Source organism: Vibrio sp. T3Y01, assembly GCF_013114525.1.
Taxonomy (GTDB): Bacteria; Pseudomonadota; Gammaproteobacteria; order Enterobacterales; family Vibrionaceae; genus Vibrio; species Vibrio chagasii_B.
In genome coordinates this window covers 230,686-275,297 of sequence record NZ_VTXJ01000006.1, presented here as the reverse complement: position 1 = coordinate 275,297, position 44,612 = coordinate 230,686, and the positions used below count along the sequence as shown (strand labels likewise).

At 44.6% G+C, this 44,612-nt stretch carries 41 protein-coding genes (1 of these 41 running past the window's edge); 19 read left to right on the top strand and 22 right to left on the bottom strand.

What is annotated here, in order from left to right; genetic code table 11:
* Positions 1–248 precede the first annotated feature (248 nt).
* The 6 genes from F0232_RS09160 (at position 249) to F0232_RS09135 (ending at position 7,651) form a co-directional block, all read left to right on the top strand.
* Complete coding sequence (locus tag F0232_RS09160; RefSeq protein WP_146107448.1) at positions 249–1,091, top strand: hypothetical protein; 843 nt, start codon at positions 249–251, stop codon at positions 1,089–1,091.
* Positions 1,092–1,305: 214 nt separating this feature from the next.
* Positions 1,306–2,262 carry a hypothetical protein gene (locus F0232_RS09155; protein WP_105058072.1) on the top strand — a complete coding sequence of 319 codons (957 nt, stop codon included), beginning with the start codon at positions 1,306–1,308 and terminating at the stop codon, positions 2,260–2,262.
* Positions 2,263–2,543: 281 nt separating this feature from the next.
* Positions 2,544–2,864, top strand: a complete 321-nt coding sequence (locus F0232_RS09150) for a hypothetical protein (RefSeq protein WP_102432414.1) — start codon at positions 2,544–2,546, stop codon at positions 2,862–2,864.
* A gap of 170 nt (positions 2,865–3,034) precedes the next feature.
* On the top strand, positions 3,035–3,391 hold the full coding sequence (locus F0232_RS09145; protein ID WP_105058073.1) for a MerR family transcriptional regulator: 357 nt from the start codon (positions 3,035–3,037) through the stop codon (positions 3,389–3,391).
* A 58-nt stretch (positions 3,392–3,449) separates the two neighbouring features.
* Complete coding sequence (locus F0232_RS09140) at positions 3,450–3,851, top strand: carboxymuconolactone decarboxylase family protein (RefSeq protein WP_105058074.1); 402 nt, start codon at positions 3,450–3,452, stop codon at positions 3,849–3,851.
* A 911-nt stretch (positions 3,852–4,762) separates the two neighbouring features.
* Entirely contained in the window at positions 4,763–7,651 is a 2,889-nt protein-coding gene (locus F0232_RS09135; protein WP_105058075.1) for an Ig-like domain-containing protein, read from the top strand.
* 166 nt (positions 7,652–7,817) lie between these two features.
* Here F0232_RS09135 and F0232_RS09130 read toward each other — a convergent pair whose 3' ends face one another.
* Together F0232_RS09130 and F0232_RS09125 are read right to left on the bottom strand one after the other, a co-directional pair.
* The gene (locus F0232_RS09130; RefSeq protein WP_105058076.1) at positions 7,818–8,216 is read right to left on the bottom strand and encodes a hypothetical protein; all 399 of its coding nucleotides are present in this window, start codon (positions 8,214–8,216) and stop codon (positions 7,818–7,820) included.
* A 258-nt stretch (positions 8,217–8,474) separates the two neighbouring features.
* A complete protein-coding gene (locus tag F0232_RS09125) occupies positions 8,475–10,034 on the bottom strand; it encodes an EAL domain-containing protein (protein WP_061031112.1) in 1,560 nt (519 codons plus the stop codon).
* Positions 10,035–10,322: 288 nt separating this feature from the next.
* Here F0232_RS09125 and F0232_RS09120 point away from each other — a divergent pair, with 288 nt between their 5' ends.
* Positions 10,323–10,745: a lysozyme inhibitor LprI family protein gene (locus tag F0232_RS09120; protein ID WP_061031111.1), complete on the top strand. Its 423-nt coding sequence runs from the start codon at positions 10,323–10,325 to the stop codon at positions 10,743–10,745.
* 119 nt (positions 10,746–10,864) lie between these two features.
* Entirely contained in the window at positions 10,865–11,656 is a 792-nt protein-coding gene (locus F0232_RS09115; protein WP_105058077.1) for a carbon-nitrogen hydrolase family protein, read from the top strand.
* A 74-nt stretch (positions 11,657–11,730) separates the two neighbouring features.
* Here F0232_RS09115 and F0232_RS09110 read toward each other — a convergent pair whose 3' ends face one another.
* From F0232_RS09110 to F0232_RS09075, 8 genes are all read right to left on the bottom strand, one after another.
* Positions 11,731–14,190, bottom strand: a complete 2,460-nt coding sequence (locus F0232_RS09110; protein WP_105058078.1) for a CHASE3 domain-containing protein — start codon at positions 14,188–14,190, stop codon at positions 11,731–11,733.
* Between the two features lie 333 nt (positions 14,191–14,523).
* Entirely contained in the window at positions 14,524–15,525 is a 1,002-nt protein-coding gene (locus tag F0232_RS09105) for a substrate-binding domain-containing protein (protein WP_105058079.1), read from the bottom strand.
* Positions 15,526–15,633: 108 nt separating this feature from the next.
* Complete coding sequence (gene rbsK, locus F0232_RS09100) at positions 15,634–16,560, bottom strand: ribokinase (protein ID WP_105058080.1); 927 nt, start codon at positions 16,558–16,560, stop codon at positions 15,634–15,636.
* 223 nt (positions 16,561–16,783) lie between these two features.
* On the bottom strand, positions 16,784–17,662 hold the full coding sequence (gene rbsB / locus F0232_RS09095; protein WP_004739466.1) for a ribose ABC transporter substrate-binding protein RbsB: 879 nt from the start codon (positions 17,660–17,662) through the stop codon (positions 16,784–16,786).
* Between the two features lie 108 nt (positions 17,663–17,770).
* Positions 17,771–18,763 carry a ribose ABC transporter permease gene (rbsC, locus tag F0232_RS09090; RefSeq protein WP_061031105.1) on the bottom strand — a complete coding sequence of 331 codons (993 nt, stop codon included), beginning with the start codon at positions 18,761–18,763 and terminating at the stop codon, positions 17,771–17,773.
* Complete coding sequence (rbsA, locus tag F0232_RS09085; protein WP_008217125.1) at positions 18,760–20,265, bottom strand: ribose ABC transporter ATP-binding protein RbsA; 1,506 nt, start codon at positions 20,263–20,265, stop codon at positions 18,760–18,762. The genes rbsC and rbsA overlap by 4 nt, the downstream gene beginning before the upstream one ends.
* 86 nt (positions 20,266–20,351) lie before the next feature.
* Positions 20,352–20,771: a D-ribose pyranase gene (gene rbsD, locus F0232_RS09080; RefSeq protein ID WP_105058081.1), complete on the bottom strand. Its 420-nt coding sequence runs from the start codon at positions 20,769–20,771 to the stop codon at positions 20,352–20,354.
* A 307-nt stretch (positions 20,772–21,078) separates the two neighbouring features.
* Positions 21,079–21,402: a winged helix-turn-helix domain-containing protein gene (locus tag F0232_RS09075; protein WP_105058082.1), complete on the bottom strand. Its 324-nt coding sequence runs from the start codon at positions 21,400–21,402 to the stop codon at positions 21,079–21,081.
* 406 nt (positions 21,403–21,808) lie between these two features.
* On the opposite strand from F0232_RS09075, the gene F0232_RS09070 reads away from it, so the two are divergent.
* Together F0232_RS09070 and F0232_RS09065 are read left to right on the top strand one after the other, a co-directional pair.
* A complete protein-coding gene (locus tag F0232_RS09070) occupies positions 21,809–22,444 on the top strand; it encodes a porin family protein (protein ID WP_061031101.1) in 636 nt (211 codons plus the stop codon).
* A 163-nt stretch (positions 22,445–22,607) separates the two neighbouring features.
* Positions 22,608–23,267 (top strand): porin family protein, encoded by a 660-nt coding sequence (locus F0232_RS09065; protein WP_105058083.1) that lies wholly within the window; start codon positions 22,608–22,610, stop codon positions 23,265–23,267.
* Positions 23,268–23,401: 134 nt separating this feature from the next.
* On the opposite strand, the gene F0232_RS09060 is transcribed toward F0232_RS09065, so the two are convergent.
* Positions 23,402–24,445: an endonuclease/exonuclease/phosphatase family protein gene (locus F0232_RS09060; protein ID WP_105058084.1), complete on the bottom strand. Its 1,044-nt coding sequence runs from the start codon at positions 24,443–24,445 to the stop codon at positions 23,402–23,404.
* A gap of 192 nt (positions 24,446–24,637) precedes the next feature.
* Between F0232_RS09060 and bla the strand changes: the two genes are divergently transcribed.
* The 6 genes from bla (at position 24,638) to F0232_RS09030 (ending at position 32,101) form a co-directional block, all read left to right on the top strand.
* Positions 24,638–25,501 carry a class A beta-lactamase gene (bla, locus tag F0232_RS09055; protein ID WP_061031100.1) on the top strand — a complete coding sequence of 288 codons (864 nt, stop codon included), beginning with the start codon at positions 24,638–24,640 and terminating at the stop codon, positions 25,499–25,501.
* A gap of 244 nt (positions 25,502–25,745) precedes the next feature.
* Positions 25,746–27,641, top strand: a complete 1,896-nt coding sequence (locus F0232_RS09050; RefSeq protein ID WP_105058085.1) for an extracellular solute-binding protein — start codon at positions 25,746–25,748, stop codon at positions 27,639–27,641.
* Positions 27,642–27,653: 12 nt separating this feature from the next.
* Entirely contained in the window at positions 27,654–28,742 is a 1,089-nt protein-coding gene (locus F0232_RS09045; RefSeq protein ID WP_061031098.1) for a microcin C ABC transporter permease YejB, read from the top strand.
* A 31-nt stretch (positions 28,743–28,773) separates the two neighbouring features.
* Positions 28,774–29,796, top strand: coding sequence for an ABC transporter permease (locus tag F0232_RS09040; protein ID WP_017068487.1), 1,023 nt, complete (start codon positions 28,774–28,776; stop codon positions 29,794–29,796).
* A gap of 9 nt (positions 29,797–29,805) precedes the next feature.
* The gene (gene yejF / locus F0232_RS09035; RefSeq protein ID WP_105058086.1) at positions 29,806–31,425 is read left to right on the top strand and encodes a microcin C ABC transporter ATP-binding protein YejF; all 1,620 of its coding nucleotides are present in this window, start codon (positions 29,806–29,808) and stop codon (positions 31,423–31,425) included.
* Positions 31,426–31,552: 127 nt separating this feature from the next.
* Entirely contained in the window at positions 31,553–32,101 is a 549-nt protein-coding gene (locus F0232_RS09030; RefSeq protein WP_105058087.1) for an RNA-binding S4 domain-containing protein, read from the top strand.
* Positions 32,102–32,223: 122 nt separating this feature from the next.
* Here the strand turns inward: F0232_RS09030 and F0232_RS09025 are convergent, their stop codons facing one another.
* Entirely contained in the window at positions 32,224–33,117 is an 894-nt protein-coding gene (locus tag F0232_RS09025; protein ID WP_105058088.1) for a LysR family transcriptional regulator, read from the bottom strand.
* A 107-nt stretch (positions 33,118–33,224) separates the two neighbouring features.
* Between F0232_RS09025 and F0232_RS09020 the strand changes: the two genes are divergently transcribed.
* Positions 33,225–34,187, top strand: a complete 963-nt coding sequence (locus F0232_RS09020; protein ID WP_105058089.1) for a nitrilase family protein — start codon at positions 33,225–33,227, stop codon at positions 34,185–34,187.
* A gap of 155 nt (positions 34,188–34,342) precedes the next feature.
* Here F0232_RS09020 and F0232_RS09015 read toward each other — a convergent pair whose 3' ends face one another.
* The 10 genes from F0232_RS09015 to F0232_RS08970 all read right to left on the bottom strand — a co-directional run bounded on the left by F0232_RS09015 (position 34,343) and on the right by F0232_RS08970 (position 42,883).
* On the bottom strand, positions 34,343–34,786 hold the full coding sequence (locus F0232_RS09015; RefSeq protein WP_004741161.1) for a F0F1 ATP synthase subunit epsilon: 444 nt from the start codon (positions 34,784–34,786) through the stop codon (positions 34,343–34,345).
* Between the two features lie 14 nt (positions 34,787–34,800).
* Positions 34,801–36,186 carry a F0F1 ATP synthase subunit beta gene (gene atpD, locus F0232_RS09010; RefSeq protein WP_004741162.1) on the bottom strand — a complete coding sequence of 462 codons (1,386 nt, stop codon included), beginning with the start codon at positions 36,184–36,186 and terminating at the stop codon, positions 34,801–34,803.
* 42 nt (positions 36,187–36,228) lie between these two features.
* Entirely contained in the window at positions 36,229–37,098 is an 870-nt protein-coding gene (atpG, locus tag F0232_RS09005; protein WP_061031083.1) for a F0F1 ATP synthase subunit gamma, read from the bottom strand.
* 46 nt (positions 37,099–37,144) lie between these two features.
* Complete coding sequence (gene atpA / locus F0232_RS09000; RefSeq protein ID WP_105058090.1) at positions 37,145–38,686, bottom strand: F0F1 ATP synthase subunit alpha; 1,542 nt, start codon at positions 38,684–38,686, stop codon at positions 37,145–37,147.
* Between the two features lie 8 nt (positions 38,687–38,694).
* Positions 38,695–39,246: a F0F1 ATP synthase subunit delta gene (locus tag F0232_RS08995; protein ID WP_004741165.1), complete on the bottom strand. Its 552-nt coding sequence runs from the start codon at positions 39,244–39,246 to the stop codon at positions 38,695–38,697.
* Positions 39,247–39,257: 11 nt separating this feature from the next.
* Positions 39,258–39,728: a F0F1 ATP synthase subunit B gene (locus F0232_RS08990; protein ID WP_004741166.1), complete on the bottom strand. Its 471-nt coding sequence runs from the start codon at positions 39,726–39,728 to the stop codon at positions 39,258–39,260.
* 55 nt (positions 39,729–39,783) lie between these two features.
* Positions 39,784–40,020 carry a F0F1 ATP synthase subunit C gene (gene atpE / locus F0232_RS08985; RefSeq protein WP_004730405.1) on the bottom strand — a complete coding sequence of 79 codons (237 nt, stop codon included), beginning with the start codon at positions 40,018–40,020 and terminating at the stop codon, positions 39,784–39,786.
* Positions 40,021–40,067: 47 nt separating this feature from the next.
* A complete protein-coding gene (gene atpB / locus F0232_RS08980; protein ID WP_017060838.1) occupies positions 40,068–40,838 on the bottom strand; it encodes a F0F1 ATP synthase subunit A in 771 nt (256 codons plus the stop codon).
* 1 nt (position 40,839) lies between these two features.
* Complete coding sequence (locus F0232_RS08975) at positions 40,840–41,241, bottom strand: hypothetical protein (protein WP_061031080.1); 402 nt, start codon at positions 41,239–41,241, stop codon at positions 40,840–40,842.
* Positions 41,242–41,998: 757 nt separating this feature from the next.
* Positions 41,999–42,883 carry a LysR family transcriptional regulator gene (locus tag F0232_RS08970; RefSeq protein ID WP_105058091.1) on the bottom strand — a complete coding sequence of 295 codons (885 nt, stop codon included), beginning with the start codon at positions 42,881–42,883 and terminating at the stop codon, positions 41,999–42,001.
* Between the two features lie 157 nt (positions 42,884–43,040).
* Here F0232_RS08970 and F0232_RS08965 point away from each other — a divergent pair, with 157 nt between their 5' ends.
* A complete protein-coding gene (locus tag F0232_RS08965) occupies positions 43,041–43,439 on the top strand; it encodes a RidA family protein (protein ID WP_004741170.1) in 399 nt (132 codons plus the stop codon).
* Positions 43,440–43,626: 187 nt separating this feature from the next.
* Positions 43,627–44,612, top strand: the 5' portion of a protein-coding gene (locus F0232_RS08960; protein WP_105058092.1) for an aldehyde dehydrogenase family protein. Its footprint extends 475 nt past the window's final position; 986 of the gene's 1,461 nt are visible here — the first part of the coding sequence; the start codon lies at positions 43,627–43,629; its stop codon lies beyond the right edge, outside the window.

The window sequence follows — 44,612 nt, the reverse complement described above, 5'->3', positions numbered from 1 at the left end:
ATCGAGGAGCCATCGTTTAATCGAACTACCAGATAGAAGAACTTTAGTTGCAGCTAAAGTCTGGGTCTCACCTTACCCGATTGGAGTGCTTATTATCCATACAATCCGTTTAAGGTTGATTCGAAATGCGTGGTATTTTCACTATGCGTTGCGTTTTGTGCTTAAGGTGGTGTGCGGGAACTTCGTTGTTGCGTTACTCACACCTAAATGCGGCGTTAGAAACAAAGTTAAGTTTTGAGGTGGTAATCTTGAAGAAAACATTTTTGCAAATGAAAAATGCTTATCAAAAAATGGACTTCAGTAAGTTGTCGCAAGAAGAAGTACAGCAGAAACTCTACACCGTGCTCGAAAGTAAGAAAATTTCGTTCAAGTTTGGTGAAATTACCCTCAATGATGATTCATACTTTGTGCGGGTTAGGACTGAAAATGATGGTCAACCATATAATCACTATGATGAGTTCTGGGCTCCTCCTGCTAATAGTACAACCCTCGGGCGCTGCAATAAAGATAAGCAGCCAAAGCTTTACACCGTTGTAGGAACCAACATCAATAGAGACCTGATATCAGTTACAGAGGAAACTAACCTTGGACCAGGCAGTTCTTTTGTGGTCATCGTATATAAGTTGAAGAGCCCTCTAACAGTACCTATTTCCTTAGACTTATTTCCTTCTATTGATACAACGCAGACAAAAACAAATTCAGTTTCCAAATTTCTAATATCAGAGTTTACGGTGAACCCAGAACACGGAATTAAGGACAGGTATAAGTCAACAGTCGCTATATCTGAATTGATGATGAACCCCGATGGTCACCGAAGCAAAGTGCCTGCTTTTTGCTATCCCTCATGTGCGTTAAATAGAGCGTTGAAAACAGAAGGAAACGGAGTGGTTAACATCGCTTGGGAGCCAGACTTCGCCATGGAACATCTGAAAATTGAAACCCTTAGAAGAGTTAGAGTAGATTGGGATACAGAGTGGAATCTGGGTAGCTCGTTAGAAGAAAGTAAAAAGTCATCCGGAGTTTATATTGGAGAACGTGGTGAAATTCTTAGTGATGGTTCAGTTGTTTGGTTCAATGTCGAAAGCAAATAGCTAACAATGGCTTAAAGGGAGTAAAACACCGGATCATTTTTTATTCTTATCAAATTTTGGTGCTTAAGGTGGTTTTACTCGTGAAGCTTGTTTTTTTAGCCCCTTAACAGGGCGTTAGGGGCCTTGTCTGAAAATTTGATAATAATCACATGGTTGCATTTGAAAGTGATGCTTTTAGGCATCATATTGAGTGTGGACTCTATGGATGCAATATATGAATAAGCCACACTTAGTTAATAAATTTCAAATGCACTACTATTTCGGCGATGACTCTCACACAATGGATGCATTGGTGCGCAATCGTTGTGAAGCCGAAGTTATTGCGATACTCACAGAGATCGCCAAAACACTTAATGAAAGTATCTTAATCGAATGCGAAGCACACAGAGAGGGTGGGCTCCGTGATATATGGCAGCTAGCTAACGCAAACGCTGGCGTTCTTTCTGTTATTGTTGGTATTGCAGCTATAGCTGTCCCTTTACTACCCAAATCAGATTCGGAATTGGAGCGCCTTCAAAAAGAAGACCTTCGTTTGAGTATCGAAGAGCGAAAATTGAGGATTCAAGCTTTAAAAACTGAGATAGCGGAAGATAAAGTCCAATCTGAAACAGTCACAAAAGTCGCCGAAGTAGTAAATGAAAACTACAAGGTTATCACTCGACGCTCTAATTTATTCAAGCATTTAAACACCTACAGTAAAGTCACTAAGTTAGGTGTAAATGGTCTCTCATCTGACGGTAGTGAGGTTAGCCCTGAAACTGAGGTGGTACGCGGTAGCTTTAAGCGCTTTATCTTAAGTTCTAACGTACTACCAGTCGAAACGATTGATGAAGCAATTATTGAGATTGTTTCTCCAGTGTTGAAGCAGGGTAACTACAAATGGAAAGGTGTTTTTGATGGTGAAACTATAAGTTTCACAATGAAAGACCAGGTGTTTAAACAAGATGTACTAGACGAAAGAATTAGTTTTCAGCATGGGTCTGCGATCAAGTGTGCTTTAAACATTCATAGCAAATTAGACGAAGTCGGCGAAATCGCTATAACAGGGTATTCGGCCGAAACTGTGTTGGATAATATTAATGGTCAGCAAATAAGCCAAACGCCTCAAGGCTTGGCTTACAGACACAAAAGAACTTTGGAAAAAGGGCAAGGAGACTTGTTCGCAAGCTGAAGTTCGCCCCCAACAAGTCTGGGTCTCACCTTACCCGATTGGAGTGCTTATTATCCATACAAACTGATCAAGAGGGGTTCGCAACACTTGGCATGTTTACCATGCGTTGCTTTTTTGTTTAAGGTGGCATGCTTTGGCTTCGGTATTGCGTTGCTCAAACCTTAATTGGACGTCAGTAACGCAATTTGCGGCTTGTGTTATAGGTTGCATAATCTGGCTAAGTATATGTTTATCATCATGTTAAAGTAACTCGTATATATCAAACTACGGGCAACCTTATTATGAAAAAAGTTCTATTAGCACTTACTTTTGCTTTGTCAGCAACATCATTCAACTCGTCGGCTGCATTTGGGCTAAGTGATTTAAAGCAAGACAAGATCTGTCATTTTGCTAACGGTGATGAAGCGAATGCCAAATGTAAAGATGGTGATGTAGCTATGTGGACACCAAACTCATTCGGTAACGAACAGCTACCAATTTTGTATATCTCACTGTTTTGTGATTTTGAAGCTCCAATTACTCATACCGTGGGTGGTGTTTCTTGTATTTTTACCACCAAGCGTAAAGCTCAATGGAGTGATTTTGGTATCACAGTTAAGTAACAAAGCGTTATAACCCGCACTTAAGAGTAGAACCCAACGGCAGCAATCTATCGTTGGGTTTTTGTGTTTCTAGAGTAGCGCTTTCTTTGATGATGATTTCTGGCTTGGAGGTTAGTATTCTTTACCCAAAACAAGGTATTCGCTTATTCGGCTATTAAGGAAATAAAACCATGAACATGAAGGCGTTTTCTAGCTTGGTGGGTTTGTCGGCTCATACGCTTAGATACTATGAAAAAATCGGTTTGCTTAAAAATGTTCAACGTAATAGCAGTGGGCACCGAGTGTATACCGCGAAAGACGTAAAGTGGCTTGAGTTTGTCATTCGCCTAAAAGAAACGGCCATGCCACTCGAAGAGATATTGGAATACGCTCGATTAAGGGAGCAGGGCAGCAGTACGGTACTTGAACGTCAAGCTCTGCTGGAACAGCACCAACAGAGTTTAAAAGCGCATATTGCGCAGCAGCAATCTCATCTTTCCGCTCTGGAAGCCAAAATTGACCTGTATAAAGATGGAAAAGTGCGTTGACTTAGAGTGAACTCTAACTTGTATGCTGCGCTTCTATTCAATACATAGGAGCAACACAATGAACACGTCACGTTTTGAAAAAGGGCTAGAACTACTTAAACAGATTGATGGTGAAGCTGGGCAAAATGTTATCGAAAGCCTGCAAGACATTAGCCCCGATTTAGCCAAATACACCATCGACTATCCTTTTGGTGATATCTATGCGCGCAAAGGCTTGGATTTGAAATCTCGCGAGATTGCTACGGTGGCAGCGTTAACTGCACTAGGCACCTGCGTCCCGCAACTCAAAGTGCATTTGAATGCGGCGCTTAATGTAGGTTGCAGTGAAGAAGAGATCAAAGAGGTGATCATTCAGATGTCTGTGTACGCTGGTTTCCCTGCTGCGCTAAATGGGATGTTCGCATTCAAAGAAGTGCTCGCTGAACGAACGGCTAAACACAACAGTGAACCTGATGCTTAACGCTCCATCACTTGGCACTTAACACTTAACATCAGTGCAAAGTGGTGTTTACATGAAGGTCATTTTAAAGGGCGCCAGTAACGGCGCCCTTTGTGTTAGTTGGCAACGCTGTAAGTGTCATAGTCGCGCAGTAAGAAGAGTGCAGTACGCTGTGAGAGGCGGGTTTCGGCTTGCCTTTTTAACCGTTGGGTAAAATAAATACAGAACAAGCATAAAAAACATAGGCGTGACGTTCGGTTTTAAAGGAAGACATTGAAGTCATAGAGAGATAATTAAATGTTTAATTGAATAATTCAGTTGTAAATAGAATTAATACTCTAAATAATGCCGTTTTATACATGACTCTTTCCCATGAATAAATTGTGACTTTAATTCAAAATAAAAATAAAACCCAACTTGGAGTTGTTACTGTTATTTTAATTTAAACGTCATATTAAAAATTGGTATTTAGATGGGAGTTAATGATCCATGAACCTTTTTTAGCGAAATAGACTTCATGGTTCGTATGAGAGTTATTCTTTCTATAGGTGCTTTTAGATGAGTGGTTTTCATTTAAGTTATTGTTATGTATTGATTTGCATGTGATTTTCTTTGTCTGTTAGTTATGCCGCCAAGACCCTTTCTTATCCAGGTTAATTTAATTATTTTTACCTTTTCTAAATTAGTTAAACCTAATTTAGTTCATTCTAAGTGGGTGGTTTAAAGGGGCCTTACATAATTGTATTTTCCGAAATTTTGGGCTTTATCTCATAATTGAATAAATTTTGACATTTATTCAATAAGTAAAAGTTTAATTCCTTGTTGGTTAATTTCTTGTGTAAATTAAGTGTACTTGCAACGGGGGGGATGAATTTCCAATTGCAGGTTTATTGCAGAAATAAAATAATTAATATAAAGCTAAGGAATCAAGTATGTATCTAAGAAAGAGCAGTGCTAAACAGATTCACTCTATTGGATATCGCGCGTTAGGGCTAACAATGCTTTGCTCTGGCTTATTGTTGAATCCAATTTCACAAGCCATGGCTAGTGAGTTCAGTACTGATGCGGTGGCTCAGTCAGAAAGTGAATACTGGAGCACCTATAAGCTAGATATCACAAACACAGGCTCAGATAGCGCAGACATGCGTGAAGCCGTGATCGAATTTTTATTGCCAGTAGCGATTAACGAGATCAACTGGGCGTCGAACCATCTTTCTTACCCATCATGGGAAATCTCTCATACGACGCAAGCTGATGGGGTATTGAACGCCGTGACGTTGACGTTCCCGGAAGGCTCTTGGGTTGATAGTGAGCTGGCCTCAGGTGAATCTGCGGCATTGACTATCTCTTTCGGTGGCGAACTGACTGATCTGAATGCGTTTGAGAATTCTGTTGTGGTTAAAGTGGATGGCGAAGTGGTTCCTCCACCAGAATTTTCACTGGATATTTTAGCGCCGGCTCAAAACTCAGTGGTTTACACAGGTACGAATGTTGACATCATTACGGGTGTCGAAGGTGAGGGTGCAAGCAAACTCGAGTTCTGGGCAAACAGTACCAAATTAGGTGAGCAAAACGTTGTAGAAGGTACAACAGAATACCAACAAGCTTGGCTTCCAAGCGAAGTTGGTGCAGCATCGATCACTGTGATGGCTTTCAATGACAGTGGCGATAAACTCACAGAAAAAGCAGTTCAAGTGACGGTAGAGTCAGAATCGACGGCGCCAAATCCACCTGTGATTGAGTTTATCTCGCCAGACGCAGGCTCTTCTCATCAAAAAGGGGACACCATCACAATTTCAGCGCATGTAACAGATGCAGACGATGACTTAGCGACGGTTAAGTTCTTCGCTAACGATTCAGAAGTGTGTTCTCTTGATGCGAAAACGACCCAAGATTTCTCTTGTGACTGGACAACGCAAACGGCAGGCTCTACTACGCTTCGTGCGGAAGCAAAAGATGACGAGCAACATGTCTCTAGTAAGAATTTAACCATCACGGTGACAGATACAAGCAACAGCTGTGGTGACATACCTCAGTACCAAGATGGTGTGGCCTATAAAGTCGGTGATGAAGTCACTAACATTGGCAATATCTACTCATGTACGGTAGCGGGTTGGTGTGGTAACCCTGTCTGGACACCAGGAACCGGTCATCCAAGTTATCCTGACGCGTGGAAAGATGCATGGGATGAAGCGGGTGAGTGTGATCCGAACCCTGTGCCAGTGGTGGACGTTCAATCACCGCAAGATGGACAGAAAATCGCACCTAACCAAGCATTCGACGTAGTTGTCGATGCATCGGATGATACTGAAGTTGCTCGCGTTGATGTTCAATTGAATGGTCAACTGGTTGCGTCATCAAACACGCCTTCACAAGGCGATACTTACACCATCACGGTGCCTGCCCAAGTTGAAGGCCAATACACATTGACGGTTGTTGCCTACGATGACCAAGGTGCGAGTGCGGAGGCGGCGCCAATTTCTTTAGCGATTACCGATAAAGACTTGGTTGTTTCTTTAGCATCTCCTGTGGATGGTTCAAGCTACTTCGAAGGTCGTGCGATTTCGATCAAAGCAGACGCAAAGAGTTACGAAGGCGATATTTCCTCGGTAAGCTTCATCGCGAATGGTAACGAGCTGTTTAAAGACACGGAAGCACCTTATGAATATGAGTGGCTAGGTGCTCAGCAGGGTACATATGCTGTCACGGCAAAAGCGGTGAATACGGCCAACCAAGAGCAAACCTCTGCAACGTCTAACATTACGGTCAAAGAAAGCACAGGCGGTGGCGGCTTAGTCGATAACCCTGATCGCTCTATCAGTTACCTAACGTCTTGGGGTTTGAATGACTACCAAGAGCTGTTCAACTCAGAAGGTGATGGCTATTTATTGTCATTTGGTAAGTGGGACGCAAGCGGTAACATCACGATCTCTGATGGCATGCTAACACCACCGAATTACAATCCGGACTGGATGCCAACACAGTACCTAGCATGGTCAACGCTCAAGCATGACAACGAAAATGCGACCATGATGGTTGCGTTTGGTGGTCAAACTTACGAGAGCATTTGGTCGGCGATCAGTACGCCTGAAAGCCGTGAATCGGTTGCGAACGGGTTAGTTGATTTGGTGCATACGCCATTCCCTGTGTACAAAAAAAACCTAAAACCTGAAGAGGTGGAAGGCGAGTGTCTTGCAACAAACTCAGACGGTAGCTGTGATTACAGCAAGTACCAATTAGCGGGTTACGTGCACATTGATGGTCTGGACTTTGACTTTGAGAAAGCGGCACGAATCTCAGACAAAGAGAACCAAGACTTAACGGCTTTGATCAAACTTATCCGTGAGAAAGTGGGTAATACGAAGGTTCTGTCTCTAACGACTTACCACGTAGGTGCGGATCCAGTTGAATGTATGGATGCGAGCGTGTTTGAAAACTGCTCTTACATTGAAGAGTCTGGCCGTTCATCTCATCACGGTGAAGTGATTGATCTGTTGAAAGCGACCAAGAACGACTTCGATTTCTTCAACGTGATGACATACGACGCGGGTCGAAACTTCTTATACGAAGTCGCGATGGCAAACTACGCTGAGTACATTGGAGACAAGTCGAAGATTGTTCTAGGTAATACGATCAACAGTCAGTGGGCACCCGGTGGTAACTTTGTTGAAACACGTCAGAACAACCTAGACCGTGCTAAATGGCAGAAAGATAACGGTTACGGTGGCTTCTTTATGTGGACGTTAGGTTCAAACAGCCAAAGTTTGAGCATGGCAGAGCAAGTGGACTACTTTAACGAGATGATTAGCGTAAGTAAGTAGTACTTACCTTATCACCTACTTGAACGACGGAAGGCGCTTATGCCTTCCGTTATTCTTTTAATCTCCATCATGGGAATGCTTTTCTCGCCTTATTCCCATACCAATCTCACATTTACTTTCACTTCAGACCTATCACATCTTGGAAAGTTTAAATGCTCACTTTGTGTTAGTTGGCAACGCTGTAAGTGTCGTAGTCGCGCAGTAAGAAGAGTGCGACACAAGCTGCAAGCATTGGCCAAGAGGCAAAGAACAGCAGGTTATTAAACGGGTCCATGTACTTAGCAAAAGAGGAGAAAGTAGAACCTGCATGAAGAACTAGAATTGCGCCGTAGGTGTACTTCTTCCACATGCCGACGACGAACGCGCCTAAAAAGCCGAGCTGCGCGACGCCTAAGGCCATCATCGCATTGGTTGATATGTCCAACCCGTAAAAGCCGGACAGCACCTTAACAGCGTGCTCTGGCACAAGAATCTTATCCAATCCCCAGAACAAGAAGACGATAAAAATGCCGACTCTCAGTAGCAGTAGGCTGGTGGCCAGTTTGGTTTGCAGTGTCTTTTCCATGATATTCCTTTTATGCACTCACGGTGCGATGACGTTAAATGTTCATCAAAGGAGACCTATGGCTGTTGTGTTTTCTTTCGCAGTTTTTCAGTGCCTTATGTAACAAGGAATGTCTGGCTAGGTTTGTGGTTCGCGCTGCGTATGGGAGATAAGAAATAGAAAGGAGTTTTCTATTCTGGGTAAATCAGGAAATCAGGAAATCAGGAAAGCGCTGGCTGTCTCTTCAGCGCTTCCCCCGCATCGGTTTACATTCATATGTTAGGTTGGCGAGATGTGATACTCATGAGTCGCAGTGATGTGCTGTTGTTGCCTGAGCAGGCTGATGGTTAGGTTGATTGGCATCGGCTTATAGAAATAGAAGCCTTGGATATAGTCGACACCTAACTTAGACAAGACTTTGACTTGCGATTCATACTCTACGCCTTCCACGATAACCTGCATGCCTAAAGTACGGGACAGTTGCAGCATGGACTCTAGCAAAGGAACACCAAAGCTGGATTCGTCTGAAATGTTCTGCACGAAGACGCGATCAATCTTTAGGATGCTGAACGGAAATTGCCTTACGAAATCTAACCCTGAGTAGCCCGTACCAAAGTCATCAATTGCGACTTTCACGCCCATGTTCGCTAGCTTGGTTAGGTTTTCTTTTATCTTTGCCATATCCGCGTCTGAGCACTCACCATCTTCGGTTACTTCAAACACCACCTGCTTTAGAATCTCAGGGTTTCTTTTGAAAATCCCTGATACTTTGTGGGCGAAGTTACTGTTAGACACGACGTTTCGGCTGATGTTGACGCTGATGTATTTGTCTTCGAAAAGGTCTTGATTGTGTTTGATGGTTTTCAATACTTCGCGTAGCACAAAGTACGTCAGCTCTTCTATCAAACCTAGCTTCTCTGCGAGCGGTATGAAAATAGCGGGTGAGACGTTGCCTTCAATCGGGTGGTTCCACCTTAACAGTGACTCACAGCCCACGATTTGGGTGGTTTTCTGGTCAACAATTGGCTGCATGTGAACTTGCAGGTGTTTGTTTTTCAGAGCGCTAGAGAGGGAATATTCTAAACTGCGTTGGCTCTGTTTCTTATGTTTAGCGGACAACAGGACAATGGTGGTGATTCCCGCCATAAGAAACCCAAACCAAGAAAAGCTCATTAAGAAGTTGATGTAGTACTGATGCCCGATGTAGGAGGTGATAGCCAGAGGGTATGTCTCTGATTGTATGCGAACCTTCGAAAAGTACACTTCGGGTTCGGTTGGGTGAATATCTCTTTTTATCACTTCTACTTTTGAGTTGATTCCATGGCTACTCAGGTTTGACTCTACAAGATCGTAGATAAAGTGTGGCGGTATCATCAGGCTTACTCCCGCCTGCTGTTTGTCCGAGAAAATCAGCATGATGGACTGCACCTTGGTAATTGCAGCGTTGGAGTACGATAAGGTGGTTAAGTTTGGATCGTCATTGAGCCTTTCTCGGATGCTGCTATAAAGGCGAAATGACACCTCGCCATCGGTGGTAGAGCAGTAAAAGCGGTTATGTTTATTGAATACAGCGGCTTCTTTCACCCAATCGGCATTGAATACATTCTGGCGAAGCTCTGTCACGATGGCATCACAAGATAGAGCGGGTGTGATACCTGCGAGAAAGCTGCCAAACCTGGCTTGGATCTCTTGAAGTCTGGTTTCAACTAATTGTGAAGATTCTTCGGTTAACGCATGATAATGAGACGGTGTAAAAGGAATGAGCAATGCCATCGACAAAACGAAAGAGATGGCAAAGTAGAATGTGGTCTTGGCAAAATGTTGGTACTTGATATCCATAATTGGAGAAGCGTTACCGATTGGATGAGCATTCGATTTAATTTATAAATTTAACGATTAGGTAGCAAGGAAAATAATAAATATTGTGAATGCACGCATGGATTATTGATAAAGATAATGTTTTTTTAGTTTCACCAGTAACATATTGATGTTAATCCGGTTTTCTTTGTGGATTTTACGTGTTTTTGCAGTAGTAATACGAATTAAAAATATTTATAACCCTATAAAGGCTAGAGTTATATACGATTGCAATATTGAAGAAAACTAACCGAATGATTAGGGATTGGTATGAAAAAAGCGATAGCACTGCTCTTACTGACTTACTTCTCTGGTTTGGCACATGCTGGCGAAGACGCGGTTGATTGCGACAATGCGATGAACACGCTAGAGATAAACCACTGTGCCGCGCTTGAGCTTGAATCTGCACAGGTAGAGCTTGAGAAATACTTAGCAGCCAGCTTTGAACACAATGCAGATGATACTGAGTTGGTGGGGGGCATTAAGGTCGCTCAGGAGAGTTGGCAAGCCTATATGACAGCGCATTGTGATTCTGTGTATACCCAATGGCGCGATGGTTCAATTCGTGGACTGATGGCGCTTTCTTGTAAGACTAAGTTAACCAAGCAACGCACGCACGAAGTGTGGGAGAATTTCTTAACTTATATGGACAGTACGCCGCCTGTGTTGCCAGAACCTAAGTTGATGGAATAGACAGGCGAAAATGAGCTTGAGAGTGTGCGCTTGCTTCAATGGTTTGGCTTGAAGTAAGAAAGCGAAGGGTGATTCTCTTACTCTGCATCTGATTTGTGTGACCCAGTAAGGATTCGATTTTGAATAATGTCAGTATCACCCTTGTTCAGCTTGAAGTTGAATACAAAAACAAACAGCAAAACCTCGCTCTGGTTTCGGAGCTTTTAGATGCGCAAGCCTCCGTCGGTGACATTACCCTGCTACCAGAATTGTTCTCTACGGGTTACATCTTTAACCAAGCGTCAGAAGTGCATGAGTTAAGCGAAAACTTCGCCAATAGTGAGACCATTGATTCTTTGTCGAAACTGGCAGAAAAGCATGAAACCTTGATTGTTGCTGGCATTGCAGAGGAAGACCAAGGCGAATATTACAACAGCGTAGCCGTGATTGATGGAACTGGGCTGCGTCATAAGTACCGCAAAGTGAGTCAAACCAAATTCGATAAGCAGTATTTCTCACGGGGCTCTGAGCTTTTAACTTTCGAATATAAAGGGCTAACGTTTGGCGTGGCGATCTGTTTCGATATTTGGTTCCCTGAGATCATGAGAGCGTATCACTCTGTTGATGTTGTTCTTCACCCTGCCAATTTTGGTGGTCACCACAGTTTTGCCATCGGACAGGCGAGGGCGCTAGAAGAAGGTTGCCACATCGTAACGTGTAACCGTGTTGGGCAAGATGTGGTTGATGCCTTTACTGCAACCTATTGTGGTGGAAGCCGAGTCTATTCACCAAAGGGAGACTTGGTGCTTCAATGTTCGGACAAACAGTCGGTTGAAACGGTGACCATTCAAGATTTGTTTTTGGCTCCTCAGTACAATGGCGTAGAACTGTTGGATGAAATGCAGCAAATCACCTCCGTATTAAGCCGTTAGAATCACGCACCGTAATATGGAATTTAAGAGGGCAAGGTATTTCACCTTGCCCTTTGTCTTGAAGTAATCTGCTCTTACGTTTCTTTATCTATTTTCTTCAAACGCTCGACCGAATTAGCGGCTTTCATTCGCTGAGCTTGATGAATATTTACCATCAGGCGGTTAAGCAGTTTCTGGAGCAGCTCTATATCAGGTAGCTGCTGGTTTTTGGCCTGTACTTCTAACTCTAATGCTTGTTTTGAAAGTGTATTAAGCCCTAAGTTGAGTGACATACCTTTAATAGAATGCAAGGTACAGCGCAGTTGTTCTAGTTCTTTCGCTAAGTAGTACTCAATAACTCGGTCAATGGATTGCTCAAACTCAATGATGGTTGAGTTGATAAGCATGCTAAACCCTTCCGCGTCATCTTTAAGCATGATTAATATTTCTGAATGGCTTATCTCTTCTTCGGTTAATCGTAATGTATCAATCGGTTGGCGGTGCAACTCTATGACGTTTTCATCGTTATCAGCGTTTTCTTTGGTGGATTGTTTAGGTAATCGATTTGAGAATTGCTGTAGGGCATCGAAGAAGCTCTCTTGTTGCAGAGGCTTAGTCAGTATGTGGTCGACTCCGGCATTAATGAAGCTGTCGTGAGCTTCACGGAATACATCGGCGGTGTAAGCGAAGATCAGGGTGTTGAGCTTTAACTTATCGCGAATATATTGCGTTGTTTCGACCCCATTCATCTCGGGCATGTGGTTGTCCATCAGGATAAGATCGTATTGTGAGTGTTGGAGGCGTTCGATTGCTCGCCTTCCGTTTTCTGCGAGCTCGACTTTATGCCCTAGGTTTTCGCAAAAACCTTGCGCGACGATTGCGTTGATACGGTTGTCTTCGACTAGCAGAATGTTGAGAGATTCGTGTGCCAGGTTTTCAGTGTCGTTTGTATTAACCGAGCATTCACTGACTTTGCTTTCTTGCCATGAGACTGGCAACGTTACTTGGAATTTAGTTCCCAGCCCAACCGCACTGGTTAAGGTGATTTCACCTTTCATGAGGTTAACGAGGTTTTTTACTATGGCAAGACCAAGTCCAGTACCACCAAACTGCCTTGTGGTTGATGTATCGGCTTGTTCAAATGAATTAAAGACTTGTTCATGTTTGTCTTTAGGGATACCGACCCCTGTGTCAGTGACGCTAATGATGAGTTGGTTATTCGGTCGATTGAGCTCTGCTTGAATCGATACGTGTCCTTCTTTAGTAAATTTGGTCGCATTACCACCCAAGTTAAATAGAATTTGACGTAACCTTGCACAGTCTCCGATAAGTTGAATATTGGTCGGTATGTTATTTTCGAGCAGCAGGCGGATGCCTTTCTCATCGGCCAAAGGTTTGAGCGCGCTACAAACTGGCTGTATCACTTGGGCAAAATGGAAAGGGGCAACGTCTAGTTCAAGCTTGTTTTCTTCGACTTTTGAGAAATCGAGAACGTCATTGAGTATGGTCATTAGGTGGTGCCCAGAATCGAGAATGATATTGATGTTCTCTTTGGTTTCTGGCTCTTTAGTTTGGGCCGCTATGATCTGAGAGATGCCAAGTACGCCATTCATCGGTGTTCTGATCTCGTGGCTCATAGTAGAGAGAAACTCGCTTTTGGCTTTTACTGCCGCTTCAGCTTTAGTTCGTTCTGCAATGAGCTCTTGGTTTTTTGATCGCATTTCCTTGTCATTTTTTACTAGATTTGTCGCCATTGCTTTGAAGCTGTACGTGAGGTGGGCGATTTCGTCTTGGGTGTCAGCTTTTGAGTTAAGCTTGAGCGTTGCAGCCCCTTCTAGTAAATGACCTTCTGCTACTTTATTCGCTGCAGCAAGCAGTATGTCTATCCCTTGTTTAATCCTATTTGATGACCAAGCAGCGACAATCAGGGAAATGAATACGGAAAGGAGCGTCCCGACCAATAGAACGTAACTGGTTTGTTGGGCAGAATGGTCAGATTTTGTCACTCGAATACTGATTAGCTGCTGTTCTACCTCAATGAACTCAGCTATCTCCAAGCGAATTTGGTCCATCAGCTGCTTACCGGTTTTTTGCTGAGTGATATCGACAACACTCTGCATGTCTGCTTGGCCTCTATTAACCAACTCGCGTTGCCATACCTCTTTTTCTCCCGATTCCATTAGCCATTTATTGTGGGTGGTATCAATGGTGTCCAGAAGTTTGACTTGGTCAGGATTATCGCTCACTTGCTCGCTAAGAATCTGAATCTTTTGAGGCCAAACGTCCAGTGCTAGGTAATAAGGCTCTAAGAATACAGGGTCGCCAGTGATCAGGTAGCCACGCTGACCGGTTTCCATGTCTACTGATAGATTGAGTAGCTCTTGAGCGCGAGCAATGGCTTTGTGGGTGTGAACCACCCAGTGGTTGTCCTCAACCATTGACTGAGTATTTTTATGAACAGAAAAAGAAACGATAACGATTAGAGCAATAGGGACACAAAAGCTGACGAATAGCTTTTTTTGAAGGGAAATATTGTCGAACCAACCCAAAATCATAAAACAACGCTCTCCATGTCGATGTCATTTTATTGATATTGTAGAAGATAATCTGTCACTTAGTGTTCAAGTGCATATATTGATGTGGAAATACCTCTATTTAATTACATAAATACATGTTTTGAGATCGAGAGCGGTGCATTCTTCGTGCTAGAAGGGCGGGTGGGCAAGGTTTGATGGGCAACCATTATTAATGGCTGACGAGCCGACAGCTAAGCTAAAACTTAAAACTTAAAACTTAAAACTTAACGCTAAAGGCTAAAAGCTAAAAGCTAAAGCAAAAAAGCCAACTGGATAAGCTGGCTCTTTGTTCTGGAGTAGGGGAGCTGTGGATTAAATCGCTTTCACGCTGCTTCGTTCCACGAGGGTTGGCTCTAACTCAACGACCTGTGGGTAGGCGTCTGGTGTTTGTAAGCGACTCAACAGTGTATCAACCGCTGCTTTACCTAAGCGGTGCTTTGGCTGGTGGACCGTGCTTAAAGCCGGTGTCATGTATTTAGACAAGTGGATGTCATCGTAGCCAATGATTGAGAGATCATTCGGTATTGATGTGCCATCTTGCGCTGCTGCGTGAATCACGCCCATTGCCATCATGTCGTTACTTACAAACAGTGCACTCGGCATTTTGCCACGAGATTTTAGCGTTTGGTACGAATCAAAACCGCCATCACACTCGAAGTTCGATTCGACAATCCAATCAGCGTTGATTTCTAATCCCGCTTCTTCCATTGCTTGTTTGAAGCCTTGGTAACGCGATGATGCCTGGTTACGATGCAGCGGACCTGTGATACAGCCAATTTGAGAGTGGCCGTTATCAATCAGGTGCTTGGTCGCCATGTAGCCACCTTGATGCGAGTTATCTTGAATCTTGTCGCTCGCAAACAGCATTGGGCCCCAATCCATCACCACCACAGGCAGTTCTGGGTAACGTTCGAACACGTCGATATGTTCGCCTTCAAGGGTAGAGCACATCAGCATTAAGCCATCGACACGTTTTTGTAGCAGTGTATCGATCGACGATTTCATACGTTCGCTATCGCCTTCGGTGTTACACAAGATAAGGTTGTAGCCTTTTTCATAACAACGACGTTCAACGCCTTTTACTACTTCGCCAAAGAATGGGTTGGTAGAGGTTGTCACTAGCATGCCAAGCGTTTTGGTTTGCTTCATCTTCAAACTGCGAGCTAATGCAGAAGGCGCATAGTTAAGCTCTCTCGCGGCATTGTTGACACGCTCAGCTATCTCTTCACTGACAAAACGTGACTTGTTAATCACATGGCTTACCGTAGAGGTAGATACCTTAGCGAGCTTAGCGATGTCTTTCATTGTTGCCATAAAAAATCCTTGTGGGAATAACCTTCCACGTTGGGCGATATTCTGCCTGAAAACAGAGGCTTATGTTTAGTTATTTGTTGTTACATAACTTAATTAAGCTTCAACCTATTAGGCAGACAGTTGCTCTGCTAAAAACGCATCGGTTTCGGCACGGCTTGGAATTGAGGTTTGAGCGCCAAAGCGAGTCACTGAAATTGCCGCCGCAGCATGAGCAAACTTAATCGCGCGCTCCATTGGCATGTCTTCAAGTAAGCCTGTCACTAATGCACCGTTGAACGTATCACCCGCCGCGGTGGTGTCTGTCGCTTCAACTCGGAAGCCAGCGATTAACTCACCCTCACCGTTTTTACTTACCCACACGCCTTTAGCGCCAAGGGTGATCATTACCGTCTCGATGCCTTTCGCATGAAGAGCCAAAGCCGCCTGATGAGCAGATGCGCTGTCGGTTACGGTCACGCCTGCTAGCACTTCAGCTTCGGTTTCGTTTGGCGTAATCACGTCTACACACGCTAATAACGTATCTGATAATGGGCGAGCAGGGGCAGGGTTTAGAATCACGCGAGTGCCGCTCTCTTTAGCGGCTTTCGCTGCGTATTCAATGCCTTCAATTGGGGTTTCCAATTGAGTTAGAAGGAATTTCGCGCCGCGGATCTTCTCTAGGTGTGGTTCGATTTGCTCGCAAGTCAGCTTGTTGTTTGCTTCTGGAGAAAGACAAATGCTGTTTTCGCCCGTTGCGGACACTTGGATCATCGCGATGCCCGTAGGCGTGTTCTCTGCCACGATGACACCATCGATATTGATTCCATCGTTAGCGAAATCTTGACGAATATTGATACCAAACGGGTCGTCACCGACACAGGCGATGAAGCCGATATCCGCATTTAATCGTGCTGCGGCTACCGCTTGGTTTGCGCCTTTACCGCCAGGGATGACCTGATAGTTACCGCCAATCAAGGTTTCACCCGGACGAGGGAACGAAGGAACTTGCAGTACGTGGTCAGCGTTAACGCTACCTAAAACAATCAGTTGAGTCATGATACGAGCCTTATGATATATCGTATTTGAAAATGCATGGGTCTTTCTCATTGCTAACTCTTTAAGTCGCGAGAGAGTCATCAAGTCGCGATAGAGGAATGAGAAACAGCGATGCACTGTCGGTTTTCGCTTTTTGCTTTGAGCCAGTGAGTAAATACGCTATTGAGTAAAGAAAGCAGGGAGATAGGGGACTCCCTGCTTTGTATTACTCGTTTAGCATCGATTATTTAGCGATGATTTTTAGAGGTACTGGTACGTACTCGTCTACTTTTTCGCCTTTAAGCACTTTGTCTGCCATCTCGATACCTAGAGAACCGATTAGGTCTGGTTGTTGTGCAACGGTTGCGCCAAGTAGGCCACGGTTAACAGCAGCGATGCCGTCGTCTGTGCCGTCGAAGCCAACGATCATTACGTCTTTACCAGATGCTTGAACTGCGCGTAGTGCACCTAGAGCCATTTCATCGTTCTGAGCGAATACTGCTTCAACATCTGGGTTAGCTGCAAGTAGGTTTTCCATTACGTTCAGACCTTTAGTACGGTCGAAGTCAGCAGGTTGGCTTGCAAGAAGCTCAAGGCCGCTGCCGTTTACTGCGTTCATGAAGCCTTCACCACGTTCACGAGCTGCAGAAGTACCAGCGATACCTTCAAGTTGGATTACTTTCGCTTTTTCGCCCACTTTTTCCATGATGAAGTGACCCGCCATTTCACCACCGATTACGTTATCAGAAGCGATGTGGCTTACAACGTCACCACGGCTTGCGCCACGGTCAAGTGTTAGTACTGGGATGTTAGAGCGGTTAGCCATGCGAATCGCGTTAGACACTGCGTCTGAATCTGTTGGGTTGATCAGGATTGCCTTAACACCACGAATGGTTAGATCTTCAATGTTCGACAGCTCTTTGCTTGGGTCGTTTTGAGAATCAAGAACGATAAGCTTGTAGCCTAGCTCTTCAGCTTTCGCTTCTGCGCCATCTTTCATGGTTACAAAGAATGGGTTGTTCAATGTAGACAGAACGATTGCCATTGTATCTTGCGCCTGTGCAGACACAGATACCGTTGTAGAAAGCAGAGCAGCAGAAATAAGAGTCGCTAATTTTTTCATGGTGTAAGTCCTTTGTGTAGGGTGAGCTAGGAGATGAGTCCTAGCTCGTTGTTATATTATTGATTTATTAGGGTGTTGCGTTGACTCAAACTAGAGCCGTTCAAAGTGTTACTTGTTTTTGTTGTCGACTAGTACTGCCAGAAGAATAACCACTGCTTTTGCAATCATCTGGTAGTAAGAAGAAACGTCTAATAGGTTTAGGGCGTTGTTCAGGAAGCCAATAATCAGTGCACCAATCAATGTACCCATGATGCGACCACGACCGCCAGCTAAGCTTGTACCGCCAAGAACCACGGCTGCGATAGCGTCTAGCTCATAGCCCATACCAGCGGTTGGTTGAGCCGATGACAAACGAGAAGCCACAATGATGCCCGCTACTGCTGCTAACAGACCACAGATTGCGTAAACGCCGATTTTTACTTTGTCTACGTCGATGCCTGATAGGCGAGTTGCTGATTCGTTGCCGCCAAGTGCGTAAACGTAACGGCCAAAGCGTGTGTGATTAAGTAGGTACCAAACGGATGCGAATACTACGACCATGATCCAAACTGGAACCGGTACACCCATCGCGTAGCCAGTACCGAACCAAGCGAATGCGTCTGCTGTGTCCGTAAAGCCTGTTGAGATAGGGCGACCGTCGGTGTAAACCATGGTTACACCACGAAGTAGTGTCATGGTTACTAGCGTTGCGATGAAGGCTTGAACCTTACCCTTAGCGATAATCACACCACTAATAGCACCTAATGCTGCACCAGCTACTAGAGCGGTTGGTACTGCGATCATCACAGGGATTTCCATGCCAATCATGCTGGCTGCGAATGCACCACAAAGCGCCAGTACAGAACCAACACTCAAGTCGATACCTGCGGTTAGGATAACCAGCGTCATACCTACAGCAATGATTGCGTTAACCGAGGTTTGGCGCAGAATGTTTAGGATGTTGTCGACAGTAAAAAAGTTCGGGTTTAAGAAAGAAACGACAACAATCAGAAAGATCAAAGCAATCAATGACTTTTGATCAATCAGCCACTCTTTGCTGATTAACGACTTTTTCTTCGGCGCTTCAGTTTCAGTTGTTTTGCTCATGGTTTTAGTACTCATGCTGCGTCCTCGTTGATCTTTTTACCGACCGCACACGCCAGTAATAATTCTTGGTTTGCTTCTTTAGCGTCAAATTCACCGCTGATGCGGCCTTCATGCATCACCATGATGCGGTCACTCATTCCTAGTACTTCTGGCATTTCAGAGGACACCAAAATGATGCTCATACCGTCGGCTTTAAACTTATTAATGAGTTGGTAAATCTCTTTTTTCGCACCGACATCGACACCACGGGTTGGCTCGTCGAGAATCAATACTTTTGGTTTGGTCATCAGGCCTTTAGCGATAGCGACTTTCTGCTGGTTACCACCAGAAAGGTTGCCAATGATTTGCTCGCGAGTAGGGGTCTTGATGTTGAATAGCTTGATGAAGTCATCCACTGCGATCACTTCGTCTTTGTGTTGGATTTGACCACTTTTAGTCAGTAGATCCAGTGAACAAAGAGACATGTTCTCTTTCACTGAAAGGCCAAGCACTAAGCCGTCACCTTTACGGTCTTCTGAGATGTAAGCAATGCCATTAGCAAGGCCATCTTTAGGACTCACAGGGTTGATGGTTTTATTTTCTAAATTGATAACGCCGCGCTCACTTGGAAGGGCACCGTAAATCACTTTCATCAATTCCGTACGACCAGCACCCATTAGCCCTGATACACCTAGGATTTCACCGCGCTTTAGGGTAAAGCTAACGTCATGAACACCAGAGCCAGTAAGGCCAATCACTTCTAAGCAAGTCTCACCATGGCTTGGAGCGATGCGAGGGTATTGTTCGTCGAGCTTACGACCAACCATCATTTCGATTAAGCCGTCTTCGTCAGTATCTTTTACTTCACATTGACCAATGAACTTGCCGTCACGAAGTACGGTGATGTCGTCACAGATCTCGAAGATCTCTTTCAAGCGGTGAGAGATGTAAACAATGCCGCAGCCTTCATCACGTAGCTCGTTGATTACTTTGAACAGAGATTCGGTTTCAGTATCGGTTAGGGCATCTGTTGGTTCATCCATGATGATGACCTTAGATTCAAACGATAGGGCTTTCGCAATCTCTACCATTTGTTGTTCGCCTAGGCTCAGTTCGCCAAGTGGTGTTTTTGAGCTGTGTTTTACGTTCAGGCGTTTCAGTAGCTTGTCGGCTTCTTGGTACATCTCGTTCCACAAGATTCGACCCATGGTGCCGGTGATTTCACGACCTAAGAAGATGTTCTCGGCGATGGTCAGCTCTGGGATCAGGTTCAGTTCTTGGTGAATGATACTGATACCAGCTTGTTGAGAGTCACGAGGCCCTTTGAATGCAGCTGGCTTACCTTGGTAGGCGATAGTGCCACCATCCAAGTGATAAATACCTGTCAGCACTTTCATGAGGGTTGATTTGCCTGCACCGTTTTCGCCCATTAACGCCATTACGCGTCCTGGGTAAACGTTGAGGCTTGCCTTGTCTAATGCTTTCACACCAGGGAAGGCTTTCTCAATTGAGCTAAGTTCTAAAATGGCTTGAGTCATGTCGGTTCCTTTACTCGGGGCCAGTTGTATTTGGTTATTCTGTCTTTCAGCTATCACAGCTGGGCTGTCGTTATGTTTCGCTTGAGCTAAAACGTTACGCCAGCTTGGAAAATGACATTCGCGTAAGGTGTGCATTCACCAGTACGAATCACAGCGCGGCTTTCATGAGTGCGCTGTTTAAATTCTTCATGAGTGATGTAAGTAATCGCAATTTCTTTACCACAACGCGCTTCTTCTGTTTTGATTTGATCAATCAGCGCTGCATGATGTTCTGGGCTTACTTTTGCAAATTCTTCTGCGATAACCACACCTTCAATTTGAGACTCATCAAGCATGGTTTTGACGGTTTGAGCAAAGCTTGGCACACCGTGAGTTAAAGCAAGGTCGATACGAGATACATGATCTGGAATCGGCAGCCCTGCATCACAAATCGTAATTTCGTCTGTGTGGCCAAGAGTCGCCACTAAGTAGGAGAGTTCAGAGTTTATTAGAGTACTTTTTTTCATATCACGACCTATCGAAAAAACACGTTTGATGGGATGAGAAACAACTCAAGAAAAGCCATCGAAACGTTTCGATAGTGATAATAGTGTGTGATTTGTCATTTGCACCTTTGACCTTCTGAGAGTGTGATAATGATCATCGAAACGTTTCGATGAGGCGTTTTTTGGTGATCTCAATCACCGTGATTGATTGCATAAATTCGAGGGAAGTAGGGGGCTAGGTTCGTTTTTGTGGAGCCTGAACGTTGGCAAAGCTAGGAACAGGTTTACTCGATGTGTGGCTTTATCGTTGGCTCGAATAGGGCAAAGCCTAAACGAGTTCACCTTCTTTTATTGATAGAGCGTAACCAAACTTAGTGACTGTGAGAATTTGAATATGAGGTGTTCTTAAACGAGCGAATACGTTACGCAGGTTATAAATAACGTTAGCTAGGGCGTGAGGTGATGAGAGTTCTCCGTCCCAACACACATCAATAATATGTTCCTTAGTTATCGGCGTTCCTACGTTCTCTACTAATAGACAGAGCACAGACAATAACTGAGGGCGTAATGCAATACGGTTACCTTGCTGATTGGCAATCGTTCGAGAGTTGGTATCAATGAGTAGGCCGCTGAAGTCTATGGTGTGGTTCATCGTATTTATGTTCATTTGTTCTGAATAGTAAAGATTGGTTTATGGCTTTTGGTGCATCGAAAGCGAGCAATTAAAGCGCGCGGATTATGCAAAATCAGACCTCTCTTGAAAGTAAGCGCACGTAAGCCACACGAGAAAAAATATAAAAAACCGTTGGTTTGAAAATGGATGTGAGAATTTTTACTAAAAGTGAAGGTGGTTTATTTCTTTGTTATTCAGTTGGTTATTTATTTTTACTGATTGTGTTGTTCGAAGTTACTAAGTGATTATATTTTTATTTATTTTTTTGTTTTCTGTGAGCGTAATCTGCTCGCCAATTCGACGGGGTGTCGGATAACTCTAAAAAGATTGTACGGTTTGGGAACACTCAGCAATCTTGATTTGAAATAAGTAAGGTCGAGCAGTAATGAATAACAAACTAATTTTAGGCGTGGCATTGATGTCAGCTTTAGCGACAAACAATGTAATGGCGGCAGAGAGTGGTTTCTACCTGGGTGGTGCAATTGGTACCGTTGATTTTGAAGATGATGACTTAGTTTCATCAAAGACAGAACCTGTGACTTTTGAAGCCGAAGACAACTCTTACCGTCTAATTGCAGGTTACAAGTTTAACCGCATTGTATCGCTTGAGGTTCAATACACAGACTATGGCGACCTAGTTGCAAAAAACCACGTTGATAAAACAGAAGGGTTTACATGGACTCCGCAAACAGTATCGGTAGCTGCAAACCTAGGATACACATTCGATAACGGCATGCGTCCGTTCGGTATTATCGGTTTATCTTCGATCGACCTAGATATGAAAAATGCAGACGGTTCTCGCCCTTCTGGTTCTAACTTCGACGATACTGGCACTGGTGTACGTTTCGGTGTTGGTGTGGAGTATACCCCGCCTAAGTTATCAGCATTAAGCCTACGTCTTGGTTATGAAGCGGATGCATTCACTCTCGAGACTTACGAAGGTAGTTTTTGGAATCGCAGAAAAGTAGAAAAAGACATTGTACTAGAGTCGTTCTACCTAGGCGCAACATACAACTTTTAAGTTTCACACTTTGTTAAACGGTAAATCGATTTCTAAATGGGGCGTCGGTTGGCTCAACCCGTTTGGCTAAAGTGGAAAGCTGCCGCAATAGTCGGCAGCTTTTTTATACATTGACCAACGTGATATCAAAGCTGTTGGTTTAAAGACTCAAGGTAAAATGAAGATGAATAAATCTCTATTGAGTGCAGTACTGCTTCTGTCGTCATTTACAATTCACACGGCATCAGCATCAGATAGCGGCTTTTATCTAGGCGGCGCAATTGGTTCATCAGACATTGATGATGACGGCCTCGTATCTAAAAGTAATTCAGCTAAAACAGCGACATTTGAGGCGAAAGACCATACTTACCGCGTTATCGCTGGTTATAAGTTCAATCGCATTGTTTCAATTGAAGCTCAATATACAGATTATGGCGAAATCGAGGCGCATAACCCATATATGAATTTTGCTCGTGAGTACAATTTTAGCTGGAAGCCAAAAGTGACTTCTATTGGGGCTAATTTGGGTTACACATTTGCAAACGGCTTGCGCCCATTCGGGATTATTGGGCTATCACACGTTGACTTGAACTTAAAGACTAGAAAGCCATCTCTTTCTGAGCTGAAAGCGGATGCTGATACAGGGGTTCGTGTTGGTCTTGGCCTAGAGTTCACGCCACCAAAAGCGCCTGCTTTCAGTATGCGTTTAGGATACGAAGCTGATGTGTTTGATGCAGAAATACATGAGAGAAGGTTTAAAGGCTGGTCTGTGGAAACAAATAAGACTTATAAAAAGACAGTGATCTTGGACTCTTTCTACTTAGGCGCGATGTACACCTTTTAATCTATTCTGTTTTGCCTAAAAGAAAGTCTATTTCCAAAAGCGAGTCCATTTCTAAATGGGGCGTCGGTTGGCTAAACCCGTTTGGCTAGGCTAAAAAGCCGCAGTGTTTGACTGCGGCTATTTTATGTCTAGCGTTAGGCCTCGCGGATATGAGCGGTGACGGAAACGACAGCGTGATCGGTACTGAATTGGTCGTGTTCGAAGCTTGGGTTAATTAGATGGTGATCGAGCACGGTATAGTTTGATATCTCCATTAAACTCGAAGAGTTCTGGCAGTCAAATTCGTTCGACATCAAAATGTAGTCCAAGACAGAGCCTGATGCGCCGTAATAGTGTGTCGGTTTACGTTGTCCAAGTAAGTCTTCTTCGTGTAATTGATGGTAGAGATCCCAACTGTCTCTCAATCTAAAGTGAGAAAGCCAATGTTGGCTGGTTTCATCTCGATTCAACGAATAGCTCAACAGCCCTTTGAACTCATCGTTGAATAGAGGCTTGTTGAAGTCGCCCATCAACACAACGGGTTGGTCGGTTAGGTAGCGTTGATTGGTAATGTATTGGTGTAGCAGTTGAGCTTCTAGGCCGCGTTGAACACTCGATAGCCAAGAGCCTAGTTGTTCCTGGTGAAGTTTAATCAGTGTATCGCTTTGTGGCTTTTGTTCTTCTGAACGGCCGCTGGTTTTTATCGGCTCGACTTTGGGCTCTGTTGGGCGTTGTGACTTAAAGTGCACGACATAACAATCGGTTGAGCCTAAGTGAGGCAGTTCAATGGTGGCGTGAACAGGTGTTCGGTTGAATGAAAAATTGTCACCAAGGTTAAAGGCGGCAAGTAAGCTCGAATCCGGTGTGACTGGCTGGACATTTTCAATCGGGTAACGGGAAGCAATACCTACTACAGGGGAGGTGTATAGATAATCATCTTCAACGTGTGCACTATCGACCACGGCAAAGTAGGGGTAACCCAGTTCATTCATTAGCTGCTGTAAAGATTCTGGGCTGAAGATCTCTTGAAAGCCAATCACATCGCAACCTGTTGAACGAATCGCTTCAGCAATCCAATGCTGTTTCTTTTGCCATTCATCGAGGCTGTAGATGTTCTCAAAATCATAATAAGCATTCGGCGGCTCAAGGTAGTTCAAAAGGTTGAACGTCGAGAAGGTTACTTGGTTTGGTTTGTTCAAGGTTGAATCCTATTGAAATCACTCTTTTAAGGATATCTAAAATATGGAGATATTGTTCGTATTTAGTCAGTTATTTTCATTTGATCTAGCGAAGGTCGTCGCTTTCTGCTTAGATTCTCTCCATTCGATGCGGTTAAGGTATCGAGTTTAATTTTCTCTACGATCAATCGGTCGTTTTCTTATGGTTTCACTATGAAAAAATATACCTCTCTCGCTCTTGTATTGTTGAGCGCCTTTTTCTCTGCATCGTCATTGAGTCAATCCCTTAAGCCTGAATCGATTGAGCAAATTGAATCTCGTGTTTCGGTACGCATTGGTGTGGCTGTCTATGATTCTGCGACCAAGAAAGCGTGGAGCTACAAGGGCGACGAACGTTTCCCGATGATGAGTACCTTCAAAACTCTGGCTTGTGCGAACCTTCTTTATGATGCTGAAAATAAAGGGCTAGATTTGGACTCAAAGGTCAACATTAAGTCTGAAGACCTCATTGTTTGGTCTCCAGTGACTAAAGAGCTAGTCGGTAAAGGTATTTCACTTAGAGATGCGTGTAGCGCAACCATGACGATGAGTGACAATACCGCCGCAAATATTGTGCTAGGTGGAATAGATGGACCCAATGGCTTAACTCAGTTCCTGCGTTCTATTAGAGACAGCAATACTCGCCTTGATCATTTGGAGCCAGAATTGAATCATGCTCGACCTGGTGATGCTCGCGATACCACAACACCGAATAGTATTGTGATGACGTTGAATGAGTTGATGTATGGCGATACGTTGTCACAAGCGTCTAAAGCGACGTTAAAAGGCTGGATGATGGACAATAAAGTGTCTGACGGAATGTTTCGTTCTATCTTGCCTAGTGGTTGGAATATTGCGGATAGATCAGGGGCGGGCGCTTATGGTTCTCGCGCAATCACGGCTATTGTGTGGAGTGAACATCGAGCTCCGTTGATCATCAGCGTCTCTCTCACAGAAACTGAATTCACTCTCCAACAACGTGACAAGGTGATTAATGAAGTGGGTCAACTTATCTTTGACACGTATCTGGTGCAGTAGTTAATAGTGCAGTAATCCTACACAATCACGCGCTAGCCACAGGTTCAGCCATAGCGCTAGCGCGTGACATTTCTTAGAACAGTCCCGAGTAATTTGTAAATAAAGCGTAAGACTTATGGTGCTGATGGTTTTATTAGTTATTACATGATGTTAGATTTGATTCTATACTTGTTTTAACGGCATGCATTCAAAGCCGACAAATCAAGCTGAATATTGAATTCATGACATTTGAAGGGAGAGTCAAATGGGAACAGATCTTCGACGCAAGGCCTCGCAGCGCACTCAGTTTTTCAGGTTAAAGTTAGCCTCATGTGCAGTTATGCTGCCGCTTATTGCTCTACAACCCTCCGTTACTTACGCATCCGATACCGAATCCACTCCCGCTGTCACTGTTATTGAAACCACACAACTGGTTGGTTTTGGTGAAGCAAAATACCCAGCCAACTTTACTCACTTCGATTATGTTAATCCGAATGCGCCTAAATTCGGCAAAGTGACCTACGGCAGCATTGGTACCTACGATAGCTTTAATCGATTCGGCTCCCGCGGTGTTGCCGCTAGTTATTCCGGTGAAATTTACGATACTTTGATGTTTTCACCGAGTGATGAAATTGATGCCTACTATCCATTGATTGCTTCCAAAGTTCGTTATGCGAGTGATTTCTCTTGGATGGAAATCGATATCAACCCGAATGCTAAATTCCATGATGGTCAGCCCATCACAGCCCATGATGTGGCGTTTACCTTCATGAAATTTTCGACAGAAGGTGTGCCTCAATATCGTGTGTACTACAAAGACATCGAATCCGTTACTGCGGTTTCTGACTTGGTTGTTCGTATCGAGATGAATAATCCTAACCGTGAGAAGTTGTTTAGCTTTGCTCAAAGCACTCGCGTGTTACCAAAGCACTTTTGGAAAGACAGAAAACTCTCTGAGCCGCTAAGTGAACCGCCAGTAGGCAGCGGTCCTTATAAGATCATCAGTTATAAGTCGGGTCAAAGTGTTACCTACGGCCTTGATGAAAACTATTGGGCTGCAGATTTGCCCGTTAACGTGGGTCGCAATAACTTTAAGGAAGTGCAGTACGATTACTATCGTGATGACACCGTGATGTTAGAAGCCTTTAAAGCAGGGGAGTTTGATCTACGAACAGAGAACTCAGCCAAGTTCTGGGCTAACTCTTACACAGGCGCAAACTTTGACAAAGGCTATATCGTCAAAGAAGAGATCAATCACGAGAAGCCAGAGTCGACCCAAGGCTTTGTCTACAATATTCAATCTCCGGTGTTCTCAGATCCTAAAGTTCGTGAAGCGTTAACGTACGCGATGGACTTTGAGTGGATGAATAAGAACATGTTCTACGGCCAGTACAAACGTACTCGTAGTTACTTCCAAAACACTGACTATGAAGCGAAAGGCTTACCAAGTGAAGACGAAGTGGCGTTGCTGTCTCAGTACAAAGACCAGATCCCACCGCGAGTGTTTACGGAAGAATACCAACCGCCAGTTACCGATGGCAGTGGCCGTATTCGCAGCCAAATGCGCACGGCATTCAAACTGCTGAAGGAAGCGGGTTGGGTGCTGAAAGACAAAGTAATGACAAACGAAAAGACTGGCAAGCCAATGTCGTTTGAGTTGTTGATTTACAGCCCAACGACGGAGCGTATTGCTACACCTGTTCAAAAGAACCTCAAGCGAATGGGTATCGAAATGAAGATCCGTACGGTCGATACCACGCAATACATCAAGCGTCTGCGTGATCGAGATTTCGACATGGTCTCTTCATCGTTTTCGCCAAACCCTTATCCAAGCCCGAACTTAATGATTGTTTGGAACTCTAACTACATTGATTCTACTTACAATACAGCAGGTGTAATGGATCCTGTGGTGGATGCGTTAACTGAAGAAATCGCACGCAACCAACAGAACCCAGAAAAGCTCCTTACGCTAGGTCGCTCTCTTGACCGTGTGTTGCAGTGGAACTTCTACAACATTCCTCAATGGCACGTTGGCGAATATCGCGTGGCAATGTGGGACAAGTTTGAGCGTCCGGATGTGCTGCCTAAATACGATTTAGGTATCGATACATGGTGGATTTCAGAAGAGAAGGCGGCATTGCTTCCTGAGAAACGTCGCTAGGAGTTAGTTAGCATGGCTGCGTATATATTTCGACGTTTGTTGTTGGTGATCCCCACGCTGTGGGCGATCATCACGATTAACTTTTTCATCATTCAGATTGCGCCAGGCGGGCCTGTAGAGCAGGCTGTGGCGCAATTAGAAGGGCATAACTCTGGTATTATGGAGCGCTTTTCTGGTGGTGGACAAGAGGTTGATTTAAGCGAGAGTGATCAAGCGTCTGCCAGTGGCTATAAAGGCTCACGTGGGCTGGATCCGGAAGTGGTTGAAGAGATCAAAAAGCAGTTTGGTTTTGATAAGCCGATTCACGTTCGTTACTTTGAGATGTTGAAAAACTACGCGACTTTTAACTTTGGTGAAAGCCTGTTTAAGGGCGGTAATGTTATCGATTTAATCATCGAGCGCTTGCCTGTATCTATTTCTCTGGGGCTTTGGAGTACGTTAATCATTTACGTGATTTCGATACCTCTGGGCATTATGAAGGCGATACACCACGGCTCTCGTTTTGATATTTGGTCGAGCGCGGTGGTGATTGTCGGTTATGCGGTCCCTGGCTTCTTGTTTGCTATCATTCTGATTATCTTGTTTGCCAGCGGTAACTACTTCAGTTGGTTCCCTTTGCGAGGGTTAGTATCGAGTAACTTCGACCAACTCAATTGGTATCAGCAAATCGGTGATTACTTCTGGCATTTAGCTTTGCCTATTTTCGCCATGGTGATCGGTGGTTTTGCCACGCTCAGCATGCTGACCAAAAACTCCTTCCTTGATGAAATTAACAAGCAATATGTGGTAACGGCACGAGCGAAAGGTTTGGACGAGAACAGTATTCTCTACAAGCACGTTTTCCGTAACGCAATGTTGATCATTATTGCCGGTTTCCCAAGCGCATTTATTAGTATTTTCTTCACGGGTTCTATGTTGATTGAAGTGATGTTTTCACTTGAAGGCATTGGTTTACTTGGCTTTGAGTCGACCATTCAACGTGACTATCCCGTGGTGTTCAGTTCTCTCTATATCATGACCTTATTAGGCTTGGTTCTGAGCATTATCTCCGACCTGACTTATACCTGGGTTGATCCTCGAATTGATTTTGAAGCGCGTTAATGGCGAACGAATAACAAGGTATTGATAATAAATGTTTAACAACCCTTTAGCTGAAGCTCGTTGGTTACGTTTTAAAGCAAATAAGCGTGGTTTTATCTCCCTTTGGATATTTACCATCTTGTTTGGCTTGAGCCTGTTCGCTGAGATCATCGCGAACGATAAGCCATTATTGGTTTCTTATGACAATCAATGGTTTGTGCCTGTCATTAATGAATACGCAGAGACAGAATTCGGTGGGGAGTTTGAAACCGAAGCCGACTATAAAGACCCGTATGTAATCGACCTCATTGAAGAGAGTGGCTATATCGTATGGCCTATCATTCCTTTTAGCTACGACACTATCAACTTTGATATCGCAGGCGCGGTACCATCGGAGCCTGACTCGGTTAACTGGTTAGGGACAGATGACAAAGGGCGAGATGTGTTGGCTAGAATTATTTACGGCTTTCGTATCTCGGTACTCTTTGGTTTTGTTCTGACGATTGTTTCAAGTGTCATTGGTGTGGTCGTTGGGGCGACACAAGGTTATTACGGCGGTTGGGTTGACCTGTTTGGGCAACGTTTCATTGAGGTGTGGTCTGGAATGCCGACCTTGTTCTTGCTAATTATCTTGTCGAGTTTCATTGAGCCGAATTTCTGGTGGTTGCTGGGGATTATGGTGCTGTTCAGTTGGATGAGTCTGGTGGGTATTGTTCGCGCAGAGTTCTTACGTTGTCGTAACTTCGACTATGTACGTGCGGCACAAGCGATGGGCGTGGATGATAAACGCATTATGCTTCGTCACATGTTGCCGAACGCTATGGTTGCGTCCCTAACTATGATGCCGTTTATCTTGTCTGGTTCGGTGACCACGCTGACGTCGTTAGATTTCTTGGGCTTTGGCCTTCCTGCGGGTTCGCCTTCGTTAGGCGAGCTTCTGGCGCAAGGTAAAGCCAACTTACAAGCGCCTTGGCTTGGTATTTCCGCATTCGTTGTACTTTCTTTGATGCTTACGTTACTTGTCTTCGTCGGTGAAGCGGTACGTGATGCCTTCGACCCACACCAACAGAAGTAAGGATAGGTTATGACTTCAAATACAGCTCCTGCTTCTCCAGTTCTAACCATAGATAAACTGTCTGTGGGTTTTGGAAGAAAGAAGGCGATAGAGCAGGTAACACACGATGTTTCGCTCGAGATATACAAAGGGGAAACACTGGCGCTGGTGGGAGAGAGTGGCTCGGGTAAATCGGTGACGGCTAACTCGATCTTAAAGCTACTGCCTAAAGGCTCGTCGCATTACTTGAGCGGAAAGATTAACTTCTCTGGTAGCGACATCTTGAGTTGTTCTGAGAGGCAACTGCGCGGTATTCGTGGTGGTCGCATCGGGATGATCTTCCAAGAGCCGATGGTGTCACTGAATCCGCTTCATCGAATCGGCAAGCAGTTGGTTGAAACCCTCGCTATTCACCGCGGTATGCGCACCAATAAAGCGCAAGCCTTGGCGATAGAATGGCTTTCTAAAGTAGGTATCCGTCATCCAGAGCAAAAAATATTAGCCTATCCGCATGAGTTATCTGGAGGTGAGCGTCAGCGTGTGATGATCGCGATGGCACTGATTAATGAGCCAGAGCTGCTTATTGCTGACGAGCCAACGACTGCACTGGATGTGTCGGTGCAAGCGCAGATCCTTGACCTGCTAAAAGACCTGCAGCAAGAGCTTGGCATGGCGATGCTGTTTATCACCCATGATTTGAGTATTGTTCGTAAGATTGCCGACAGAGTAGCGGTAATGAAAGATGGTCGTCTTGTCGAAAGCAACGACTGCCAGACACTGTTTAATGCGCCAGCTCACCCTTACACACAAAAGCTAATCAATTCAGACCCGAAAGGCTTGCCTGTGCCTGTGTCACCCGACAGCAAACCGCTACTCGATGTAGATCAACTTCGAGTTTGGTTCCCGATCACGGGTGGCCTATTTAAGCGTACTATTTCGCATATAAAAGCGGTCACTGATATGGAATTCACCCTTAAGAAAGGGCACTCAATTGGCTTAGTGGGCGAGAGTGGTTCGGGTAAGTCGACTACAGGTATGGCGATATTAAAGCTGGTGGAGAGTGAAGGTTCGATCACTTATGAAAGCGAGCAGCTTCAAGGGCTAAACCGCCAGCAGATGCTACCATTTCGAAGCCGAATGCAAGTCGTCTTTCAAGACCCATTCTCAGCGTTGAACCCAAGAATGTCGGTGGCACAAGTGATTGGTGAAGGCTTACGAGTTCATCAACAGCTGGATGAGACCGAATTGGATCAACGTATCTGTGACGTGATGAAAGAGGTCGACCTTGACCCTGAAACACGTCACCGTTACCCAAATGAATTTTCGGGCGGTCAAAGACAGCGCATTGCGATTGCGCGAGCACTGATTCTGAAGCCAGAGTTTATTTTGTTAGATGAGCCTACATCTTCACTCGACAGAACCGTTCAAGCGCAAGTGCTGGATCTGCTGAAGTCACTACAAGAAAAGTACGATCTTACGTACCTGTTCATCAGTCACGACCTGAACGTCGTCAAATCCCTATGCCATTACACCATAGTGATGAAAGCGGGTGAGGTGATTGAGAAGGGTGACACCGAGACGCTGTTTAGCGCTCCTCAACACGAATACACCAAACAGTTGGTGAGCCTCTCGAACGTGGGTGGCGTGTAAGTCGCCAATAGAGGCACTATTCTTTATAACAAGGGCGATCAGGTTGAATTCAACATGGTCATTTAGTGGTTTTACGATTACACTGCGCCCAATATTTCAGAAGTACATATTTTAGGTAGAGGTCACTATGGACCAAGAACATTACGAAGACGCTGACTACGAAGGTTACGAGCACGGCGAAGAAGGCGAAGAGATTGAAATCGAGGCGATTGGTGTCGATGTATCATCTCAGCCAATTGAGCTTTACAAGGTGTTCAAGATCGCGAACATAGTGAGTGGCGGTGGCGAAGCCAAGCATGTCATCTCTGAAGGCTACGTTGCGGTGAATGGCGAGCTGGAAACACGTAAGCGCCGTAAAATGTACGATGGTGACTTCTTTGAGTTTAACCAAGAATACTATGTAGTGTGCTGTGACCAGCCAGTACAAGAAGTAGAAGATAAACCAAAGAAAAAAGAAGCGGCTAAGAAAGACAACAAGTCGAAAAAAGGCCAGTCTAAAAAGGGTTCAAGCAAGAAAGAATCACAGCGCAGCACTGCAGATATGCTAAGCGCTAAAGCTGAACCTAAGAAACAGAAAAAAGAGAAGAAGAAAGAAAACAAGCCGAAAAAGAAAGCGGACACGCCAAAGCCAACACGTGACGACAAAAGCGGCCGTAATTCGATTGAGTTCTTCTAATTTACAGCTTTAAACTGCTGGTCTGAAACTCTTTTATAGCTTATTAGCAGCGCTAAATGTGTCTTTAGCGTTGCCAGATACTAAAAGGCTCACTCTGATAGTGAGCCTTTTTTGTTTGAAATTCAGCGTTTGGCATCAATTTCGCTTTGCTTCGCCACAAAATCTACAAACCTATCCCTGAGTGGGTTCTCACTCTCTCCATTCCATATCAATCCGACAGGCCAAGTGGCATGTTCACCTTGTAATGCAATGAATTCAACTTTGGTGTTGCTTATCTGCTGTGCGCTGCTCGGTACTATGGTAAAGCCAATATTGGCCGATACTAAGGCTAGCAAGGTAAGAATATCGTCAGCTTCTTGTGTCTTTGATAGCTCGATATTATTGGCGATGCAATATTGCTGGATCTGTTTGTCTAGTCCGGGTCCACGATGTTGGGCGAGCTTTAGGTAAGGCCATTTCGCTAACTCAGAGATAATCAGAGCTTTGTTTGGCGCTTGCTTGAGAAGATCTTTGTGAATGGCAATCACAAGGGAATCATCGAAAAGCGTTAGGCTGTTTAGAACGGATGAATCGGGGATACGATTGAAGCTGATATCGAGTTCGTGGCTCAACAGCTCATCTTTTTGCTGCTTAGAAGGGGTGTCATTTAAGGTGACGTGAACCTCTGGATATTGCTGTTTGTAAGCCGCAATAAGCTTAGGTGCCTCATGATAAGTAGACACGCCAAATCCAATGTTTAAATGCCCCTCTGTCCCATTGACCACCGAGCCAGAAAGCTGCTGAAAGGCTTGCATTGAATCGACCAAGCGTTGGGCTTCTGCCAGTAAGGTTTTGCCCGCATGCGTCAGCTCTGCGCCATTTCTGCCGCGGGAGAACAGGCTCGCCCCAATATTGGATTCAAGCCGCTGAATCTTTTTGGTGAGTGCCGATTGAGTAATGTAGAGCTGCTCTGAAGCCAAACGATAATTTCCCGACTTAGCCAGCTGACAAAATGCCTTCAGTAAATCAAATTCCATTCCAAGTGCTCATTGAACTGCGAATATCTTTCATTATATGGAATTGAAGCGATTTTTTATACTGGCTCCATACCAAATCGGATAAAGCGAAAATTTGAGGACGAATCATGAAAAGAGACATCAAAGTAGCATCGGTTCAGTTTAACCATCATGCCGGCGACAAGGCGTACAACTTATCGGTGATTGAGCATTACGTTCAACAAGCGGCGGACAGTGGTGTCGAGATCATCAGCTTCCCAGAGATGTGTATTACTGGCTACTGGCATGTGTCTGCTTTGTCGCGAGACGAAATAGAAGCCCTCGCGGAGCCAGTACCGAGCGGTGAATCCACTCAACAGCTGGTTGCACTAGCAACACGATTTGGAATGAGTGTTGGTGCGGGCTTGATAGAGCAGGGTATTGATGGTGAGTTATACAATACGTATGTGTTCGCGATGCCAAATGGTGAGGTACAGAAACATCGCAAATTGCACACGTTCGTAAGCCCATATATGAGCAGCGGCGATCAATACACGGTGTTCGATACGCCCCACGGTTGCAAAGTCGGGATCTTGATTTGTTGGGATAATAACTTGGTTGAGAACGTTCGAATTACCGCTTTGAAAGGTGCCGATATATTGATTGCACCACATCAAACGGGCGGTTGCCACTCGCGTAGCCCCAATGCGATGAAGCGAATTGACCCAGATTTATGGTTAAACCGAGATGAAAACACAGAGGCGATTCGTGCTGAAATGCAGGGCAAGAATGGGCGCGAATGGCTAATGCGTTGGTTACCGGCAAGAGCGCATGATAATGGCATGTTTGTGGTGTTCAGTAACGGTGTTGGCGTTGATATGGATGAAGTAAGAACGGGCAATGCGATGATCCTAAGCCCTTATGGGGAGATCATCACAGAGACGGACAGCGTTGATGACGATATGGTGGTTGCGGATTTGAAAGCGCAAGAGTTAGAGATGTGCACCGGGAGACGTTGGATTCGTGGTCGCAAGCCTGAGCTTTATCATTCACTGACGCAGCCGCTCGGACATGAACTGGACCCACACCAAGCGCGTTTTGCAGAGAAATAATGTTGAAGTTGCTGGTGGAGAAAGTGAGTGAATCAAGCGAGTGATTAATGGGGAAGTGGGGAAGGGATCGGTCTTTAGCTCTTAATTTAGTCTCCCCACTTAAATCGTTTTTAAGTGGGGAGACTATCTACACTGGGATAAGCAATTGCCTATGTTTAGTGGCGAGTGCGAGACGAAGTAAGATCCGCAGCTCTAAGTTGAGCAATCGCTTTTGCTAGTTCAAGCTGAGCTTGTGCGAAGTTAACGTCTACGTTGCCCTTATTGATGTTTTCTAGAGCAGCGTGTTTAGCTTCTTCAGCGCGAGCGCGGTCAATGTCTTTTGCGTGCAAAGCGGTATCGGCCAAAACCGTTACCACATCCGGTTGAACTTCAATCATTCCACCAGACACATAAAGTACTTCATCTTCTGCTTTTGGGTCGGTGACAAACACCGTCACGCCCGGTTTTATTTTGCTAAGAAGCGGGGAGTGACCGGGACGAATCCCGAGTTCACCATCTGCTCCAGAAACGGCTAGGGCATATGCCGGCCCTGAAAACAGCGTACCTTCCGCACTTACGATATTAAGTTGAAATGTATTGTCTGTAATTCCAATAGCCATGATGCACCTACCTGTTAGAGTGATTTCGCTTTTTCAAGCACTTCGTCGATAGAGCCACAGTACAAGAATGCTTGCTCTGGAATGTCGTCGTATTCACCATTTAATAGACCTTTGAAGCCTCTTAGCGTTTCGCTGAGTGGTACAAACACACCTTTCTGACCGGTAAAGACTTCCGCTACGTGGTAAGGCTGAGTTAAGAAACGTTCAATCTTACGAGCGCGAGATACGACCTGCTTATCTTCTGTAGAAAGCTCATCCATACCAAGAATCGCGATGATGTCTTTTAGCTCTTTGTAGCGTTGCAGCGTGGTTTGAACCGTTTGTGCAATGTCGTAGTGCTCTTGGCCTACGATCAGCGGATCCAATTGACGTGACGTTGAATCTAACGGGTCAATCGCAGGGTATAAACCCAGTGCCGCGATGTTACGAGACAGTACAACGGTCGCATCTAAGTGAGCAAAGGTTGTTGCTGGCGATGGGTCAGTCAAGTCATCCGCAGGTACGTATACTGCTTGGATAGAGGTGATAGAGCCCTGTTTTGTTGACGTGATGCGCTCTTGAAGTACACCCATCTCTTCCGCCAATGTTGGCTGGTAACCTACCGCTGAAGGCATACGACCTAATAGCGCAGATACTTCTGTCCCTGCAAGCGTGTAACGGTAGATGTTATCGATGAATAAGAGTACGTCACGGCCTTCATCACGGAAGCGTTCAGCCATAGTTAGGCCAGTAAGCGCAACACGTAGACGGTTACCCGGTGGCTCGTTCATTTGGCCGTAAACCATGGCAACTTTGTCTAGTACGCCGGCTTCTTTCATTTCGTAGTAGAAGTCGTTACCTTCACGAGTACGTTCACCTACACCGGTAAATACAGACAAACCTGAGTGAGCTTTGGCGATGTTGTTGATAAGCTCCATCATGTTGACGGTTTTACCTACACCGGCACCACCAAACAGACCAATTTTACCACCCTTAGCGAATGGACAGATAAGGTCGATAACCTTAACACCTGTCTCAAGCAATTCAGTGCTGTTAGCTTGTTCTTCATAAGAAGGGGCTTCGCGGTGGATCTCGTAGTTCTCTTTTTGGCCGATTTCGCCACATTCATCGATAGGTTGGCCAAGCACGTTCATGATACGGCCTAGTGTTTCTTCACCGACTGGAACTGTGATTGGAGAACCTGTGTTTTCAACAGTTAGGCCACGACGTAAGCCGTCTGATGTACCCATCGCAATACAGCGAACAATGTTGCCGCCGAGTTGCTGTTGAACTTCTAATACCAGCGAGCTTGCTTCGTCGCTAGTGACTTTCAATGCATCATAAACGCGTGGGCTGTTATTGCCGCTAAACTCGACGTCGACCACCGCGCCGATCACTTTTACTATTTTTCCAACACTCATGTGTAATTCCTCAAATTCTATTCTGACCCGCTCTTCCTGCCCTTAGACAGCTTGAGCACCTGAGACGATTTCACTCAGTTCTTGGGTAATGGCAGCTTGTCGTGCCTTGTTGTACACCAACTGCAAATCATCGATGAGCTGACCAGCGTTGTCGGTAGCGGCTTTCATGGCTACCATTCGTGCAGCTTGCTCACAGGCGATGCTCTCAACGATGCCTTGATACACTTGAGATTCGATGTATCGGTGTAACAGTTCAGAGAGTATGTCTCTTGGCGCTTGTTCATAGATGTAGTCCCAACGACGCGCTTTCTTGGCTTCACCGTCTGCCTCTGAGTCAGAAGGGTGGGGTAGAAGCTGTAAAGTCGTTGGAGCCTGAACCATGGTGTTAACGAACTGGTTGTAGACTAAGTACAAGCTGTCGATTTTGCCTTCGTCATAGTGACCAAGCATCGCGTTAACCGTACCTAAGATGTCTTCTAACTTTGGTGCGTCACCTAGGCCTGAGGTTTGTGCGATAACATTGCCGCCGCGTTGGAAAAATGAGATAGCTTTTGAACCAATTAAGGTGGTTTCTACCTCAACGCCTTTAGCACTCCATTGCTCCATTTCTTCCAGCACTTTCTTGAACAAGTTGGAGTTCAAGCCACCACATAAGCCGCGGTCAGACGAAATAATGATGTAAGCCACGCGCTTAGGTTCACGCTGTTGAAGGTAAGGGTGCTGGTATTCCAGCGACCCTGATGCAACATGGGAGATAACCTTACGCATGTTTTCGGCATATGGTCGCGTCTGCGTCATGTTGTCTTGAACCTTACGCATCTTACTTGCCGCGACCATTTCCATTGCACTTGTGATTTTCTGAGTGTTACTAACACTGGCTATCTTGGTGCGAATTTCTTTAGTACTTGCCATAATCTGCTCCTATTTGTTTTTGTTTCCAGCTAACAAACCGGAGCACTTACCAAGCTTTCATCCCAACAAAACCTTCTAGAATCTCTTTAAGAGCGCTATCGATTTCGTCGTTGTAATCACCTGTCGCGTTAATCTTGTCGATCAGCGCTGGGTTTTGAGCTTTGGCGTACGCGATCAGCTCTTCTTCGAAGCGGGCTAGGTTGTTTAGCTCAACGTCGGCTAAGTAGCCTTTTTCAGCCGCGTAAATCACAGTAGCTTGATCTGCAACCGACATAGGGGAGTACTGCTTTTGCTTCATCAGTTCAGTCACACGCTCACCATGGTCAAGTTGCTTGCGCGTCATCTCATCCAGATCAGAAGAGAACTGAGCGAATGCCGCCAATTCACGGTATTGAGCCAGCGAAGTACGGATACCGCCAGATAGCTTCTTGATGATCTTGCACTGGGCAGCACCACCCACACGAGATACCGAGATGCCTGGGTCAACGGCTGGACGTAAGCCTGCGTTAAATAGCTGAGTCTGTAGGAAAACCTGACCGTCGGTAATCGAGATTACGTTGGTTGGTACGAATGCCGATACGTCACCCGCTTGAGTTTCAATGATAGGAAGCGCGGTTAATGAGCCTGTTTGGCCTTTCACTTCACCGTTAGTGAACTTCTCTACATACTCTGCATTGACTCGTGCTGCGCGTTCTAGCAGGCGTGAGTGAAGGTAGAATACGTCGCCAGGGAAGGCTTCACGACCCGGTGGGCGTTTAAGTAGCAATGAGATTTGGCGGTATGCGACTGCTTGTTTGGATAGGTCATCGTAGATGATCAGTGCATCTTCACCACGGTCACGGAAGTATTCGCCCATGGTGCAACCCGCGTAGGGTGCTAGGTATTGAAGCGCTGCTGATTCTGATGCTGATGCGACAACCACGATGGTGTTTTTAAGTGCGTCGTGCTCTTCGAGCTTGCGAACCACGTTAGCGATGGTTGACGCTTTTTGACCAATCGCCACATACACACATTTAATGCCTGAATCTTTTTGGTTGATGATGGCATCGATTGCTAGTGCCGTTTTACCTGTCTGACGGTCACCAATGATCAGTTCACGTTGACCACGACCGATAGGCACCATGGTATCTACCGCTTTGTAGCCAGTCTGAATTGGCTGGTCTACAGACTTACGTTCAATTACACCAGGGGCAATCACTTCTACTGGGTCAAGACGGTCACAACTTACGGGACCTTTACCATCAATCGGCTCACCTAGGGTATTTACTACACGGCCCAGAAGCCCGTTACCTACAGGTACTTCCAAGATACGCCCAGTGCCTTTTACTTTCATGCCTTCAGAAAGGTCAATGTAAGGGCCCATTACCACCGCACCAACAGAGTGGGTGTCTAGGTTAAGTGCAAGTGCGTATTTGCCGCCAGGTAGTTCAATCATCTCGCCTTGCATCACATCTGCAAGACCGTTGATGGTGATGATGCCATCACGAACCGATACGATAGTGCCTTCGTTGCGAGCTTCAGTGCTCACGTTAAATTGCGAGATTCGTTCTCTAATTAGATCACTAATTTCATTTGAATTTAATTGCATTTTATTACCTATCTCGCGTGAAGTTGATTAGCTAATCGGCTTATTGATGTGTTCAATGAACCATCGATAACGGTTTCACCCGCCTTGATGACGATCCCACCGACCAGTGAGTCGTCAATCACCTGTTCTAATTCAACCTGACGCTCTAATTTCTTCTCAAGTGCAGCCGTTAATGAGGTAACTTGACCTGATGTAAGGCATTCTGAGCTGGTGACAGTGACAGGAATTACACGTTCATGTTCGTCCTTCAGCTCGCTGAACAAGCTAAACAAGTCTTTTACGACGGAAAGGCGACCATTCTCAGCCAACACTCGAATTAGGTTGATAACGTGTTCATCAACCAACCCTTGGCAAACGTGAATGATGAGATTGGCGAGCTGTTCAGTTTGTTGGGCGCTTGCCCCTTCTGCTGAGATAATCTGATCAGCGATCGCCTCTTCTTCCGTTACTGCCACAAGAATCGAAAGCATCGAGTGCCACTCTTGTAACTTGTTTTCACCCAAAGCAAAGTCGAATGAGGCTTTGGCGTAGGGATGAGCAATATTGGTGTAATCTGACATACTGCCTCCGCTTACAGTTCGCTAATGAGTTGATCAACTAACGCTCGGTTCGTTTCTGAATCTAGGTTTTTGTTGATCAGTTTCTGTGCACTTTGAATAACAGCGTCTGCCATGTCTGCCTGAAGTTCACGACGTAACTTTTGACGCTCACTCTCTAGTTCGGCTCTGCCTTGCTCTAAGATGCGAGCTTTTTCTTGCTCGGCTTCTTCGTGCGCTAAGCTGATGATTTCATTGCGGCGTTTTTTGCCTTGTTCAATCAGTTCAGTGACGTTGCGTTTTGCATCTTCGACCAGTTGTGCGCCATTGGATTTTGCTAGTTCTAGCTCTTTCGCTGCATTCTCTGAATGGCGTAAACCATCAGCAATTTCTTTTTGGCGCTCGTCTAACATTGCGGTGAGAGGGGGCCATACATATTTCATGCATAGCCAAACAAAAATCACGAATGAGATTGCTTGCCCGAACATGCTTGCATTTAAGTTCATACCTTCCTCGCTAAATCTTGATTAATTACAAATCGATCTTTTCAAAGCTTTTTGATTAAGCCACGGCGAAGATGATGTATAGACCGATACCAACACCGATCATTGGTACTGCATCCACAAGACCCATCATGATGAAGAATTGAGTACGAAGCATTGGGGTAAGGTCTGGTTGACGAGCAACACCTTCAAGGTATTTACCTGCCAAATTACCAATACCTGACGCTGCACCTGCCGCACCTAAACCAATCAGTAATGCACCTGCTACATATAAAACTGCGCTTACGATATCCATTTGTATCTCCGATAAATAATTTGTTAGTTAAATTTTTTAGTTATTAATTAGTGGTGTTCTTCTGTTGCCATACCTAAATAAACAACGGTCAGTACCATAAATATAAATGCTTGCAAGAATACGATTAATATGTGGAATAGTGCCCAAGGAACACTCAGTGCCCATTGCATCCACCATGGCATTAATGCGATCAGAATAAATATCATCTCACCTGCATACATGTTTCCAAATAATCGTAAGCCTAGTGATATAGGTTTTGAAATTAATGTTATTAATTCAAGAACTAAGTTAACAGGGTATAAAAGAGGGTTATCAAATGGCTGCGTAGTAAGCTCTTTGATAAAGCCTTTCAATCCTTTATTTTTAAATGTATAAGTCAACAGTAAGATAAATACACCGAGTGCCATCGACATTGGAATATTTACGTCCGCCGTTGGTAGATCTCTAAAGTGTTCTAGACCCATTGCACGACTTAATGCTGGTATGAAATCTATTGGTAATAAATCGACCGCGTTCATTAACAACACCCAAACAAAAGTGGTTAATGCCAGTGGCCCTATTAATTTATCCTCCGCTTGAAAAATCTCTTTTACTAGGTTGTTTACAAAATCAAATATCAGTTCGATAAAACATTGAAATCGACCTGGAACACCGCTGGTGCCCTTAGTCACTACGTATCGAAAAGCTCCAATAAACAGTAAACCCGTAATCCAAGATACCAACATCGAGTCGATGTTGAACGCCCAGAAACCATCACCTGTAGTTAAGAAGGTTAAGTGATGCTCTATGTATTCGTGAGCGGTAGTTACTTGATCCATACTACACGTACTCCGATCTTGTAGAGGCAGTAATAAATGGTGTTAAGAAGTACCCAACCATAGTGAGAATATATGCGTACAATATTACTGGGTTATCCAATTTGAAAAACTGGAACGCCAAGATAAACATTAAGAACGTATAAGTTATTTTCACGACACGACTCATTTGCATTAAGTCACGTAAACTATAATTAGGGTTCTTGCGCACCTTTAGGCTTGCATATATAAAACCAAACAGCGGAGGTAGCATCGCAATAACGATACCCAAAGCCGACGATTCCATATCTACTTTATTACCAAAAAACACTTCATATAAAACTACACCGACGGCTAATACTACTTGGCAGAGAACAACTCTTTTAGCAGCAACAAGAATGTCACCACTTATCCCATTAAGCCTCATAATAAAACCTTATATTTAACAGTGTAAGCTCATATAAAACACAGTTTGAATATGTCTTGCTACTCGCATTTACTTGTTAATAAAACTTTGCTTGTTAACAAAGAGATAATCTTACTGGTTTTATATCTCCTGACGAAATAGAACGATATAAACTAATTCGCTCTCGTTTCGACAAAATATAAACTACGCCTAAAATTATGTGATCAAAACGACAAATATCGACATCAATAATTCCATTTTTGAAATGGGTGTTTTCCATTTATGAAAGTAATAATTCTGTCACTATAATCATGAATATTTCAGATGATTTACTGATAACTTTAATTATTGATAACTGCTCGAATAAATCAGGGTCAAGCCAAGTGTGTTTAAGGTAATCAATTTATATTTTTCAGACACTTAAATTAACTTTTCATCAGAGTTAGAGTCGGACTCTAGATGTGTTAATTCATCACTATTTGGTTATTTATAGGGAGCGGCGTGCGTTTATTAACGCAGAAATATATATTTTTTATTTATTACTCATGAAGCGTGGAAAAACTGTGTTACATCAATGGTTATCCGCATTTTTGTTACTCATCGAGGTATTTATGGCCGGTTAGATTGGATGGTAAGGGGAAGAATTGAGAGTGTTAAAACCGTTTTTATGAAGTTCAAACTCCACTTAAGAGCTTGTTGATAGTGGTTGATGCGGCCAGATAAAGCGTATTTTGAAGCAACAAATGGCAGTGCAGCACTGCCATTTGCTAAACCTTGTTTATGAAGCTTCATAGCTCAGATATTGAATACACAAGTCATGAAAAGCTTGCGCTTGGGGTGAGATAGTACGGTCAGACAGTCGGAATATTCCAATTTGTCGCTGTAACGGCGGGTCGATCAAAGGAATCCACACTAAACGTGTTTCATTGGTTGGAAAAGCAAGCTTAGGCAGCGTGGTTACCCCAATGCCTAGTTCCAACACTGAAAACAGAGAAGTAATGTTCTCTACGGAATACAGGGCTTGTTCGCTGAGCATACGTGCAGGTGTTGGATCGAGTAGGGTGCAAGTCCCGTTACGAATGAAGGGCTGTTTTAACAGAGTTTGCCATTCGATCCCTTCAGGTTGAGCGGCGATAGGGTTGTCCTTTAAGCAGACCACACCGATAGGATCGGAAAGAAGTGGGGTGAAGTCGATACTCTCTTCTTCTAAATGGGAGGTGTTGCCTAGGGCGACATCTACTTCTCCAGAGAGTAATCGTGCTTCTACACCTGCCGCATTATCATCAATCAAACTCACTTCTACATTCGGGTATTGCTCACAAAAGGCCCCTAACACGCTAGGGATCAATTTGGCTGCCACCGAAGGCACGCTCGCTATTCGAACTCTTCCTTGTTGCCCAGCCGCCGCTGCACGTAAGTCGTTGTCTAATGCTTTGTAAACATTCAAGAATTGAATGATTTTTGGTAGGCATATTTCACCAAAAGGTGTCAGTGTAGATTTGTTGCCTGTTTCAAACAGTGGCTGACCAAGTATCTTCTCAAGCTCTTTTATTGAAGTAGACAGTGCCGCTTGAGAGCGATTTGCTCGGTGAGAGGCGGCACGAAATCCACCTTCTTCGACCACTAAAACAAAATGTTTTAACTGTTGTAGCTTAATACTCATGACTTCGATCCCTCTCTAGCCCTTGCTATATCTTACTTTTTGTAAGGTGATAGATTTTATTTATCAAATGCACAAAATTTACCGTTAGATTTATCAGGCGTCAAGGTGCAGTATTTAACTATCTTGAAACATAGTTGTTACAAAGTTGGATGAAATCGTGAACGCACAAACTAAAAAACACCCAGTAAAAACCGCTCTTTTTGCTTCAAAAGCACCACTAGAGTGGGCAATCGTTAATAACGGCACTCTATACACGGCTCAGATTCCAATTGATGAAACGGGCGCAGTAGTAGAAGGCGGTATTGAAGCGCAAACGCGTCAGACTTTTAACAACCTTGTTCATACCTTGGAGTGTGCAGGCGAATCGATGGATTCTGTGCTGCAGGTTCTGATTTACGTGACTGACCGTGAATACCTGAAAACGGTAAACAGCGTATACGGAGAATACTTCAACGCACCTTATCCAAATCGTGCAGCAGTCGTTGTTGCAGGGCTAGCTAGAGAAGAGATGTTGGTTGAGTTCGTGGTTTATGCATCGGCGTCTCAACCTGAATAAATGGACTGTGAACTGAGGCAATTTGCCAATCAAAGCTGTTTGTCTACGCAGATCTTTACTGATACAAGCGAATAGTTTTACGTCTAGATACAAAATCAATACTTATTCTCTATATAAATTAACAATTTATTAATTAATCCGATGGTTGCCAGACTCAACCGCAACCTAACGTTACAAGGACAGAATGATGACTCACTTACAGAATGTTCAAGCAGAAAACGCACTTTACATTGGCGGCGAATGGCAAGCGGGTGTAAGCACCGTAGCGAACATTAACCCATCAGATATTTCTGAAAACATCGGTAACTTTGCACAAGCAAGTGCTGAGCAAGTTCAACAAGCGATTTCAGCGGCGAAACACGCTCAACCAAAGTGGGAAAAAACGCCGATTGAACGCAAGCAAGCGGTGCTTCAAGCGATTGGTGATGAGCTGATTGCCCGTTGTGATGAGCTGGGCACTTTGCTATCTCGTGAAGAGGGTAAGCCTTTTGCTGAAGGTCGCGGTGAGATTTACCGTGCAGGTCAGTTCTTCCAATACTTTGCGGCTGAAGTGCTTCGCCAAATTGGTGACAACGCAGATTCTGTACGCCCGGGTGTTTCTGTTGAAGTGACTCGCGAAGCGGTAGGCGTTATCGGCATTATCTCTCCTTGGAACTTCCCGACAGCAACAGCAGCTTGGAAAATTGCTCCAGCATTGGCTTTCGGTAACAGTGTTATCTGGAAACCAGCAAACCTAACACCAGCAAGTGCGGTTGCGCTTACTGAGATCATCCATCGCCAAGGTATCCCTGCAGGTACGTTTAACCTTGTATTGGGTAGCGGTTCAACGGTAGGTGATGCACTGATTAACTCTAAAGAAGTGAACGGTGTGAGCTTTACCGGTTCTGTTGACACGGGTCGTAAAGTGGCAGCGGCTACCGCACCAAACTTCGTTCGTTGCCAACTGGAAATGGGCAGTAAGAACGCGCTGGTTATCGCTGATGATGCAGATATCCAAACTGCGGTTGATGCAACGATCGCAGGCTCTTTCTCTGGTGCAGGTCAAAAATGTACAGCGTCTTCTCGTCTTGTTGTTATGGATAGCATCCACGACCAGTACGTTGAAGCACTGATTAAACGTATGAGCGAGCTGAAAGTGGGTCACGCATTGGAGGAAGGCGTTTTCATGGGCCC

What these genes read in the sequence shown, in the direction of transcription:
- F0232_RS09155 (WP_105058072.1), top strand. Translation starts at nt 1,306, where the DNA reads ATGAATAAGCCACACTTAGTTAATAAATTTCAAATGCACTACTATTTC.
- F0232_RS09150 (WP_102432414.1), top strand. Translation starts at nt 2,544, where the DNA reads ATGAAAAAAGTTCTATTAGCACTTACTTTTGCTTTGTCAGCAACATCA.
- F0232_RS09145 (WP_105058073.1), top strand. Translation starts at nt 3,035, where the DNA reads ATGAACATGAAGGCGTTTTCTAGCTTGGTGGGTTTGTCGGCTCATACG.
- F0232_RS09140 (WP_105058074.1), top strand. Translation starts at nt 3,450, where the DNA reads ATGAACACGTCACGTTTTGAAAAAGGGCTAGAACTACTTAAACAGATT.
- F0232_RS09135 (WP_105058075.1), top strand. Translation starts at nt 4,763, where the DNA reads ATGTATCTAAGAAAGAGCAGTGCTAAACAGATTCACTCTATTGGATAT.
- F0232_RS09130 (WP_105058076.1), bottom strand. Translation starts at nt 8,216, where the DNA reads ATGGAAAAGACACTGCAAACCAAACTGGCCACCAGCCTACTGCTACTG.
- F0232_RS09125 (WP_061031112.1), bottom strand. Translation starts at nt 10,034, where the DNA reads ATGGATATCAAGTACCAACATTTTGCCAAGACCACATTCTACTTTGCC.
- F0232_RS09120 (WP_061031111.1), top strand. Translation starts at nt 10,323, where the DNA reads ATGAAAAAAGCGATAGCACTGCTCTTACTGACTTACTTCTCTGGTTTG.
- F0232_RS09110 (WP_105058078.1), bottom strand. Translation starts at nt 14,190, where the DNA reads ATGATTTTGGGTTGGTTCGACAATATTTCCCTTCAAAAAAAGCTATTC.
- F0232_RS09105 (WP_105058079.1), bottom strand. Translation starts at nt 15,525, where the DNA reads ATGGCAACAATGAAAGACATCGCTAAGCTCGCTAAGGTATCTACCTCT.
- rbsK (WP_105058080.1), bottom strand. Translation starts at nt 16,560, where the DNA reads ATGACTCAACTGATTGTTTTAGGTAGCGTTAACGCTGACCACGTACTG.
- rbsB (WP_004739466.1), bottom strand. Translation starts at nt 17,662, where the DNA reads ATGAAAAAATTAGCGACTCTTATTTCTGCTGCTCTGCTTTCTACAACG.
- rbsC (WP_061031105.1), bottom strand. Translation starts at nt 18,763, where the DNA reads ATGAGTACTAAAACCATGAGCAAAACAACTGAAACTGAAGCGCCGAAG.
- rbsA (WP_008217125.1), bottom strand. Translation starts at nt 20,265, where the DNA reads ATGACTCAAGCCATTTTAGAACTTAGCTCAATTGAGAAAGCCTTCCCT.
- rbsD (WP_105058081.1), bottom strand. Translation starts at nt 20,771, where the DNA reads ATGAAAAAAAGTACTCTAATAAACTCTGAACTCTCCTACTTAGTGGCG.
- F0232_RS09075 (WP_105058082.1), bottom strand. Translation starts at nt 21,402, where the DNA reads ATGAACCACACCATAGACTTCAGCGGCCTACTCATTGATACCAACTCT.
- F0232_RS09070 (WP_061031101.1), top strand. Translation starts at nt 21,809, where the DNA reads ATGAATAACAAACTAATTTTAGGCGTGGCATTGATGTCAGCTTTAGCG.
- F0232_RS09065 (WP_105058083.1), top strand. Translation starts at nt 22,608, where the DNA reads ATGAATAAATCTCTATTGAGTGCAGTACTGCTTCTGTCGTCATTTACA.
- bla (WP_061031100.1), top strand. Translation starts at nt 24,638, where the DNA reads ATGAAAAAATATACCTCTCTCGCTCTTGTATTGTTGAGCGCCTTTTTC.
- F0232_RS09050 (WP_105058085.1), top strand. Translation starts at nt 25,746, where the DNA reads ATGGGAACAGATCTTCGACGCAAGGCCTCGCAGCGCACTCAGTTTTTC.
- F0232_RS09045 (WP_061031098.1), top strand. Translation starts at nt 27,654, where the DNA reads ATGGCTGCGTATATATTTCGACGTTTGTTGTTGGTGATCCCCACGCTG.
- F0232_RS09040 (WP_017068487.1), top strand. Translation starts at nt 28,774, where the DNA reads ATGTTTAACAACCCTTTAGCTGAAGCTCGTTGGTTACGTTTTAAAGCA.
- yejF (WP_105058086.1), top strand. Translation starts at nt 29,806, where the DNA reads ATGACTTCAAATACAGCTCCTGCTTCTCCAGTTCTAACCATAGATAAA.
- F0232_RS09030 (WP_105058087.1), top strand. Translation starts at nt 31,553, where the DNA reads ATGGACCAAGAACATTACGAAGACGCTGACTACGAAGGTTACGAGCAC.
- F0232_RS09025 (WP_105058088.1), bottom strand. Translation starts at nt 33,117, where the DNA reads ATGGAATTTGATTTACTGAAGGCATTTTGTCAGCTGGCTAAGTCGGGA.
- F0232_RS09020 (WP_105058089.1), top strand. Translation starts at nt 33,225, where the DNA reads ATGAAAAGAGACATCAAAGTAGCATCGGTTCAGTTTAACCATCATGCC.
- F0232_RS09015 (WP_004741161.1), bottom strand. Translation starts at nt 34,786, where the DNA reads ATGGCTATTGGAATTACAGACAATACATTTCAACTTAATATCGTAAGT.
- atpD (WP_004741162.1), bottom strand. Translation starts at nt 36,186, where the DNA reads ATGAGTGTTGGAAAAATAGTAAAAGTGATCGGCGCGGTGGTCGACGTC.
- atpG (WP_061031083.1), bottom strand. Translation starts at nt 37,098, where the DNA reads ATGGCAAGTACTAAAGAAATTCGCACCAAGATAGCCAGTGTTAGTAAC.
- atpA (WP_105058090.1), bottom strand. Translation starts at nt 38,686, where the DNA reads ATGCAATTAAATTCAAATGAAATTAGTGATCTAATTAGAGAACGAATC.
- F0232_RS08995 (WP_004741165.1), bottom strand. Translation starts at nt 39,246, where the DNA reads ATGTCAGATTACACCAATATTGCTCATCCCTACGCCAAAGCCTCATTC.
- F0232_RS08990 (WP_004741166.1), bottom strand. Translation starts at nt 39,728, where the DNA reads ATGAACTTAAATGCAAGCATGTTCGGGCAAGCAATCTCATTCGTGATT.
- atpE (WP_004730405.1), bottom strand. Translation starts at nt 40,020, where the DNA reads ATGGATATCGTAAGCGCAGTTTTATATGTAGCAGGTGCATTACTGATT.
- atpB (WP_017060838.1), bottom strand. Translation starts at nt 40,838, where the DNA reads ATGGATCAAGTAACTACCGCTCACGAATACATAGAGCATCACTTAACC.
- F0232_RS08975 (WP_061031080.1), bottom strand. Translation starts at nt 41,241, where the DNA reads ATGAGGCTTAATGGGATAAGTGGTGACATTCTTGTTGCTGCTAAAAGA.
- F0232_RS08970 (WP_105058091.1), bottom strand. Translation starts at nt 42,883, where the DNA reads ATGAGTATTAAGCTACAACAGTTAAAACATTTTGTTTTAGTGGTCGAA.